We start from the raw sequence: 56186 nt of genomic DNA, 5'->3' as shown, positions 1-56186 counted from the left end.
CGGTCGACGCTGGGGCCTCCCCAGGCCTTGGTCCCGGGGTCGCGGCGTACTGCTGGCTCGTGTGCCGCTGCGGAGTGTGACGCTACATCCCGCCCCCGTGTCAAACGGGAAAAGCCCGCAACGGCCACTCGAACGGTAACCCGACTACCGCCATTCCTGCCGCCCGGAGTCCCCGGCCGATCCCGCGACCCTGTCCGGAGCGTGACGCTCCCCTTACTCCCGGGACATGACCCCGACCGGGATCAGAGGCGGTTCAGGCAGTACACGGCGAGGCCCAGCGCGACCGCGCCGGCCATGCTCGCGACGCCGGCCGACGCGACCCGGTTCACCCCGTGGGCCACCGGCTCGCGGCGCCGCAGACGCCGCCCGGTCCAGGTCAGCACACCCGCTCCGAACAGGGCGAACACCACCCCAGCGAAGATCGCCGGTCCGCTCTCCATCCCCGCCAGCCCCTTCCGCGCCGTCCGGCACCGCCCCGCGCCGGGAGGGTGGCACGCGCGGGAGGCCGGCGGGCGACATCGGGGTGAACGGAAGACCGGCGCGGACCGAATGTGCATTCGAACACGCGGGGCTCGGACCCGGTCCCATATTTTTCCGGCCGATTTCCGCACACCGGCCCGCGGCGGCCCCTGCGGGCGTCCTCCCGGGCCCGCGCCACCGGCCCGCGACGGTGCTCGCGCTCCGGCCGGCGACGCTCCGGCCGGGCCTACGGCGTGGCCGGCATTCGCCGTGACCCGCCGGGACTCACCGGGACTCACCGGTGCGGCATCTGCCCCGCACGGTCCGGGCGAGGGCCCGCCGCCCGCTACCCGCCCGCCGCCCGCCCCGCGTCCCCGCGGGCCGGTCTCCACCGGCCGGACCGGCTGTCACCGGGCGGCACCGGCCGGCACCGGCCGAAGGACACCGCGGCGTCTTAGCCACCCGCTGGAGTAAGCCCCGACCGTGCGCGGCCGACCGGCTCGCAGCCCGGGCCGCTCGACCGGCCGGCCCGCAAGCCCCGTCCGCTCAGCCGACCGGCTCGAGGAAGCCCTGCTCCACCAGCAGCCGGATCTGGGCCGGCGTCCGGTCGCGCAGCGCCACCGGGTCCTCGCCGACGAGCTGGGCGATGGCGTCCAGGATGCGGCCGGCGCTGAGCGTGCCGTCGCACACGCCCGCGAACCCGGCGCCGACCGTGTCCACCCTCGTCGCCCGGCGCATCCCGCGGTGCTGGCGCAGCACCACGTGCTCCGGGTCCTCCGCGCCGGGCAGCCCGACCTGCTCCTGGACCACCTCGGCGGCGAGCTTGAAGCGGCTGTGCAGCAGCGCCGCGTCGTCGTGCTCCCGGAGGTAGTCCAGACGCTCGAAGTGCGTCCGGATCGCCTCGCCGAGGGGCTGCTCGACGGGATGCGGCCACTCCTCCACGGTGATGGCGGGCTCGGCGGACCCCGTCCTGCGCAGGGTGATCCAGCCGAAGCCGACCGCCCTGACCTTGCGCGCCTCGAACTCGTCGAGCCAGGCGTCGTAGCGCGCCTGGTACTCCGCCGGGTCCCCGCGGTGATCGCCTGAGTCCCTGAGCCACAGCTCGGCGTACTGCGTGACGTCCTGCACCTCGCGTTGCACGATCCACGCGTCGCACCCGCGCGGCACCCACGACCGGAGTCTGTCCTGCCAGTCCTCCCCTTCCACGTGCTGCCAGTTGGCGAGGAACTGCGCGAACCCGCCCTCGTTCAGCCGTTCCCCCGCCTGCTGGACGAGCGAGCGGCACAGGTCGTCCCCGCCCATGCCGCCGTCCCGGTACGTCAGCCGGGCACCGGGGGAGATCACGAAGGGCGGGTTGGACACGATCAGGTCGAACGTCTCGTCGTCCCGGACCGGCTCGAACAGCGAGCCCTCGCGCAGGTCGGCGGCGGGCGAGCCGGAGAGCGCCAGCGTGAGCGCCGCGATGTGCAGCGCGCGCGGATTGACGTCGGTCGCCGTGACGCGCGTGGCGTGCTGTGCGGCGTGCAGCGCCTGGATGCCGGAACCGGTGCCGAGGTCCAGGGCGGAGGAGACGGGCGTCCGGACGGTGATGCCGGCGAGGGTCGTGGAGGCTCCGCCGACGCCCAGCACCACGGCTGTGCCCGCGTCACGGCCGCGCTGCCCGATGCCGCCGGCGCCGCCGACGGCGCAGCCGAGGTCGGAGACGATGAACCAGTCCTCGCCGTCGAGACCGCCGTACGGCCGCACGTCCACGGTGGCGGCCACCTCGTCGCCGCCCACGCGCCGGAGCCATCCGGTCTCCAGCGCCTCCTCGCACGGCAGAACGCCCGCCACGCGCGCGTACGGCACCGGTTGCTGGAGCAGGAACAGCCGGACGAGCGTTTCGAGCGGCGTGTCGCCGCGGGTCGCCCGGAGGGCGGGCACGGTCTCGCTGCGGGCCAGCGCCGCGTACGCGGGGGCGCCGAGCAGTTCGAGCAGCCCGTCGGCGGTGAAGGAAGCCGCCAGCAGGGCGTCCCGCAGGCGTGCGGCGGCGTCGGGCCGGTCGGATGCGGGCAGGGGGGCGGGTCCGGAGTCAGTCACGCTCCCATTGTGGCCCGCACCGCCTGCGCGAAGCGGCCCCAGCACGCCCCGCACCGCCCCCCGCACCGCCTGCGGAGGCGGCCCCAGCACGCCCCGCACCGCCCTGCCGCGAGGCGACGCCCGAGCGCGTCCCGCACCGCCTGCCGAAGGCGGCGCCCGAGCGCGTCCCGCACCGGCTGCGGGACGCGCCGCTGCAGCGCATCACGTCCCCGTCGGCGGCTGCGCCGCCGCAGCGTGCCCGCCGGCCGCGGCGGAAGCCGCCGCACGGGCGGACCCTCGCCCGGCCCACCGGCCGGCGGAACGTTTCGCCCGCAGGCGGTTCGCCGCCGGACACGGACGGCGAAAGGCGGGCCGCCCCGTGCCCGCTCGCCCCGGTGCGCCTCCGGTGCGCCTCAGCCCTTCGCGGACCCCTCCGGGGACCCCGCCGGCGGCGCGGCCGAGGACGCCACCTTCTTGCAGCTGGCCTGCTCGGCTATGGCCGCCTTGACCTCGCCCTGCTGCAGGTTCTTCAGCGCCTCGGTGCCGCTCTTGTGCTTCTTCTCCAGCTCGGTCATCTGCACGGCGACGTCGTGCAGGCCGGAGGCGAACTTCGCCTGGTCCTTGGTGTTCAGTGCGTCGACCTGCTTCTTGAGGTCGGCGTAGGAGGCGGCGAGTCCGTTGAGGTTCTTCACCACCTCCTGCTGCCGCGCGGCGCCGCCGTCCACCCCGGGAGGCGCGCCGGCGTCACCGATGGCCGCGGCGATCGCCTTGTAGCCGTCGGACATGTCCTGGAAGGCCTGCGAGTCGGTCTTCTGCAGCGTCTCGGGCTCGGCGGTGTCGGCGGCCGTCGTGCTGATCGCCGCGTTCGCCGCCTTGATCTTCGCGTCCTGTGCGGGCACCGCGTCGCACACCGTCTTGGCCCAGGCCACCAGCTTGGGGTCGGGTCCCTTGTCGCCGCCGCCGCTGCTGCTGCTGCAACCGGACAGCGCCACTACCAGTACCGCACCGCCGGACAGTGCGGCCGCGAGCTTCTTGTTCACCGGATCGGTCCCTTCCATGGCTCTCGGCCCCCGGAATCTACACGGCGGACCGCGCGCCTCCCCTCCCGAATGGCTTACAAGTAAGCTTTTGTGACCATTCGCACCTTGGGAGAGAAGGCTCACGGCGCGGTCCGGTTCCGGTGCACAGGAAAGCGGGCGGGCTGCGCGTCAGCACGCGCCGCCCGCCCGCCCGTTGAGCGGGGCCGGTCCGCGGGGCCCTACGAAACCACCGCCGCGTCCGGCGATTTGGGCACACGGTCGGCGCCGTCGTCGTCCCCGACGGCGATCCCGCGCCGCTTGGAGACGTACACGGCGACGACGATCACCAGCAGGGCGATGACCGCGACCGCGATCCGCACGCCGAGGTTCCTGTCCGCCCCGTAGGAGAAGTTGATCACCGCCGGGGCGATGAGCAGCGACACCAGGTTCATGACCTTCAGCAGCGGGTTGATCGCGGGCCCGGCGGTGTCCTTGAAGGGGTCGCCGACCGTGTCGCCGATCACGGTGGCGGCGTGGGCCTCGCTGCCCTTGCCGCCGTGGTGACCGTCCTCCACCAGCTTCTTGGCGTTGTCCCAGGCGCCGCCCGAGTTGGCGAGGAACACCGCCATCAGCGTGCCCGCGCCGATCGCACCGGCGAGGTAGGCGCCGAGCGCGCCGACGCCCAGCGTGAACCCGATGAAGATCGGCGCCATGACGGCGAGCAGACCGGGCGTGGCCAGCTCCCGCAGGGCGTCCTTGGTGCAGATGTCGACGACCCGCCCGTACTCCGGTTTCTCGCTGTAGTCCATGATCCCGGGGTGCTCGCGGAACTGACGCCGCACCTCGAACACCACCGAACCCGCGGACCGCGACACGGCGTTGATGGCCAGTCCGGAGAAGAGGAAGACCACCGCGGCGCCCGCGATGAGGCCGACCAGGTTGTTGGGCTGCGAGATGTCCATCATCAGGCTCATCGGCGCGCCCGCTCCGGAGAGCTTCTCGCCGACGTCCTGCGCGCCGGTGGTGATGGCGTCGCGGTACGACCCGAACAGCGCCGACGCGGCCAGGACGGCGGTGGCGATGGCGATGCCCTTGGTGATGGCCTTGGTGGTGTTCCCGACGGCGTCCAGGTTGGTGAGCACCTGCGCGCCCGCACCCTGGACGTCGCCGGACATCTCGGCGATGCCCTGGGCGTTGTCGGAGACCGGCCCGAAGGTGTCCATGGCGACGATCACACCGACCGTGGTGAGCAGGCCGGTGCCGGCCAGCGCCACCGCGAACAGCGCCAGCATGATCGACGTTCCGCCGAGCAGGAACGCGCCGTACACGCCGAGCCCGATGAGCAGCGCGGTGTAGACGGCCGACTCCAGGCCGACGGAGATGCCGGAGAGGACGACGGTGGCCGGGCCGGTGAGGGAGGTCTTGCCGATGTCCCGCACCGGGCGCCGGCTGGTCTCGGTGAAGTAGCCGGTCAGCTGCTGGATGACGGCGGCGAGCAGGATGCCGATGGCCACCGCGACCAGGGCGAGGATCCGCGGATCGCCGGCCTTGCCCTTGATCGCCGCGTCGGTGACGCCGTCCAGACCGGCGTACGTCGACGGCAGGTAGACGAAGACCGCGACCGCCACCAGGGCCAGCGAGATCACCGCGGAGACGAAGAAACCGCGGTTGATCGCCGTCATGCCGCTGCGGTCGGCGCGTCGCGGGGCCACCGCGAAGATGCCGATCATCGCGGTGATCACACCGATGGCGGGCACCAGCAGCGGGAAGGCGAGGCCCGAGTCGCCGAAGGCGGCCTTCCCGAGGATCAGCGCGGCCACCAGGGTGACGGCGTACGACTCGAAGAGGTCGGCCGCCATGCCCGCGCAGTCGCCGACGTTGTCGCCCACGTTGTCGGCGATGGTCGCGGCATTGCGCGGGTCGTCCTCCGGAATGCCCTGCTCCACCTTCCCGACCAGGTCGGCGCCGACGTCGGCGGCCTTGGTGAAGATGCCGCCGCCCACCCGCATGAACATCGCGATCAGGGCGGCGCCGAGACCGAATCCCTCCAGCACCTTCGGCGCGTCGGCCGCGTACACCAGCACCACGCAGGAGGCGCCCAGCAGGCCGAGCCCCACCGTGAACATGCCGACGACACCGCCCGTGCGAAATGCGATCTTCATCGCGGTGTGCGAGACGGCGGTGAGATCCTTCTCCGGTTCGCCTTCCGCCGGGGTGGCTTCCCGGGCCGCCGCGGCGACCCGCACATTGCTCCGGACGGCGAGCCACATGCCGATATAGCCGGTGGTCGCCGAGAACACCGCTCCGATCAGGAAGAACACCGAACGTCCGGCACGCTGATTCCAGTCGTCCGCAGGCAGCAGCATGAGCAGGAAGAACACGACGACGGCGAATACGCCGAGCGTGCGGAGCTGCCGGGCGAGATACGCCTTGGCGCCTTCCTGGACCGCCTCGGCGATCCGCTTCATGCTGTCGGTGCCCTCGCCCGCCGCCAGCACCTGGCGCACCAGGATGCCCGCGACCACCAGGGCGGCGAGGGCGACGCCCGCGATGACGGCCACGATGATCCGGTTGTCGTCGGTCAGGACCGCGGCTGCGAGGGAGGTGGGCTGACCCAGCCGATGTGAGACAGAAAGCTCCGCCATTCGTCCTCCTTGACGCTTGGGCTGAGCTCAAGATGTGGACGGGATTGTAGGTACCCCTGAGTGATCTAAACAGGGGACGGTAAACGGAATTTGGCCTGCACGGACGCGGAGCAACCCGAAAGCAGTAATGCCCTGGATGCATTTCCGGCCGCTCGGGCGCTTGATCAGAAAGCCGGGCTTTTGATCGTGATCCCTTTCACGAATTCCAAGGTACCGGAAAACGCCGCAGGGGCCCTGCTGAGCAGGGCCCCTGCGGCGGCGTTGTGCGACGGCTCAGGCGAGTGCGGCGGCGGGCGGGGTGGTCGCCCAGGTCATGCGGATCAGTCCGCCGTTCCGCCCGGTGGTGACCTCCACGTCGTCGACGAGGCCGCTGATGACCGCGAGGCCCATCTCGTCCTCCTCGATCTCCTGGTCGCCGTCCTGGGCGGCGCCGGACTCCCCGGGACCGCGCGTCGCGTGCGGGGCCTCGTCGCCCACCTCGATGGAGAACTGTTTCTCCTCCTCGATCAGCGCGACCTTCACCGGTGCCGTGACGCCGCTGTTGCGGTGCAGTCCGACGGCACGGGAGCAGGCCTCGCCCACGGCGAGCCGGACCTCGTCCAGGACGGCCTCGTCCACTCCGGCCCTGCGCGCCACCGCTGCCGCCACCAGCCGGGCGGTCCGGACGTGCTCGGGCAGCGCGCTGAAGCGGAGTTCGACGGTGGCCATGCATCCCCCTCGCGACTACGGGCGTGCGGTCGGGGGCCGGGCCGCCGAGCGCCCGCACCCCCTGGTGTACTTCTGCGCTCCGGACCGCGGCACGGGCCCGGAACCGGACCGGATCACCGGCCCGCGACGGAACCGGTACCGGTCACCGGTACGGAGCCGGTCGCCGGCCCGGCCGGACCGGTTCGCCGGAGCAGAGCCGGTCACCGGCCGGAACCGGTCATCAGTTCGGAGTGGAACCGGTGACGGGCCCGGAGGAACGATCACCGGTTCCGTCCGGTCACCGGCCCGACGGACCGGCCACGTCCGGGCCCCGGTGGAGCCCGGACCCATGACCGGTCCGGTGTCAGTCGGTGGCCGACACCGCTTCCTCGACCGAGGTGTGGATCGGGAACACCTTGGTGAGGCCGGTGATGCGGAAGATCTTGAGAATGCGCTCCTGGTTGCACACCAGGCGCAGCGAGCCCTCATGGGCACGAACCCGCTTCAGACCGCCGACCAGCACGCCGAGCCCGGTGGAGTCGAGGAAGTCCACGCCCTCCATGTCGACGACGAGGTGGAAATTCCCGTCGTTCACCAGCTCGACCAGCTGCTCGCGCAGCTTGGGCGCGGTGTATACATCGATTTCGCCACCGACCTCGACGACCGTACGATCGCCGACGGTACGGGTCGACAGGGACAGGTCCACGGATCCTCCAGCACCTTGCTATCGAGCGGTCGCCCCTCGGGCACCCGGCTTGCGGCCCCCGGGACGCAACGCCAGCCGCCATGGCATTCAATCACTTACCGGCAGGCGCGCACGACGCCTTGACTCCATTGTCCGCCACGCCAGTGACACACTCGGTGCCGATGGCCGAGAATTCCCGACCCGATCGATCCCTGGCGGCCCCGGCGTCCCGCCCGTCTCCGGGCACGGTCCTGGACCGGCTCGCCTCGGGGCCGAGCCGGGCTGCGCGCATCACTCATACGGAGCACTTGCCCCCTCGTGCGGGCCGCCATGCCGTCTGGCCGGACCGGATCAGGTCCGAGGTGATCGCGGCCGTCCGGGAGTGCGGCATCGAGCATCCCTGGGAGCACCAGGCGCTGGCCGCCGAGCACGCCCTGGACGGCGACTCGGTGGTCGTCGCCACCGGCACCGCCTCCGGCAAGTCCCTCGCCTACCTGGTACCGGTCCTGTCCACCCTCCTGGACGGCGCCGAGGCCCCGAACGGCCGCGGGGCCACCGCGCTGTACCTGTCCCCCACCAAGGCGCTCGCGGCGGACCAGTGCCGGGCGGTGAAGGGCCTGGCCCGCCCGCTCGGCACGGCCGTACGCCCGGCCGTGTACGACGGCGACACCCCGTTCGAGGAACGCGAGTGGATCCGCCAGTACGCCAACTACGTCCTCACCAACCCGGACATGCTGCACCGCGGGGTGCTGCCCTCCCACCCGCGCTGGTCCTCCTTCCTGAAGTCGCTCAGGTACGTCGTCGTCGACGAGTGCCACACCTACCGGGGCGTCTTCGGCTCCCACGTCGCCCAGGTGCTGCGCCGGCTGCGCCGGCTGTGTGCCCGCTACGGCTCCTCCCCCGTGTTCCTGCTGGCCTCGGCGACCGCCGCCGAGCCCGCGGTGGCCGCCCGCCGGCTGACCGGCCTGCCGGTGGTCGAGGTCGCCGACGACGCCTCACCGCGCGGGGAGCTGGTCTTCGCCCTGTGGGAGCCCCCGCTCACCGACCTGCAGGGGGAGAAGGGCGCACCCGTACGGCGTACCGCCACCGCCGAGACCGCCGACCTGCTGACCGACCTCACCGTGCAGGGCATCCGCTCGGTGGCCTTCGTGCGGTCCCGGCGCGGCGCCGAGCTGATCTCGGTGATCGCCCAGGAGAAGCTGGCCGCGGTGGACCGCTCCCTGGCCCGGCGTGTCGCGGCCTACCGCGGCGGTTACCTCCCCGAAGAACGCCGCGCCCTGGAACGGGCCCTGCACTCCGGCGAGCTCCTCGGCCTCGCCGCCACGACGGCCCTGGAACTGGGCGTGGACGTCTCCGGCCTGGACGCGGTGGTGATCGCCGGCTACCCCGGCAGGCGCGCGTCCCTGTGGCAGCAGGCGGGCCGCGCCGGCCGCGCCGGCCAGGGCGCCCTGGCGGTCCTGGTGGCCCGCGACGACCCGCTGGACACCTTCCTCGTCCACCACCCCGAGGCCCTGTTCGACCAACCGGTGGAATCGACCGTCCTCGACCCCGACAACCCGTACGTCCTCGCCCCGCACCTGTGCGCCGCCGCCGCGGAGATCCCGCTGACCGAGGATGACCTGGAACTCTTCGGTCCCGCCTGCGCCGACGTGCTCCCGCAGCTGGAGGCCGCGAAGCTGCTGCGCCGGCGCACCCGGGCCTGGCACTGGACGCGGCGGGAGCGGGCCGCCGACCTGACCGACATCCGCGGCGCCGGCGGGCGCCCGGTGCAGGTCGTCGAGACCGGCACCGGGCGTCTGCTCGGCACGGTCGACGCGGGCGCCGCCCACTCCACCGTCCACGAGGGCGCCGTCCACCTGCACCAGGGCCGCACCTACCTGGTCCGCTCCCTGGACCTGGAGGAGTCGGTCGCCCTGGTCGAGCAGGCCGAGCCGCCGTACTCGACGGTGGCCCGCGACACCACGTCGATCTCCGTCCTGGAGACGGACACCGAGATCCGTTGGGGCGCCGGCCGTCTGTGCTTCGGCTCCGTGGAGGTCACCAACCAGGTGGTCTCCTTCCTGCGCAGACGCCTCATCACGGGTGAAGTGCTGGGCGAGACGAAACTCGACCTCCCTCCTCGTACGCTGCGCACCCGAGCGGTGTGGTGGACGGTCACCGAGGACCAGCTGGACGCGGCCCGCATCACCCCGGAGATCCTCGGCGGTTCCCTGCACGCCGCCGAGCACGCCTCGATCGGCATGCTGCCCCTCTTCGCGACCTGCGACCGCTGGGACATCGGCGGCGTCTCGGTCCCCCTGCACCCCGACACCCTCCTCCCGACGGTCTTCGTCTACGACGGCCACCCCGGCGGCGCGGGCTTCGCCGAGCGGGCCTTCCACACCGCCCGCTCCTGGCTCGCCGCGACGCGGGAGGCCATCGCCTCCTGCGAATGCGAGGCCGGCTGCCCGTCCTGCATCCAGTCCCCCAAGTGCGGCAACGGCAACGATCCGCTGCACAAGAGGGGCGCGGTGCGGCTGCTCACGGTGCTGCTGCGGGGAGCACCGGAGGAGCAGCCGGATGAGCCGCCCGGCGACGGACAGGAACGGACCCCGGCTGAGGCGCCGACCGAGACCCCTGCTGCGAGGCCGGCCGAGGAACCCGCGACGGAGCCGGGCGCCGGTTGACGGGAGCCGGCACCCAGCCCGCCGAACGGGCGACGGGGAGTGATCCGGCGGCATCTGCGCCTCCCGCGAATGAGCCGGCCGGAACCTCTCCGGCAGCTCCCGCGCCCGGCGACTGGAACGTGCCGCCGAGCTGCCGGTGGCGCCGGACCCGCAGAGGGCGCCGGCCGAGCCGACCGGGCAGCCGGCAGCGAGCGCGGCCGGTGGCGCAGTGAGCAGCGGGCAGTGAGCAGCGGGCAGCGGAGCCCCCCGGGGGGCTGCCGGGACCGGGGTCGCTCAGTGACCGGGGTCGCTCAGTGACCGGAGGGCTCGGCACCGCCGGGCGCCGAGGGCTCGGGTCCGGACGGAACGGCGACGGCGGGCGGGACGCCCAGGAGCCCGTCCGGCGCGGCAGGCGGCACCGGACCCGCAGGCCCCGCTCTCGCCCTCACCTCCGCCGCGAACGGCCCGGCGCCGGAGACCGCCGTCACGTCCGAGACCTCGCCCACGACGGCACACCGCACCAGCCGTACGCCCTGGGACGCCACCACACGCCCGGCCCGGGCGCAGGCCGCCGCGCCGCCCTCGGCCCAGTGGTCCGCCGCCGCGAGCGCCGCCAGATCCGCGCCGGCCGCTGCCCGGTGCCGGACGACCACGGCGTGCCCGAGCGCCAGCACGGCGCCGAACACCACACACAGCACGGCGATCGCCCCCAGACTCCAGACGGTGGCGGACCCCCGGTCGGGCTCCTCGCGGCGGCGCGGCGGGTCACACCCACGGCTCGGCGGCTTCCCACGGTGCTCGGGGCCGGCCTGCCGCCGCCCCGGAACCGCGTGACCGCCGTCCGGCGCCCTCTCACGGTTCCGGCGCCCGGGCCGCCGCCGGCCGTCGCCGTGACGCCACCTGCCGTCCGGCTCTCCCCGGCGCCTCATGGCTTCACCCGCTCCGCCCCCGCCGTGTCCTCGGCGAGTGCCACGGCCTGCTCCCGTACCTCGAACGGCAGCCCGCTCAGCACCGGTGGCCTGGCCGCCACCGTCACCCGGACCCGGTCGCCCTCGCGGGCGACGGTCACCCGGGCTCCTCGCGGAGCCGCCTCCCGGGTCACCGTCACCACCGCGCCGGCCGGGTCCTGCCGGGCGGCGGCCCGGGCGCCCGTGCGGGCGGCGTCCACACACCGGATCTGCGCCGCCACCACGAGCAGCCCCCAGACCAGTGCCATCGTGAACGCCACCAGCACGGACAGCACGACAGCCGCCTCCGCCGTCACGAACCCCCGGTCCCCGGCACGCCTACATCCGCGCACTGAGGGCCTTCTTCACGATCGATTGCAGCTCCGCCCTGACCTGGCCGCTGGTGACGACCTCGTAGAGCAGCAACGCGAACCCGACGGCCGCGATGATGCCCATCGCGTACTCGGACGTCACCATTCCGGCGTCCTGGCGGCACGCCCTGCGCACCCCGGCCGCTGCTTTCCTGATCTTCCTGCGCATCTCGACTCCCCTGACGTTCTCGTCCTGTTGTGTTCTCGGCGCTCACCTGAGGTCCGGCTTCCAGTCCGTTCGCCTCCCCGTCACCTGCCTCCCATCACTCCGCCCGCCAGTCCGATCACGACGGGCAGCACGCCGACCGCGATGAACGCGGGCAGGAAGCACAGCCCGACCGGTGCGGAGATCAGTACGCCGGCCCGGCGTGCGCGAGCCGTCGCCGTGCGGGCCCACTCCGCACGCGCGTCCGAGGCGAGGCGGGCGACCGGGCCGGCCGCGGGCAGCCCGGACTCGCCGGCCCGCTCCAACAGCCGTGCGAGCGCACCGGCGCCGGGCAATACGGCCAAGGTCCGCCAGGCGTCCGCCGGGCGCCCGCCGAGCCGCACCTCCGCCGCGCCCCGGGCCAGCGCCTGCCCGACGGTGCCGCCGAGTGCCTCCCCCACCGCCTGGGCGGCGATCACCGGTCCGGCGCCGGAGGCGATGCAGGCGGCCAGCAGATCGGCGGCGAGCGGCAGTCGGCGAGCGGCTTCCGCGAGGTCGACCGCCTCTTCCCGCGCAGCCGCCGCCCGGCGCTTCCGCCACCGCCACAGCACCGCGCCCGCGCCCAGCCCGAGCAGGATTCCCGCGAGCCCCCCGACCAGCACCCACACACCGCACCCCGCACCGGCCGCCGGCAGCCACCGCCGTGCCGCGCCCGGCATCGCGAACGGCGCGCGGGCCGCCGGCACCCGGACGTCCAGCAGCTCCGCCACCCGGCGCCGTGCCCGACGCCGCCGGCGCACCGACTCCAGCCCCTGGACACCCCAGCCGAGCAGCAGCACCACGGCTGCGGCCACCCCCAGCCTGTGGACGACTTCCCCGCTCATACCGCCCGCCCCTTCCTCGTCCTTCGGGCCGCCCGTGCCGTCACGGCCGCCGGGGGTTCCGCCCCGGCCGGCGCCGGCCCGGCTCGCGCTCGCCCCACTCGCACAGCCCTGCGCGCAGCCACCTCCCGGCCATGCAACCCGCGTACGCCCCGGCCCGGTTGCCACCCGGCCGCCCGCCCGCGCCCCCTCACACCGCCTCCGCACCACGCACGATCCGCACCGCCCACCACATCCCGGCCGCCTCGAACACCGCCCCCGCCGTCAAACAGCCGAGACCGGCGCCGCTGTGCAGCAGTACGCGCAGCGGGTCCGCGCCCATGGCCGTGCCGAGGAGCAGGCCGAGGACAGGCAGGGCGGCGAGCAGCACCGCGGTGGCCCGGGCACCCGCCAACTGGGCCTTCAGGTCCGCCCGTTGATCGCGCTCGGCACGCAGGGCCCCCTCCAGCCGGTCCAGGCCGGAGGCGAGTCCGGCACCCTGGTCCACGGCCACCCGCCAGCAGGCGGCGAGTCCGAGCAGCCCCTCGGCGCCTGCCTGCCGGGCCGCCGCGGCGAGCGCGCCGGGCACATCCCCGCCGAACCGGGCCGCCGCCACCACGGCCGCCTGCGCGTCACCGAGTCCGCCGGAGTCCCGCGCGGCCCTCAGCAGTGCCTCGCCCGGCTGCCGGCCGGCCCGCACCTCCCCGGCCAGCACCCCGCACAAGGCGATCACCGAGTCCGCACGCCGTTCCCGGGCCCGCCGGGCCTGCCGGGCCAGCCGCACCCGGCGCAGCACCGGCACCCCGGCCGCCCCCGCGGCGACCGGAATCACCGAGGCGCCCAGCAGGCCGGTCACCAGCCCGGCGACGAGCGCCCACCACTCGGGCCCCCACCGACCGCGCAACCGCCGCAGCCGCCGGAGGATCTGCTCCCGGGCGGGCGGGCCGGCCGCCACCGCTCCGCCGCCGGCGAGCAGCAGCCGTGCCCGCCGCATCCCGTGCTGCCGTCCGCCCAGCAGCCGGACCACCGCGCCGAGACAGAGCAGCGCGGCCCCCACCTGGGACATCTCACCGGTCACCTCGCCCACCTCTCCGACGCGTCCGCGACCTCGGACTCCCCCGACGTGCCGAGCAGCCGTCGCAACCGCTCCCAGCCCGTCTCCCGCACGAAGGCGTGCTCCGCCCAGCGCAGGGCCGGCACCGTCCGCACCAACCCGGTGCCGTCCCGGTCCAGCACGTGCACCTCGGCGATCCGGCGCCGCCCGGACCGGTCCCGGACCAGATGCACCACCACGGAGAGCGCGGCGGCCAACTGGCTGTGCAGCGCTGCCCGGTCCAGTCCGGCGGCCGTGGCCAGCGCCTCGAGCCGGGCGGGCACGTCCGCGGCCGCGTTGGCGTGAACGGTGCAACAGCCGCCCTCGTGTCCCGTGTTGAGGGCCGCCAGCAGATGCACGACCTCGGGTCCGCGCACCTCGCCGACGACCAGCCGGTCCGGCCGCATCCGCAGCGCCTGTCGCACGAGGTCCTCCAGGGTGACCAGCCCGGCGCCCTCCTGGTTGGCGGGCCGGGTCTCCAGCCGGACGACGTGCGGATGGTCCGGTCTCAGCTCTGCCGAGTCCTCGGCGAGCACGATCCGCTCGCCCGGCCCGGCCAGCCCGAGGAGCGCGCTGAGCAGGGTCGTCTTGCCGCTCCCGGTGCCGCCGCTGACCAGGAAGGACAGCCGGGCCGCGAGCAGCGCGCGCAGGATCCGGTCGCCGCCGGGCGGCACGGTGCCGGCCGCGACGAGTTCCTCGACGGTGAAGGCCCGCGGCCGTACCACCCGCAGGGCCAGGCAGGTGCAGCCGACGGCGACCGGGGGCAGCACCGCGTGCAGCCTGGTCCCGTCGGGCAGGCGGGCGTCCGCCCAGGGCCGGGCGTCGTCCAGCCGGCGTCCGGCCACCGCGGCCAGCCGCTGCGCGAGTCGCCGTACCGCCGCCGCGTCCGGGAACGTCACCGCGGTCAGTTCCAGACCGCCGCCGCGGTCCACCCAGACCCGGTCCGGGGCGGAGACCAGGACGTCGGTGACGTCCGGGTCGGCCAGCAGCGGCTCCAGGGGGCCGGTGCCGACGAGCTCGGACCTGAGCTGTTCGGCCGCGCCGAGGACTTCCGCGTCGCCGAGCACGCGGCCCTGTTCCCGCAGGGCCTGGGCCACGCGCGCGGGCGTGGGCTCGGCTCCGCTCTCGGCGAGCCACCGGCGGACGCCGTCGAGCAGGGCGGCGCCGTCGGCCCGTGCGAGTCCGGGCGGCGTCATCGGGTGCCCCCCGCCTCGACCAGGGCGCGGTCCCAGAAGTCCGCACAGAACCGGGCGAGCGGGCCGCGCCCGGTGGCGCCTGGTGGTTTCGCGCCGCCCGGCCGCAGCAGGCCCGGCTCGACGGGCACCTCGCCGGCCAGCGGCAGACCGAGCAGCCGGGCCACCTCCTGGACGTCGAGACCGGGCGCGTACGGCCCGCGGACCGTCACCCGCAGGTCGCGCACGACCATGCCGACCGCGGAGGCGACCCGTCCGGCGGCGGCGACCGCGCGCAGGTCGGCGGGGACGACGAGCAGGGCCAGGTCGAGCTGGGCGAGTGCTTCGGCGACCCCGTCGTCCAGGCGCCGCGGCAGATCGACCACGACGGTGCCGCCACGCCGCCGGGCGGCCGCCAGCACCGCGCGCACCGCCTGGGGCGGTACGGCGACGCAGTCCCCGCGATCCCAGCTGAGCACCCGCAGAGAGTGCAGTTCGGGCAGCGACTCCTCCAGGGCGCCGCCGCCGACCCGGCCGCGTGAGGCGGCGAAGGCGGGCCAGCGCAGCCCTTCGGCGCTCTCGCCGCCGAGGAGTACGTCGAGTCCGCCGCCGAGCGGGTCGGCGTCCACGAGCAGGGTGCGCAGTCCCTCTCGCGCGGAGGTCACGGCGAGCGCGCAGGCCAGCGTGGACGCCCCGGCTCCGCCCCGCCCGCCGATCACCCCGACGGTGAGGGCCGGGCGGCCGATGCCCTCGGCGACGTCGGCGATGCGGTCGACGAGCCACTGCTCGCCGTCGGGAAGCATGAGGACGTGGTCGGCTCCGATCTCGACGGCTCGTTTCCACACCCCCGAGTCGTCCTGGTCGCGGCCGACCAGGACCACTCCGGGCCGGCGCGCGGCTCCGCGCACCCGGCGGGCGGCGTCGTCACCGACCAGGACGAGCGGGGCCGCGTCCCAGCCGGCGCCGGATTCCGGTACGCCGTGGTGGACTTCGGGCGTGGCGCCTGCCGCGGCGCACAGGCGCAGCAGGTCGTCCAGGAGGGCGGGGTCCTCGGTGAGGATGAGCGGCCGTCCGGGGCGGTCTCCGGTGCCGGGCAGCGGGTCGTGGGTGACGGTTCCGGTCACAGGTGTTCCCCCTTCGCTGGTGGGCCGCGCAGCCCTTGCGGCCACGCGATCGCCCACGGTGTGACAAACCGGCGAGCGGCCTCCATTCGGGCGGCCGATAGGAGCCGGCGATACGCGCTCAGGCAATCGGAACCGGCCATGAACTCGCCGCGTCCGGAGAGCGCGCTGGAATCACGGTGCAGCGATCAGCGAAATAATGTGGATCTTGGTCAAAAACTGTGGATGACCGGCATCCTGTGAATATCTCGGTCACCCATACCAGTGGCCCGCACACTGATCCCGGTACGACTTCCCCAGAGCAGTCTTACGATTACCCTGTGTGACGAATCATGGGCGGGCGGGCGGCGCGGCCGCGGCAGCACGCCGCCGGCCTCGCAGCCGCCTGAGCACAGGAGAGAACGGTGAAAACCCGTCCGGACATGCGACGACCCCCGCCGGGGGGGAGAGCGGGGGTCGTCCCCACGGCCGACTCGGGGGGGGAGGAGTCGGGCCGGGTTAGCACGGTCGCGAACGATCCGTGACTTCCATGGTGTACCCGAGAGGCCTCTCAGGCAAACCCACGCGCCCCACCTTACGCCGAATGGTGGGCGCCTATGCTCTGGGGCGTGGAAAACCGCCCCTTGCCTCGCGCAGCAGCCTTCTTCGACCTGGACAAGACGGTCATTGCGAAGTCGAGCACGCTCACCTTCAGCAAGTCCTTCTACCAAGGCGGGCTGATGAACCGCAGGGCCGCGCTGCGCACCGCGTACGCCCAGTTCGTGTTCCTGGCCGGCGGCCTGGACCACGACCAGATGGAGCGGGTGCGCGCGTACCTGTCCGCGCTGTGCCGCGGCTGGAACGTCCAGCAGGTGCGGGAGATCGTCGCCGAGACGCTGCACGAGCTGATCGACCCGATCATCTACGACGAGGCGGCCTCCCTCATCGAGGAGCATCACACGGCGGGCCGGGACGTGGTGATCGTGTCCACCTCGGGCGCCGAGGTGGTCGAGCCGATCGGTGAACTCCTCGGCGCCGACCGCGTGATCGCCACCCGCATGGTCGTCGGCGACGACGGCTGCTTCACGGGCGAGGTGGAGTACTACGCCTACGGCCCGACCAAGGCCGAGGCCATCAGGGACCTGGCCGCTTCCGAGGGCTACGACCTCGACCGCTGCTACGCCTACAGCGACTCGGCGACCGACGTGCCGATGCTCCAGGCGGTCGGGCACCCGCACGCGGTGAACCCGGACCGCGCACTGCGCCGCGAGGCACTCGCCCGCGGGTGGCCGGTACTGGAGTTCCGCCGCCCGGTCCCCCTCAAGAAGCGGCTGCCCGCCTTCTCCGTCCCGCCCCGCCCCGCCCTGGTCGCGGCGGCGGCCATAGGAGCGGCCGCCGCGACCGCGGGCCTGGTCTGGTACGCCAGCCGACGCCGCGGCACCGCCTGAACGGACACGCCCCGACGGCCGCACCACGCGCCGGCCGCACCGCCCCAGCGACGCACCGCCCCACAAGCGCCCGCTTCACACCTGTTCACCCTGTTCGCGCCTTTTCGCGGCTGTTCGCGGCTGTTCGCGGGGAAAAGCAAAGAAGTGCAGGCAGGGGTTCCGCTTCCTCCCGGCTCGCGGTACAAAGAACGTAGGCCCGCGAGACCAAAGGACATCCGAGAGGATCCCCTGACACTACGCACTTGGCCCACGGACCCAGCATGCACACCGGGCACCCACGCGACGTCGACCCGTCGATTACGGGCCAGCCGCACCAGGTCACGGGCAAAGCAACCCGACCTGATGGGCGCACATCGAGGACGCTTGGTAACCCGGTGAGCATGCCAGCGGCGGTACGAGCACTCGTACCGCCGCAACCCGTATCGGGGGGATACCGTCAGGCCGCGCCGCGCTGCAGCGCCTCGCACACCGCGGTCGACTCCCGCACCCCCAGTTCGACCGCCCTGCCGCAGTGGGCGATCCAGGCCGCCATGCCCTGCGGAGTGCCGGAGACGTACCCGTCCAGTGCGGCCAGATAGGAGGCGCGGCCCAGTTCGGCGTGACCGACCTCGGCCGGGCAGACCGCCTTGGGGTCCAGTCCGCTGCCGATCAGCACGAGCCGCTCCGCCGCGCGCGCGACCAGGCCGTTGTGGGACACGAAGGGGCGCAGCGCGAGCAGCTCGCCGTGCACCACGGCGGCCGTCACCAGCGCGGGCGCGGCGGTGCCGGCCACGATCAGGTCCGCCAGCCCCTCCAGCCGGCCCGACACCTCACCGGCGTCCGGCAGCGGCAGTTCGATCAGCGGCTCCTGGGCCTGCTCGCCGGCCTGCCGCGGCCTGCCGACCCGGTCGTCCTTGCTCGCCGCGGCCACCAGGTGCAGCCGGGCCAGCACCCGCAGCGGCGACTGGCGCCAGACGGACAGCAGCTGCCCCGCCTCGGCCGTCAGCCGCAGGGCCGCGCCCACGACGCGGGCTTCGGCGTCGGCGCCGAAGTCGGTGCGCCGCCGCACCTCCTCCAGGGCCCAGTCGGCGCCGGACAGCGCGGCCGAGCCGCGGGCGCCGCGCAGGGCGGCCTCGGAGGTGATCTCGTTGCTGCGGCGGCGCATGATCCGGTGTCCATACACCCGGTCCACGGCCTTCCGCACGGACTCCACCGACGCGGGCACGCCGGGCAGGGCGCCCAGGGCCGCGAGCGGATCGGCGGTCGCACCTGTCGTACTCATGAGTACGACCCTACGCACCTCTGCGCGCCGACCCCACGAAGGAGTGGTCTTCTTCACGCACCCGCCACGTACAGCTATGGCATCACTACCCTTGGTGAACATGAAAATTGCTTTCGTCGGGAAGGGCGGCAGCGGCAAGACCACGCTCTCCTCCCTCTTCATTCGCCATCTCGCGGCGGCCGGCGCCCCGGTCGTGGCCATCGACGCCGACATCAACCAGCATCTCGGCCCCGCGCTCGGCCTCGGCGAGGAGGAGGCCGCGGCGCTGCCCGCCATGGGCGAGCAGCTGCCGCTGATCAAGGAGTACCTGCGCGGCACCAACCCGCGCATCGCCTCAGCGGCGACGATGATCAAGACGACCCCGCCGGGCGCAGGCTCCCGGCTGGTCCGGGTGGCGGACCCCAACCCGATCTACGACGCCTGTGCCCGCCCCGTGGAACTCGACGGCGGCGCCGTCCGCCTGATGGTCACCGGCCCCTTCACGGACGCCGACCTGGGGGTCGCCTGCTACCACTCCAAGACGGGAGCAGTGGAGCTGTTCCTGAACCATCTCGTCGACGGCCCCGGCGAGTACGTCGTGGTCGACATGACCGCCGGTTCGGACTCCTTCGCCTCCGGCATGTTCACCCGCTTCGACATGACGTTCCTCGTCGCCGAGCCGACCCGGAAGGGGGTCTCCGTCTACCGCCAGTACAAGGAGTACGCCCGTGACTTCGGCGTGGCCCTGAAGGTCGTCGGCAACAAGATCCAGGAACCGGACGACATCGACTTCCTGCGCGCGGAGGTCGGGGACGACCTGCTCGTGACGGTCGGGCGCTCGGACTGGGTGCGGGCGATGGAGAAGGGCCGCCCGCCCCGGTTCGATCTCCTGGAGGAGGCCAACTCCCGTGCCCTGCACACCCTGCGGGCCACCGTGGACGCCACGTACGAGCGGCGCGACTGGGAGCGCTACACCCGCCAGATGGTGCACTTCCACCTGAAGAACGCGGAGTCGTGGGGCAACGAGCGCACCGGAGCCGACCTGGCGGCGCAGGTCGACCCCGGCTTCGTGCTCGGCGAGGGCGGCGACGCCCGCCTGACGGCTACTGCCTGACCGCCGGCGCCCCGGGCACGCCCCGGGGCGCCGGCGCCGGGCGGCCGGACAGGAAGGACGCCCAGCCCTGCCGGGGCGCCTCGCCCACCTTCAGGCTGCGCAGCCTCTGAAGGGTCTGCGGGTCCTGGGCGTCCAGCCAGTCGGCCAGCTGGCGGAAGGAGACGCAGCGGACGTCGGGCCGGTTGCAGACCTCCTTCACCACCTCTTCGACGGCGCGCATGTAGGTGCCGCCGTTCCAGGACTCGAAGTGGTTGCCGATGATCAGGGGTGCGCGATTGCCGTCGTAGGCCCGGTAGAAGCCCTTGAGCAGGCCGTCGCGCATCTGGTCGCCCCAGTAGTCGAACTTGTCGGGGTCGCCCTGGGTCTCGGTGCCGGACTGGTTGACCATGAAGTTGTAGTCCATGGTCAACTGCTCGTAGGTGTGGCCCGGGAAGGGCACCAACTGCATCGACAGGTCCCACAGGCCCTGCTTCTTCTCCGGCCATACCTGGTCGTTGACCCCGCTGGAGTCGTAGCGGAAGCCCAGCTCGCGGGCGGCCTTCATGAAGTTCTTCTGCCCCTCCAGGCAGGGTGTCCGGCCTCCGATCAGCTCCTTGTCGTAGTCGAAGGGCAGCGGGGCCGCCCGCTTCAGGCCGGTGTTGGTCTTCCACGACTTCACGAAGTGCTTCGCCTGGGCGATCTCGCTCTTCCACTCCTCGACCGACCAGGTGCCGACACCGCCGTCGGGGCCGCAGAAGTGGCCGTTGAAATGGGTGCCGATCTCGTTGCCCTCGAGCCAGGCCAGGCGCACCTGCCTGAGGGTGTCGGTGATGCCCTGCTCGTCGTTGAAGCCGATGTCGGAGCGGCCCGGCGCGTGCTGGGGCGGCTTGTACAGATCCCGCTTCTCCTCCGGCAGCACGTACACGCCGCTGAGGAAGTAGGTCATGGTCGCGTGGTTCTCCTTGGAGACCTTGCGGAAGTGCGAGAACAGCCGCTGGCTGTCCTCCCCCGCGCCGTCCCAGGAGAACACGACGAACTGCGGGGGTTTCTGACCGGGCTTCAGTCTCTCCGGTGTGGGCAGGTGCGGCTGGGCGCCGGTGTATGCGGTGGAACCGTCGCCGATCAGCCGGAGCACGCTCCTGGGCGCGGGCGCTCCCTTCTGCGGGCCGGACGACCCGCCCTTCGTGCCGTCCGAGCCGGTCGCACAACCGGCGAGTGACGCCGCACAGGCCGCGGCGACCACGGCGCCGGCGGCGATCCTCTGGGTGGCGGCCATGTTCCGTCCACCTTCTTCCTTCTCTCAGGCAAAGGCTGAAGAGGCCTTTTATGGCGATCCGCCGGGCTTGTACCGGCAGCGCCGCCAAGGTCCCACGGGACCGAGAAGGAATTAATACGACAAGCCGATGAAATGCCCAGTTCACCCAGGTGAGCGATCTGTTACCCCGTTCGCCACGTAAAGCTATGCATTGTCTTTACGTGGCATTACGGTTCTTTTACCGAAGTCGATCCATCCCGCCGCTGCATGCCGTGACCTACGGCCGCGACCGAGCCCCGCCCCATCACCGCGGGTTCCACCCAGTCCGCGACCGCGCCGCCCCGGAGGAGACGGGAACATGTCCGCCTGCGCACCGCCTCACGCCCAGCCCACCCACCCGCCGCACAGTCCCGCGCCGCAGCGCCGCCGCCCCTTCGTCGAGGGCGCCGACCTGTCCGCGGCCGTCGCGGTCTTCCTGATCGCCCTGCCCCTCTCCCTGGGCATCGCCCTCGCCACCGGCGCCCCGCTCCAGGCCGGCCTCGTCGCCGCCGCGGTCGGCGGGATCGTCGCCGGCCGGCTCGGCGGCTGCCCGCTCCAGGTCAGCGGCCCCGCCGCCGGCCTCACCGTGGTCACGGCCGAACTGATCCACCGTTACGGCTGGCGGACGACCTGCGGTATCACCGTCCTCGCCGGTCTGGCGCAGCTCGGCCTCGGCTGCCTGCGGGTGGCGCGCGGCGCGCTCGCGGTCAGTCCCGCCGTGGTGCACGGCATGCTCGCCGGCATCGGCATCACCATCGCCGTCGCCCAGCTGCACATCGTGCTCGGCGGCAGCCCGGACAGCTCCGTCCTCGCCAACGTGCGGGCGCTGCCCGCCCAGTTGGCCGACCTCCACCCGGCTGCCGTCTCGATGAGCGTGCTGACCCTGGCCCTGTTGCTGGCCTGGCCACGCCTGCCCGGGCGCGCCGGCCGCGCCCTGCGCAGGCTGCCGGCCGCCCTCGTGGCCGTCACCGGGGCCACCGCGACCGCCGCCCTCGCCGGGCTGACCCTGCCCCGGGTCGACCTGCCGTCCTGGAGCAGCCATGCCCTGGCCGGCCTGCCCGAGGGTCCGGTGGCCGGCCTCGTGGCAGCCGTGCTCACCACCACCCTGGTGTGCAGCGTGCAGTCGCTGCTCGGTGCGGTGGCCGTGGACAAGCTGGTCGCCGCCCGCCCCGGTCCGCAGTCCCGCGTCGGCCGCTCCGACCTGGACCGGGAGCTGCTGGGCCAGGGGGCCGCCAACATCGTCTCCGGGGCGCTCGGCGGGCTGCCGGTGGCGGGGGTGGCGGTGCGCAGCACCGCGAACGTCGCATCGGGTGCGGTGAGCCGGAACTCCACGATGCTGCACGGCGTTCTCGTGGTGGTCGCCGCGCTGCTGATGGTCCCGCTCCTGGAGGAGATCCCGCTCGCCTCCCTCGCCGCCCTGGTGATGGCCGTCGGCATCCAGATGGTGTCCCTGCACCACATCCGCACGGTGACCCGTCACGGCGAAGTGCCGGTCTACGCCGCGACCACCCTCGGGGTGGTGCTCTTCGGCGTCCTGGAGGGCGTGCTCCTCGGGGTCGCCACGGCGGTCGCCGTCGTCCTGCGCCGCCTCGCCCGCACCCGCATCACCCACGAAGAGGAGGAGGGAGTCCACCACCTGCGCGTCCGGGGCCAGCTCACCTTCCTCGCCGTGCCCCGGCTCAGCAGAGCCCTGCACCTCGTCCCCCAGGGCGCGCACGCCGTCGTGGAGTTGGACGGTTCGTTCATGGACCACGCGGCGTACGAGTCCCTGCAGGACTGGCGCAGTGCCCACACCGCGCGCGGAGGCACGGCCGAGCTGACGGGCCGGCGCGGTGCGGCCCGCCCCGCCGAGCAGGCCCCGGCGCCCGGGTGCCGCTGCCGCCCCTGGACGCCCTGGCGCAACCACAGGTTCTGCTTCGCCGGACCCCCCGCCGCCCCGGACGGCCACCGGGCGGGCCGGGAACTGGCCCGTGGCATCAGCTCCTTCCAGCGGAACACCGCGCCGCTGATGCGGGAGGAGCTGGCGCGGCTCGCCCGGGAGGGGCAGCGGCCCTCCCAGCTCTTCCTCACCTGCGCCGACTCCCGGCTCGTCACGTCCATGATCACCGCCAGCGGCCCCGGAGACCTGTTCGTCGTCCGCAACGTCGGCAACCTGGTGCCGCCGCCGGGCGAGGAGCACGGCGACGACTCGGTGGCCGCCGCCGTCGAGTACGCGGTGGACGTGCTCGGGGTGCGCTCCGTCACGGTGTGCGGGCACTCCGGGTGCGGGGCGATGCAGGCGCTGCTGACCGCCGGTTCCGGCGGGCGCGGTCCGCTGCAGCGGTGGCTGCGCCACGGCCTGCCGAGCCTGGCGCGGGCCGCGGACGGCCGCGACGCCGGGCCGCGGCTCGCCGGCAGGGCGCCCGCGGACGCGGTGGAGCGGCTGTGCCTGACCAACGTGATCCAGCAGCTGGCGCACCTGAGGGCGCACGAGCCCGTGGCGCGGGCGCTGGCCAGGGGGGACCTGGAGCTGCACGGGATGTACTTCCACGTGGGCGAGGCGCAGGCCTACCTGCTCCCGGGGACGGAGGGAGCGACCGTGTTCGAGGAGGTCACGGAGGGCGTCGCGGCAGGGAAAGAGGCACCCGGTCCGGTGCCGGCCGCCGCCAGACAGGTCTAAACCAATTGTGCGGTCGACCCTTGTCATCGGACCCCCGGGTCTGATGAGCTGTGGCCTGGGACACAACGGGCACCCTTGGAAAGGGAGATGTCGTGAGCAACGAGAGCCTGGCCAACCTGCTGAAGGAAGAACGCAGGTTCGCGCCCCCCGCCGACCTGGCAGCGCACGCCAACGTCACCGCGGAGGCGTATGAGCAGGCCAAGGCTGACAGGCTCGGCTTCTGGGCCGAGCAGGCCCGCCGGCTGACCTGGGCCAAGGAGCCGACCGAGACGCTGGACTGGTCGAACCCGCCGTTCGCGAAGTGGTTCAAGGACGGCGAGCTGAACGTCGCCTACAACTGTGTGGACCGGCACGTGGAGGCCGGGCACGGGGACCGGGTCGCCATCCACTTCGAGGGGGAGCCCGGCGACAGCCGCGCGATCACCTACGCGGAGCTGAAGGACGAGGTCTCCAAGGCCGCCAACGCCCTGCTGGAGCTGGGCGTGCGGAAGGGCGACCGGGTCGCCATCTACATGCCGATGATCCCGGAGACCGCGATCGCGATGCTGGCCTCGGCCCGGATCGGGGCCGCGCACTCGGTGGTCTTCGGCGGCTTTTCGGCGGACGCGCTCGCGACCCGCATCCAGGACGCGGACGCCAAGGTCGTCATCACCGCCGACGGCGGCTACCGGCGCGGCAAGCCGTCCGCGCTCAAGCCGGCCGTCGACGAGGCGGTCGCGAAGGCGGGCAGCGTCCAGCACGTGCTCGTGGTGCGCCGTACCGGACAGGAGGTCGCCTGGAACGGCGAGCGGGACCTCTGGTGGCACGAGCTGGTCGGACGGCAGTCCGCCGAGCACACCCCGGAGGCGTTCGAGGCGGAGCACCCGCTGTTCATCCTCTACACCTCCGGGACGACGGGTAAGCCGAAGGGCATCCTGCACACCTCCGGCGGCTACCTCACACAGACCGCCTACACGCACTGGGCAGTGTTCGACCTCAAGCCGGAGACGGACGTGTACTGGTGCACGGCCGACGTCGGCTGGGTGACCGGGCACTCGTACATCGTGTACGGACCGCTGGCCAACGGCGCGACCCAGGTGATGTACGAGGGCACGCCGGACACCCCGCACCAGGGCCGGTTCTGGGAGATCGTGCAGAAGTACAGGGTCACGATCCTCTACACGGCGCCGACCGCGATCCGGACGTTCATGAAGTGGGGCGACGACATCCCCGCCAAGTTCGACCTGTCCTCCCTGCGCGTGCTGGGTTCCGTCGGCGAGCCGATCAACCCCGAGGCGTGGATCTGGTACCGCAAGCACATCGGCGCCGACCGGACGCCCGTCGTGGACACCTGGTGGCAGACCGAGACCGGCGCGATGATGATCTCGCCGCTGCCCGGCGTCACGGCCGCCAAGCCCGGTTCGGCGCAGCGCCCGCTGCCCGGCATCAGCGCGACCGTCGTCGACGACGAGGCGAACGAGGTGCCCGACGGCGGAGGCGGCTACCTGGTGCTGACCGAGCCGTGGCCGTCGATGCTCCGCACCATCTGGGGTGACGACCAGCGCTTCGTGGACACCTACTGGTCCCGCTTCGAAGGCAGGTACTTCGCCGGGGACGGGGCGAAGAAGGACGACGACGGGGACATCTGGCTGCTGGGCCGGGTGGACGACGTGATGCTGGTGTCCGGGCACAACATCTCGACCACCGAGGTGGAGTCGGCGCTGGTCTCGCACCCGTCGGTCGCCGAGGCGGCCGTCGTCGGCGCCGCCGACGAGACCACCGGACAGGCCATCGTCGCCTTCGTCATCCTGCGCGGCACCGCCACCGAGACCGAGGCGCTCCTCGGCGAGCTGCGCGACCATGTCGGCGCCACGCTCGGCCCGATCGCCAAGCCCAAGCGGATCCTGCCGGTGGCCGAGCTGCCGAAGACCCGCTCCGGCAAGATCATGCGCCGTCTGCTGCGCGACGTGGCCGAGAACCGCCAGCTCGGAGACGTCACCACCCTGACCGACTCCACGGTCATGGACCTCATCCAGGCCAAGCTGCCGGCCGCGCCGAGCGAGGACTGAGCCGAGCGGACAGGCAGCAGACAGGCAGAGGAGCAGGAGAAGCAGAGGAGCGGAAGGAACGGAAGGAACGGAAGGAGCGGGAGGCGCGAGCGGAGCGGGACGACTGAGCGCCACCGCGCGGGGCACCCGGCCGGCGAACGCGCCGGGCGCCCCGCGCGCGTCCACGGTGAGGTCACCGGACCCCGGCACACAGCACCTTAGGTAAGCTAAACAAAGCGTCGAGAACGCGACACAGGTGCGCCGGGAAGTCTGGTCGGCATGCGAGTTCCGCCTACCCACCGGAGGTCTCCCATGACCGCGCCGCCCCCCACCCGGCAGACCGCCCGCCAGGTCCTCGGCCGCCTCTCCCTGCCCGAGCGGAACTTCGTCGCGGACGCGCTGCGCACCGAGACCGTCGGCGGCGTCCTGCTGCTCCTCGCCGCCGTCGCGGCGCTGGCCTGGGCGAACATCCCCGCCCTGCACACCGGCTACGAGGCCGTGAGCCACTTCCGCCTCGGCCCCGGCGCCCTCGGCCTGCACCTCTCGGTCGCCCACTGGGCCGCCGACGGCCTCCTCGCGGTGTTCTTCTTCGTCGCCGGCATCGAACTCAAGCGCGAGCTGGTCGCGGGCGAGCTGCGCGATCCCAGGGCGGCCGTGCTGCCCGTGGCGGCGGCGCTGTCCGGGATGGCCGTGCCGGCGCTCGTCTACACCCTCACCAGCCTCAGCGGCGGCGGCTCGGCGCAGGGCTGGGCGGTGCCCACCGCCACCGACATCGCCTTCGCACTGGCCGTCCTGGCGGTCATCGGCACCTCGCTGCCCAGCGCCCTGCGCGCCTTCCTGCTCACCCTGGCGGTCGTCGACGACCTTTTCGCGATCCTGATCATCGCGGTCTTCTTCACCGACCGGCTGAACCTCGCCGCGCTCGGCGGCGCCGCCGCCGGCCTCGCCGTCTTCTGGCTGCTGCTGCGCAGGGGCGTACGCGGCTGGTACGTGTACGTGCCGCTCGCCGCCGTCGTCTGGGCCCTGACGTACCACAGCGGCGTGCACGCCACCATCGCCGGCGTGGCGATGGGCCTGATGCTGCGCTGCACCGCCCGCGAAGGCGAGGAGCACGCGCCGGCCGAGCGCATCGAGCACCGGGTGCGCCCCCTGTCGGCCGGACTGGCCGTGCCGCTGTTCGCGCTGTTCAACGCCGGTGTGCCGGTGTCCGGCGCGGCGCTCGGGGAGGTGTTCACCCGGCCGGAGACGCTCGGGGTCGTGCTCGGCCTGGTGGTGGGCAAGACGGCCGGCATCTTCGGCGGCACCTGGCTCACCGCCCGTTTCACCCGCGCACAGCTCAGCGAGGAGCTGGAGTGGGCCGACGTCTTCGCGATGGCCTCCCTCGCCGGGATCGGCTTCACCGTCTCGCTGCTCATCGGCGAGCTGGCCTTCGACGGCGGCGCCGTGGCCACCGGCGAGGTGAAGGCGGCCGTCCTCGCCGGATCCCTGATCGCGGCCGCATGTGCGACGGTGCTGCTGAAGGCGCGCAACGCCAGGTACCGCCGGCTGTGCGAGGAGGAGGAGCGCGACGAGGACCTCGACGGCATCCCGGACGTCTACGAACAGGACGACCCGGCGTACCACCTGCGCATGGCCGCGATCCACGAGCGCAAGGCCGCCGAGCACCGGCGTCTTGCCGCCGAGCGGGCGGCCGGGACGCGCCACGGGCTTGCCGAAGTGCCGGGTGGGGCAGGCGAGGAGGGCGACCGTCCGGCATGATCTGACGAGACGGTACAAATCAAGACGGCCGACCCGACATGACGGCCACCCAGCACTGCGGCACGAGACACCTCAAGGGAGAACGCGATGAGCGCACCCGACGGCAGCCCGGTCGGCGCCGAACGCAGCATCGGCCAGCTGTTCGCCTCGGCGACGACCGAATTGTCGGCGCTGGTGCACGACGAGATCGCCCTGGCCAAGGCCCAGCTCAAGCAGGACGTGAAGCGCGGCGCGGTCAGCGGAGGCGCCTTCTCGCTGGCGGGCGCGGTGCTGCTGTTCTCCCTGCCGATGCTCAACTTCGCCCTCGCGTACGGCATCCGCACCTGGAGCCACTGGAACCTGGCGATCTGCTTCGTGCTGTCCTTCGCGGCCAACGTGCTGGTCGCCGGCCTCCTCGCCCTCATCGGCGTGGCGTTCGCGAAGAAGGCCAAGAAGGGCCAGGGCCCGCAGAAGGTGGCCGCCTCGGTGAAGCAGACGGCGGGCGTCCTGCAGAACGCCAAGCCCCACCCGCGGCCCGAGCCGGCCGGGGACCGGGCGCCCGAGGCCGTCGAGGCTGTGGCACGCTCGTCGTCATGACGGACCCCGCCGCTCCCTCGGCCGTACGGATCGAAGGTCCCTGGAGCCACCGGGACGTCGCCGCGAACGGCGCGCGCTTCCACATCGCCGAACTCGGCGACGGCCCGCTGGTGCTGCTCCTGCACGGCTTCCCGCAGTTCTGGTGGACGTGGCGGCACCAGCTGGTCGCGCTCGCCGACGCGGGCTACCGGGCGGTGGCGATGGACCTGCGGGGCGTCGGCGGCAGCGACCGCACGCCCCGCGGGTACGACCCCGCCAACCTCGCCCTGGACGTCACCGGAGTGATCCGCTCGCTCGGTGAGCCGGACGCCGCGCTGGTCGGCCACGACCTCGGCGGTTATCTGGCGTGGACCGCGGCGGCCATGCGCCCCAAACTGGTCCGGCGCCTCGCCGTGGTGTCGATGCCGCACCCGCGGCGCTGGCGCGCGGCGATGCTGCGGGACGCCCGGCAGACCGCCGCCAGCTCCTACATCTGGGGGTTCCAGCGCCCGTGGCTGCCGGAGCGGCAACTGACCGCGGACGGCGGCGCCCTGACGGGCCGGCTGATCCGGGACTGGTCCGGGCCCCGGCCGCCGGAGGACGCGGCCGTGGAGACGTACCGGCGGGCCATGTGCATCCCGTCCACCGCGCACTGCTCGATCGAGCCGTACCGCTGGCTGGTGCGCTCGCTCGCCCGCCCGGACGGTGTGCAGTTCTACCGCCGGATGAAGCGGCCGGTGCGGGTGCCGACGCTTCATCTGCACGGTTCGCTGGACCCGGTGACGCGCACGCGCAGCGCGGCGGGTTCGGGCGAGTACGTCGAAGCGCCGTACCGCTGGCGGCTGTTCGACGGTCTCGGTCACTTCCCGCACGAGGAGGACCCGACGGCCTTCTCCACCGAGCTGATCAACTGGCTGAAGGATCCCGAGCCGGACCGGTGACCGTGCGGTGACGGCTCGGACGCGTCCGGTGTCCGGCTCCTGAACAGGTGTCCCTCGAACAGCCACATGCCTGCCGCATAGGCCAATTGGGGGGCGCACAGGTGGTTATCGACCTTCGGGCGGGGGCACACGTCCGGGTATGGGCTGGACGCAGGACTACAGTGACGTACCCCGCAGCCGCCGTTCCGCCGGTGGCCTGAGCACGCCTCGACGAGGCGCCTCGCAGCTCGCGGAAGCGGACCTGAGGGTGGGGATTCCGCGCATCCTGCGCCGCCGGGCCCGCTGGGTCTCGGTGCGCCTGCGCCACCCCCGCGGCTGAGCACCGCCGCCCGCCCTACAGGGCGCAGCTGTCCGTGCCCACCTGCTCGTTCGCCGTGCGGCCCCGCTCGATGTCGGTCCGGATCTCGTCCGCCGTGAGGGCGTAGCCGGTGTCCGCGTCGTCGAGGGACTTGGCGAACACCACGCCGTACACCCTGCCGTCCGGTGTGAGCAGCGGGCCGCCGGAGTTGCCCTGGCGGACGGTCGCGTACAGCGAGTAGATGTCGCGGCGGACCGTGCCGCGGTGGTAGATGTCCGGGCCGTTGGCCGTGATGCGCCCGCGCACGCGCGCGGCGCGCACGTCGTACGAGCCGTTCTCCGGGAAGCCCGCGACGATCGCGCCGTCGCCGCCCGCCGCGTCCCGGCCGGTGAACCTCAGCGCGGTGGCCTTGAGGTCCGGCACGTCGAGGACCGCGATGTCGCGCTCCCAGTCGTACAGGACGACCCTCGCGTCGTGCTTGCGGCCCTGGCCGCCTATCTGCACGCTCGGCGCGTCCACTCCCCCGACGACGTGCGCGTTGGTCATCACCCGGCGGTCGGCGAAGACGAAGCCGGTGCCCTCCAGGACCTTGCCGCAGCTCTGGGCGGTGCCGGTGACCTTGACGATGGACCGCTGGGCGCGGGCGGCGACCGGGCTGCGGGCGAGGGCCGGGTCGGGCGGCCGGACGTCCTTGATCGGCTCGTTGGCGAACGGGCTGAAGACCTGCGGGAAGCCGTTCTGCGCGAGCACGGAGGAGAAGTCCGCGAACCAGGTGCCGGCCTGCTGGGGCAGCGCCCGGGAGACGCCGAGGAGCACCTTGGAGCCGCGGACCTCCCTGCCGAGCGTCGGCAGGGTCGTACCGGCCAGGGCGGAGCCGATCAGCCAGGCGACCAGCAGCATCGCGGCCACGTTGACGAGCGCGCCGCCGGTGGCGTCCAGCGCGCGGGCCGGGGACCAGGTGATGTGCCGGCGGAGTTTGTTGCCGAGGTGGGTGGTCAGGGCCTGGCCGACGGAGGCGCAGACGATGACGACGATCACGGCCGCCACGGCCGCGGTGGCGCCGACCTCCGTCCTCTCGGTCAGGGCGTCCCAGAGGAGGGGGAGCGTGTACACGGCGACGAGGCCGCCGCCCAGGAAGCCGACCACCGACAGGATGCCGACGACGAAGCCCTGGCGATAGCCCACCACCGCGAACCACACGGCCGCGACCAGCAACAGGATGTCCAGCACGTTCACGGGGATCACCCTGTCATGCGCGCCAGTCCAGCGGGACCTGCTTCTCCCGGTCCCAGGGGCGCTCCCAGCCCGCGTAGTGCAGCAGACGGTCGATCACACCGGCCGTGAAGCCCCACACCAGGGCCGATTCGACCAGGAATGCCGGTCCGCGGTGACCCCTCGGGTGGACGGCGGTCGCGCGGTTGGCGGGGTCCGTGAGATCCGCCACGGGGACGGTGAAGACCCGCGCGGTCTCGTTCGGGTCGACGACACCGACCGGGCTGGGCTCGCGCCACCAGCCGAGCACGGGCGTGACGACGAAGCCGCTGACCGGGATGTACAGCTTCGGCAGCACACCGAAGAGCTGCACGCCGGACGGGTCCAGCCCGGTCTCCTCCTCGGCCTCGCGCAGCGCGGCCCGCAGCGGCCCCTCGCCCTGGGGGTCACCGTCCTGCGGGTCCAGCGCGCCGCCCGGGAAGGAGGGCTGCCCGGCGTGCGAGCGCAGGGAGCTCGCCCGCTCCATGAGCAGCAGCTCCGGCCCTCGCTCGCCCTCACCGAACAGGATCAGCACGGCCGACTGCCGCCCCGCGCCGTTCTCCGGCGGCAGGAAACGGCTCAGCTGGAGCGGCCGGACCGTCTCGGCGGCGCGCACGACGGGGTCCAGCCAGTCCGGCAGCCCGTCCCTGCTGAGCGTCACCGGACGGCCCTGGGTCTCACCGGCCCTCGTCATCGCCACCCCCGTCGTCTGCCTTCCCCAACGCCCGGGGGCACCACGATCGTTCCGTCACGCGGCCCCCAGCGGCGGCGCCGGCCTGCCGCCCGCGTCGAGGTAGGCCTGCGGGGGCTTCAGCCGCTGCCCCGGGAAGCCGCCCTTCTCGTACTTCAGCAGCTTCTGCGCCTTCTCCGGGTCCGTCTCGCCCTCGCCGTAGGCCGGGCAGAGCGGGGCGATGGGACAGGCGCCGCAGGCGGGCTTGCGGGCGTGGCAGATGCGGCGGCCGTGCCAGATCACGTGGTGGGACAGGTCGGTCCAGTCGCTCTTGGGGAAGAGCGCCCCGACAGCGGCCTCGATCTTGTCGGGGTCGGTCTCGTCGGTCCACCGCCAGCGCCGGACCAGCCGCTGGAAGTGGGTGTCCACGGTGATCCCGGGCCGGCCGAAAGCGTTGCCGAGGACGACGAAGGCGGTCTTGCGGCCGACGCCGGGCAGCTTGACGAGGTCCTCCAGCCTCGCGGGGACCTCACCGCCGAACTGCTCGACCAGGGCCTTCGACAGCCCTGTCACCGACTTGGTCTTGGCCCGGAAGAAGCCGCAGGGGCGCAGGATCTCCTCGACCTCCTGCGGGTCGGCGGCGGCGAGGTCCTCGGGGGTGGGGTACCTGGCGAAGAGCGCCGGGGTCGTCTGGTTGACGCGCAGGTCGGTGGTCTGGGCCGACAGCACCGTGGCGACCAGCAGCTGGAAGGGGTTCTCGAAGTCCAGCTCGGGGTGGGCGTACGGGTACACCTCGGCCAGCTCGCGGTTGATGCGGCGGGCGCGGCGCACGAGGGCGGTGCGGGACTCGCCCGTCGGGGGGCGGACGGCGGTCTTCTCGACGGGCCGGGCCGCCTTCACGGTCCTGCCGGCCTTCACGGCGGCCTTCACGGGCTTCCCGGCGGCTTCCAGGGTCTTCCCGGTCTTCGCGGCGGCCGTCACGGCTTTCCCCGCCGTCTTCCTCGCGGCGGCCTTCGCGGGCGCCGGCTTCTTCGCGGCCTCGTCCGCGGGCGCCGGCTTCTTCGCGGCCTCGTCCGCGGGCACCGGCTTCTTCGCGGCAGCGGCGGTCTTTTTATCCGATTTGCCTGTTTTGCTACGTCCACCGGGACCTTGTTCGCCCACAGCGGAATCGCGACGTGCAACCACCCGTCCAGCCCCCTTGGCCTGTGCTCTCACCGGCGATTTGGACACCCGGCCAGCCTAGAGCCCGGGACCGTCGTCCGCCTCGGACCCGGCGGACCGGCCCCCGATCGGACCCCTGACGCCTACCCCCGGACACCTGTACGGCATCCTTGTGACAGATCACACTGTTTGCACGGTCCGGCAAAATGGGGAACACGGTCCCCTGGCACGCGGGGGAGCAAGATCCCCTGAGCAGGTCGACAAGGAGAGAACTCGTGGACGACGTTCTGCGGCGCAACCCGCTCTTCGCGGCTCTCGACGACGAGCAGGCCGCGGAGCTCCGCGCCTCCATGAGTGAGGTGACCCTCGCACGCGGTGACTCCCTGTTCCACGAGGGCGACCCCGGCGACCGGCTGTACGTGGTCACCGAGGGCAAGGTCAAGCTGCACCGCACCTCCCCCGACGGCCGCGAGAACATGCTCGCCGTCGTCGGCCCCGGCGAGCTGATCGGCGAGCTGTCGCTGTTCGACCCCGGTCCCCGCACGGCCACCGCGACCGCGCTGACCGAGGTCAAGCTGCTCGGGCTCGGCCACGGCGACCTGCAGCCCTGGCTGAACGCGCGCCCCGAGGTGGCCGGCGCCCTGCTGCGCGCCGTCGCCCGCCGTCTGCGCAAGACCAACGACGCCATGTCCGACCTGGTCTTCTCCGACGTCCCCGGCCGTGTCGCCCGCGCGCTGCTGGACCTCTCCCGCCGCTTCGGCGTGCAGTCCGAGGAGGGCATCCACGTCGTCCACGACCTCACGCAGGAGGAGCTGGCCCAGCTGGTCGGCGCCTCGCGCGAGACCGTGAACAAGGCGCTGGCGGACTTCGCCCAGCGCGGCTGGCTCCGCCTGGAGGCGCGGGCCGTGATCCTGCTGGACGTGGAGCGGCTCGCCAAGCGGTCCCGCTGAGGCGGACCGGGTGCCGGCCCGCCCGGAGATCCGGCTGCCCGGCAGCAGGGGCGGACGGCACAGTGGTCCCGTGACCGCACTCCCCGCCCCCACCGGAGTCGATTCCCGGGGCCGCCTCGTCCGCGAGGGCTCCCTCGCGCGCGTGCAGGACGCCTTCCGTCCGGTCGTGGCCGCAGCCCGCGACCGGATCGCGGACCTGTTCGGGTCCCGGCTGCACAGCGCGTACCTCTACGGGTCGGTTCCGCGCGGCACCGCGCGCGTGGGGCGCAGCGACCTGGACCTGCTCCTCGCCCTGCGCGAGGAGCCGGCCGGCGCCGACCGGGACGCCGTGCGGGAGCTCGCGGAGGCGCTCGACCGGGAGTTCCGGCAGATCGACGGGGTCGGCGCCCTCCTGTACGGGCGGGACCGGCTGCTGAGCGAGCGGGAACGCCACGACCTCGGCTGGTTCGTGGCCTGCCTGTGCACCCCGCTGCTCGGCGACGACCTCGCCGGGCGGCTGCCCCGCTACCGTCCCGGCTCCCTGCTGGCCCGCGAGACCAACGGCGACCTCGCCCGCCTGCTGCCGCGCTGGCGGGAGCGGATCGAGGGTGCGCAGGACACCGAGGAGGCCCGCCGGCCGCTCGTGCGGTTCATGTCCCGCCACCTCGTCCGGACCGGCTTCACCCTCGTCATGCCCCGCTGGCAGGGCTGGACGAGCGACCTGCGGGAGATGGCCGAGGTGTTCGGCGCGTACTACCCGCAGCGGGCCGCACACCTGCGCAGCGCGGCCGGACACGGCTGTGAGCCCGTCGGCGACCCGGACGTCCTGCGGTCCTACGTCGACGACCTGGGCCCCTGGCTCGCGGCGGAGTACACCCGCGTGCACGGGGTGAAGTCCCCGCGCCCGGACTAGACCGCCGCCGCCCCGCTCCGCCTCGCCTCCGGAGCGGGGCGTCCCCTGTGCCGCCCCGGTCCGGTGGCGGCCGGGCTAGATCAGCCCGTGCTCGCTCAGGTAGTCCAGCTGGGCCCGCACCGACAGCTCCGCGGCCGGCCACAGCGAGCGGTCCACGTCGGCGTACACATGGGCGACGATCTCGGCCGGGGTGAGGTAGCCGTCCTCGACCGCGGTCTCCACCTGGGCGAGCCGGTGGGCGCGGTGGGCGAGGTAGAACTCGACGGCGCCCTGGGCGTCCTCCAGGACCGGCCCGTGGCCCGGCAGGACCGTGTGGACGCCGTCGTCCACCGTCAGGGACCTCAGGCGGCGCAGGGAGTCCAGGTAGTCCCCGAACCGCCCGTCGGGGTGCGCCACGACGGTCGTGCCGCGCCCGAGGACGGTGTCGCCGGTCAGCACCGCACGGTCGGCGGGGAGGTGGAAGGACAGCGAGTCCGCGGTGTGCCCGGGGGTGGGCACGACCCTCAGTTCCAGGCCGCCGACGGTGATCACGTCCCCGGCGGCCAGGCCCTCCTCGCCGAGCCGCAGCGCCGGGTCGAGGGCACGCACCCGCGTGCCGGTCAGCTCGGCGAAGCGCCCGGCGCCCTCGGCGTGGTCGGGGTGGCCGTGGGTGAGCAGGGTCAGGGCTATGCGCCTGCCCGCCTTCTCGGCGGTGTCCACGACGTGGCGCAGGTGGCCGTCGTCCAGCGGGCCGGGGTCGATCACCACGGCCAGCTCGGAGCCGGGCTCGGCGACGATCCAGGTGTTGGTGCCGTCCAGGGTCATCGCGGACGGGTTCGGCGCGAGGACGTTGACGGCCCGCTCGGTGGCCGGGCCCGAGAGGACCCCGCCCCTGGGCCGGCCCGGCAGCAGGCGTGCGTCGGTCATGCGGGCCCTCCACCGGTCGTCTCGGCACTCGCCTCGGCGGTCGGCACGTGCTGGGTGAACTCGTCGTGGCCGGGCCAGGACAGGACGATCTCGCCGTCCCGGAGGCGGGCCCGGGCGAGCACCGGGCTCATGTCGCGGGCCGGCGCGGCGGCCAGCACCTCGGCGGCGGTCGCGTAGGGCAGCAGCTGGCGCAGGGTGGCGATGGTGGGCGGCATCATCAGCAGCTCACCCCGGTCGTACCCGGCGGCGGCCTCCGCGGGGCGGATCCACACCGTGCGGTCGGCCTCGGTGGAGGCGTTCCGGGTGCGCTGCCCCTCGGGGAGGGCGGCCACGAAGAACCAGGTGTCGTAGCGGCGGGCCTCGAACTCGGGGGTGATCCAGCGGGTCCAGGCGCCCAGCAGGTCCGAGCGCAGCACCAGGCCGCGCCGGTCCAGGAACTCGGCGAAGGACAGCTCGCGCGCGACGAGCGCGGCCCGGTCGGCCTCCCAGCCGTCCCCGGTGGTGTCGCCGACGACCGAGTCCGGGCCGGGCCCGGCGAGCAGCACGCCCGCCTCCTCGTAGGTCTCCCGCACGGCCGCGCAGACGATGGCCTGGGCGCCCGCCTCGTCGACGCCGAGCCGGTCCGCCCACCACGCGCGCGGGGGGCCCGCCCAGCGGACCAGCCGGTCGTCGTCCCGCGGGTCGACGCCGCCCCCGGGATAGGCGTACGCGCCTCCGGCGAACGCCATGGAGGCGCGTCTGCGCAGCATGTGGACGGCCGGGCCGGCCGGGGTGTCCTTCAGCAGCAGCACCGTGGCCGCGCGCCGGGGGGACACCGGGGTGAGGGTGCCGTCCGCGAGCGCGCGGATGCGGTCCGGCCACTCCGGGGGGTACCACTGACCGTTCGCCATGGCCGGAGGCTATCTGGTACCGGGCGAATGTTCGAGAGGTTCCCGAGGTCAGCGGGGCACCGGCAGCGCTACGGGGCCACCTCGACCTGGATCTCCACCTCGACCGGCGCGTCCAGCGGCAGCACCGCGACGCCGACCGCGCTGCGCGCGTGCACGCCCTTGTCGCCGAGCACCTCGCCGAGCAGCTCGCTGGCGCCGTTGACGACGCCGGGCTGCCCGGTGAAGTCGGACGCCGAGGCGACGAAGCCGACGACCTTCACGACGCGCGCGATGCGGTCCAGGTCGCCGACGACGGACTTCACGGCGGCCAGGGCGTTCAGCGCGCACGTGCGGGCCAGCTCCTTGGCCTCCTCCGGCGTCACCTCCGCGCCCACCTTGCCGGTGACCGGCAGCTTGCCCTCCACCATCGGCAGCTGGCCGGCGGTGTAGACGTACGCACCGGACTGCACGGCCGGCTGGTACGAGGCCAGCGGCGGTACGACCTCCGGCAGGGTCAGGCCCAGTTCGGCCAGCCTGGTCTCGACCGCGCTCACGCCTGCTTCTCCCGCTTCAGGTAGGCCACGAGCTGTTCGGGGTTGTTGGGCCCGGGCACGACCTGGACGAGCTCCCAGCCGTCCTCGCCCCAGGTGTCCAGGATCTGCTTCGTGGCGTGGACGAGCAGCGGCACGGTTGCGTATTCCCACTTGGTCATGGGGCCGACTGTAGCCGCTGCGGCCGGAGGGCCGGTGACCTGCGTCGTCCACAGCCTCCCGCGTGCTCGTCGGCCGGACTGGTTAGTCTCGAAGGCGTGAGCAGGCTCCAGGTCGTCAGCGGCAAGGGCGGGACCGGCAAGACGACGGTCGCCGCAGCCCTCGCGCTGGCCCTCGCGACCGAGGGGAAGCGGACGCTTCTCGTCGAGGTCGAGGGCCGGCAGGGCATCGCACAGCTCTTCGAGACGGAGGCGCTTCCCTATGAGGAGCGGAAGATCGCCGTCGCACCGGGCGGCGGGGAGGTGTACGCCCTCGCCATAGATCCGGAACTCGCCCTCCTGGACTACCTCCAGATGTTCTACAAGCTCGGCGGCGCGGGCCGGGCCCTGAAGAAACTCGGCGCCATAGACTTCGCCACCACCATCGCGCCCGGCCTGAGGGACGTCCTGCTCACCGGCAAGGCGTGCGAGGCGGTGCGCCGCAAGGACAGAGCGGGCGGGTTCGTGTACGACCACGTCGTCATGGACGCCCCGCCGACCGGCCGCATCACCCGCTTCCTCAACGTCAACGACGAGGTGGCGGGCCTGGCGAAGATCGGCCCGATCCACAATCAGGCCCAGGCCGTGATGCGGGTGCTGAAGTCGCCGGAGACGGAGGTGCACCTGGTCACGCTGCTGGAGGAGATGCCGGTCCAGGAGACCGCCGACGGCATCGCGGAACTGCGCGCGGCACGCCTGCCGGTGGGCCGGATCGTCGTGAACATGGTCCGCCCGCAGGTGCTGGACGGGACCGACCTGGAACTCCTGCGGACCGTGGAGCGTTCTTCGGTCGCACAGGCACTCGCGGCCGCCGGTCTGGGCGGGGCGCGGCGCGGTGGGAACGCCGAGAAGCTGGTGGACCCGCTGCTCGCGCAGGCGGCCGAGTACGCCGAGCGGTACGCGCTGGAGCAGGAGCAGCGCGCGGCCCTCGGCGAACTGGGCCTGCCGCTGCACGAACTGCCGCTGCTCGCCGAGGGAATGGACCTGGCGGGCCTGTACGAACTCGCCACCGAGCTGCGGAAGCAGGGGTTGTCATGAGTCCGGACCCGGCCGAGGCGCGGCAGGCACCCGCGGGGCGGAAGACGGCCGAGACGCCGGGGACGCCCCGCCGTCTCTCCCCCGCGCGGCCGCTCGACGTCGACGCGCTGCTGGACGACCCGCAGACCCGGATCGTGGTGTGCTGCGGCTCGGGCGGGGTGGGCAAGACGACGACCGCGGCGGCCCTCGGCCTGCGGGCGGCCGAGCGGGGCCGCAAGGTGGTCGTCCTGACCATCGACCCGGCCCGGCGGCTGGCCCAGTCGATGGGCATCGACTCGCTCGACAACGTTCCGCGCCGGGTCAAGGGCGTCGAGGACCAGGGGGCGCGCGGCGGCTCGGCCGCGGACGGCGGCGGGCGCCGGACGGGCGGCGAGCTGCACGCCATGATGCTCGACATGAAGCGCACCTTCGACGAGGTCGTGGAGGCGCACGCGGACCCCGAGCGGGCGGCCGCGATCCTGTCGAACCCCTTCTACCAGTCGCTCTCGGCGGGCTTCGCGGGCACGCAGGAGTACATGGCGATGGAGAAGCTGGGCCAGCTGCGCGCGCGGGACGAGTGGGACCTGATCGTGGTGGACACCCCGCCCTCCCGCTCGGCGCTGGACTTCCTGGACGCGCCCAAGCGGCTGGGCTCGTTCCTGGACGGCCGTCTCATCCGTCTGCTGACCGCTCCCGCCAAGCTGGGCGGACGGGCGGGCATGAAGTTCCTGAACGTCGGCATGTCGATGATGACGGGCACGCTGGGCAAGCTGCTGGGCGGTCAGCTGCTCAAGGACGTGCAGACGTTCGTGGCGGCGATGGACACCACCTTCGGCGGTTTCCGTACGCGCGCGGACGCCACCTACAAGCTGCTCCAGGCGCCCGGCACGGCGTTCCTGGTGGTGGCGGCCCCGGAGCGGGACGCGCTGCGCGAGGCCGCGTACTTCGTGGAGCGGCTGGCCGCGGAGAAGATGCCGCTGGTCGGCCTGGTGCTGAACCGGGTCCACGGCAGCGGCGCCGGTCGGCTGTCGGCCGAGCGGGCGCTCGCCGCCGCGGAAAATCTTGAGGACCCCCGCATTGTGGATCAGGGGGACGGGAAAGTAGGACTTCGTAACTCTCCCGACACGTACGGCAGTTCACAACCTCCCGCATCCGAGGCCGCAGCCGAGGCCACCGAGGAAGGCTCCCCCGCCGACGCGGAACGCTCCGTCGACCGGCTCACCGCGGGTCTGTTGAGACTGCACGCCGAGCGCATGCATCTGCTCGCGCGCGAGCAGCGCACGCGTGACCGCTTCACCGCCCGCCACCCCGAGGTGGCGGTGGTCGAGGTACCGGCGCTGCCCGGCGACGTGCACGACCTCGCGGGCCTGCGCGACATCGGCAACCTGCTGGCGGCCGGGCGCCCGGAACCGGCGTAGGTGCCCGCGGGCACGCACACGCCCGTGGTCCGCGCCCGGCACACGGCAGGCGGCGGCCACCGGCGCATCCGCGGCGGCCCGGACGCCGTACCGGCGGCGCCAGGTGCCGTACAGCGCGGTGCCCGGCGCCGTACAGCGGTTTCTGCACGCCGTACGGGCCGGTCCCGGCGCCGCACATCAGCAGCCTGCGCCGCACGTCAGCGGCCTGGCGCCGGCGCAGTGGCCCAGGCACCGTGCGCCGCGGTGCCGGGCAGCGTGCGCCGCGGAGCGGACAGGCGCGCGGCGGGGGTGCGCTCGTTCCGCGCGGAGACGCGGGCGGCGGCTGCCGGGGCCGTTGCCTCGCAGCGCTGCGCCCGGCTGTGTCCCACAGGCATGTCGGACGCGCCCCGGAGGCATTCCGGATGTCGCCGAGGTCGCCCGGCGGGCGGACGCCCGGCGGTCTCCCGAGGGCGAGGCCCTCAGCTCACCGCCGCGTAGTTCTCGTACACCTCGTCGTTGTCGAGGTGCACGATGCCGGCGCCCCGCTCGTACTCCGAGCGGGCGGTTTCCAGCAGCCTCCGCCAAGAGGTCACGGTGGGCCGCCTGCGCAGCAGTGCGCGGCGCTCCCGCTCCGTCATCCCTCCCCACACGCCGAACTCGACGCGGTTGTCCAGCGCGTCCGCCAGGCACTCGGTGCGCACCGGGCATCCGGTGCACACCGCCTTGGCCCTGTTCTGCGCTGCTCCCTGAACGAACAGTTCATCCGGATCCGTAGTGCGGCAGGCGGCCTGCGCACTCCAGTCGGTTACCCAGCCCATACCGGCGCCGTCCTCTCCCGAATCGAGGCTCCCCCACGGCGGCAGCGGCATATTCACCGCCGCCAGTTGAGGACGTTACGGAAGGCGGAGACAGCGCAACACCCCCTTCGGGCCCAATCTTGAATGGCCCGAACGGACTATGGGTAAGCGGCAGATCACCCGCGGGAGTGACCTGGCGACATGCGCGACCATCCCGGCAAACCAGGACGGCTGTGGTACGCCACACCGGACGCCGGATGACGCACGAGGCGGATCCCGGCGCGTCCTTCACGGGGAACGGGCACGCTCCCCGGGGACCTGCGGGCTGCGTCCGGGACGGTTCGGGGTCACCGGACGCAGGGACACACGACCGCACCGCTGTGACGGTCGAGAGCAGCTTAGGCCAATGCCTGTGCGCGTGTCCGGCGAATGGGAACGCGGGGGCGTCCCGCTGTGCGCGGCGCTGCGTCCGGTATGCGTCCGGTCGCCCACCGGGGTACGTCACGATCCGGTACGCGAACATCCCGACGGGGAGCCGCTCCCGCGGAACGCTCATGAGTACGGATTAGGCTGCCCCCATGCCAAAGAAGCGCTCGGGCGGCGGTCTGTCGCACACGCAGCAGGCCGCCAAGTTCCTCGGTGTCAGTGTGCTCGCCGGAGCCGTCATGGCGGGCATCGCACTGCCCGCGGCCGGCGCGCTGGGCCTCGCGGCCAAGGGCTCCGTCAAGGGCTTCGACGAGATCCCGGCCAACCTCAAGAGCCCCCAGCTCAGCCAGCGCACGACGATCCTGGACAGCCGGGGCAGGCAGATCGCGACCGTCTACTCCCGTGACCGCACGGTGGTGGACCTCAAGGACATCTCGCCGTACGTGCAGAAGGCGATCGTCGCGATCGAGGACTCGCGCTTCTACCAGCACGGCGCGGTCGACCTCAAGGGCGTGCTGCGGGCCCTGAACAAGAACGCACGGGAGGGCGGCGTCGCCCAGGGCGCCTCCACCCTCACCCAGCAGCTGGTGAAGAACTACTTCATCGAGGAGGCCGGCGACGACCCGACGAAGGTCGCCGAGGCCACCCAGCAGACCCTGGGCCGCAAGATCCGCGAGCTGAAGTACGCCATCCAGATCGAGGACAAGCTCGGCAAGAAGAAGATCCTCGAGAACTACCTGAACATCACGTTCTTCGGTGAGCAGGCCTACGGCGTCGAGGCCGCCTCCCAGCGCTACTTCTCCAAGCACGCCAAGGACCTGAACCTGCAGGAGTCGGCCCTGCTGGCCGGCATCGTGCAGTCCCCGAGCCGCTACGACCCGGTGAACGACGAGGCGGAGGCCACCAAGCGGCGCAACATCGTGCTGCAGCGCATGGCCGAGGTCGGCGACATCTCGCAGCAGGAGGCCGACCGGGCCAAGCAGAAGCCGCTCGGCCTGCACACCAGCCGTCCCAGGAACGGCTGCATCACCGCGGTGAAGGGCGCCGGCTTCTTCTGCGACTACGTCCGCCAGATCGTCCTCACCGACCCCGTCTTCGGCAGGACGAAGGAGCAGCGGGCCAAGCTCTGGAACCGGGGCGGCCTGACGATCCGCACGACGCTCGACCCGCAGGCCCAGCGGTCCGTGCAGGCGTCCATCAAGGACCACGTCGACCGGAGCGACTCCGTGGCCACGGCCGCGACCATCGTCGAGCCCGGCACCGGCAGGATCCTCGCGATGGGCCAGTCCCGCCCGTACGGCGTCAACGTCAAGAACGACGAGACGACGATCAACCTGTCGGTGAACCAGGACATGGGCGGCGGCGCCGGCTACCAGCCCGGCTCCACGTTCAAGCCGATCGTCGCCGCGGCGGCCGTCGAGGGCGGCAAGCCCCCGACGCAGGAGTACTCGTCGCCGTACGAGATGCCGTACCCGAGCCCGGTGGCCGCCTGCGACGGCAAGAGCTGGCGCAACGACCCCAACCGGCCGGCCAAGCTGACCAACGAGAACCGGTCCGAGCACGGCCCGTACAGCATGTCGGAGGCGACCGCGAAGTCGGTCAACACCTACTACGTGCAGCTGATCAGCGACATCGGCATCTGCCCCGTCATCGACATGGCCAAGAAGATGGGCGTGGCGCGCGCGGACGGCCGCAAGATCGACCAAGCCCCCTCCATCGCCCTGGGCACTCAGGAGATGGCCCCGCTGACCATGGCGAACGCCTACGCCACCTTCGCCGCGCGCGGGATGTACTGCACCCCGGTCGCCATCGAGTCGATCACCCAGAAGGTCGGCAGCGAGCAGAAGTCCCTGCAGGTGCCGAAGTCGACCTGTTCGCGGGCGATGTCGGAGAACACCGCCGACACGATCAGCACCCTCCTCAAGGGCGTGGTCGAGGACGGCACGGGGCAGGAGGCCGGTCTGGGCAGCCGTCCGAGCGCGGGCAAGACCGGCACGACGGACGAGCGGTACGCGGCCTGGTTCGTCGGCTACACCCCGAACATGGCGGGCGCGGTCTGGGTCGGCGACCCGCAGCACAAGCGCCGGATGGTCAACATCACCATCGGCGGCGTCCCGTACGCCAAGGTCTACGGCGGCGAGGTCCCCGGACCGATCTGGCGGGACATGATGGCCGGCGCCCTGGAGGGCAAGCCGGTGCTGGACTTCCACCTGGTGGACATCCCCGACCCGGCCCGCGACGAGGGTGACCCGGGCCGGGGCCACCGGGGGACGGACGACGGGAACAACGGGGACGACGGGAACGACGGGGACGACGGCAGGACGCCGGGGCAGGTGATCGGCGGACTGATCGGCGGCCCGGCGAACGGCGGGACCACCGGCGCGGGCACCACGGGCGACACGGCCGGCGGCGGCATCGGCGGCAGGTTCCCGACGCCGACGTTCTCCTTCCCCGAGAACTTCATCCAGGGCCAGGGCAACGGCGGCAACGGCCGCGGGGGCACGGGCGGCCGCGGTTAGCGGGTTCCGTCCGGACCGGCCCGGGGCCGCACCCGTTCACCGGGTGCGGCCCCGTCGTCGTTGCCGCGCATGGGCGCCGGGAAGGGGCTGCTGGGCCGCTGTCCGGCCGGAGCGGAGTGCGGCTCGGGCCGCGTGACGAGGCAGCCGCCGGGACGCGGAGGGGGCGAGCCGCCGGAACGCGGAGGGAGCGAGCCGCCGGAACGCGGAGGGAGCGAGCCGCCGGGACGCGAAGGGGGCGAGCCGCCGGGTCCACGGAGGGGCGGCCGCCCGGACGCGGAACGGACGGCGGCCGGGGTGCCGAGAGACAGCCGCTCGCCCCGGCGAAGCGTGCTGCCCCGGGGGGCGACGGCCCTCGCCACCGCGTCGAGCGGCAGCGGCGCTCAGCCCTGGAGCAGCTTCTTCACCGCGGCGGCGACCCGGCCGCCCTCGGCCTGACCGGCCACCTTGGGGTTCACGATCTTCATAACGGCGCCCATCGCACGCGGCCCCTCGGCGCCGGCCGCCCTGGCCTCCTCCACGGCCTGGGCGACGATCGCGTTCAGCTCGTCGTCGGACAGCTGCTTCGGCAGGTACCCGGCGAGCACCTCGCCCTCCGCCTTCTCCCGCTCGGCCTGCTCCGCGCGACCACCCTGCGCGAAGGCCTCGGCCGCCTCACGGCGCTTCTTCGCCTCGCGGGTGATCACCTTGAGCACCTCGTCGTCCGACAGCTCCCGCTTCTCCTTGCCCGCGACCTCCTCCTTGGTGATGGCGGCGAGCGTCAGCCGGAGCGTCGAGGAGCGGAGCTCGTCGCGCTCCTTGATCGCGGCGTTGAGGTCGTCCTGCAGCTTCGACTTGAGCGTGGTGGTCATGGCCCCGATTGTCGCAGGTCCCCGCCCGGATACGCCCGCCGATTTACCGGCGGCCGGCGGCGCCGGCCGCCAACGGGTCTGACACGATGGGCACATGCGCGCGCGATACGGAATTCCCCTGGGGATCGTGGCGGCCGGCGCCGCCGGCCTGGTGTATGCGGCGGGTTTCGAGGCCCGTTCCTTCCGACTCCGACGGGTCACCGTCCCGGTCCTGCCCCCGGGCATGCGCCCGCTGCGCGTCCTGCAGGTCTCCGACATCCACATGGTCGGCGGCCAGCGCAAGAAGCAGCGCTGGCTGCAGTCGCTGGCCGGCCTGCGCCCCGACTTCGTGATCAACACGGGTGACAACCTCTCGGACCCGGAGGCGGTTCCCGAGGTCCTGGACGCCCTGGGCCCCCTGATGGAGTTCCCGGGCGCGTACGTCTTCGGGTCCAACGACTACTACGGCCCCAAGCTGCGCAACCCCGCCCGCTACCTGCTGGAGAAGGCCAGCGGACGCCACGGTCTGAACGGCAACCCGCCGGCGGTGGGCGCGATCCACAACCCGTGGGAGGACCTGCGGGACGGCTTCGACGCGGCGGGCTGGCTGAACCTGACGAACACGCGGGGAGTGCTGAAGGTCGAGGGCGTCTCGATCGAGCTGACCGGCCTGGACGACCCCCACATCAAGCGCGACCGCTACGCCCGGGTGGCCGGCGGCCCGTCCGGCACGTACGACCTCTCCCTCGGCGTGGTCCACGCCCCGTACCTGCGGGTGCTGGACGCGTTCACGGCGGACGCCTACCCCCTGATCCTGGCCGGCCACACCCACGGCGGCCAGCTCTGCATCCCCTTCTACGGCGCCCTGGTCACCAACTGCGACCTGGACACGGACCGTGTGAAGGGCCTCTCCACCCACACGGCCGAGGGCCGTACCTCCTTCCTCCACGTCTCGGCGGGCTGCGGCACCAACCGCTACACCCCGGTCCGCTTCGCCTGCCCGCCGGAGGCGACGCTGCTGACGCTGGTGGAAAGGCGGTAGCGAGCCGGCCGACCGCGTCGGGGTGGGTGACGGCCGCGGCGGTGACGGACGTGGCGCGGCGGTGACGGACGCGGCGCGGCAGCGGTTGCCGGCCGCGGTCGGGCCGCGGTCCGGCGGGCCGGCCTCAGGAGCGCGGGCGCCGCGCCGGTCAGACTCGAGGCGCCGGGGCGATGAGGAGCCGGGTGCGGGGGCGGGCTGCCATAAGTGGCCCCGCACCCGCCCACAACTGCGAAGCGCGTACCGCCGCCGACGGCTGACGGCAGGGGCCGGTGAACCGAGGCCGCCGGCCACCAGCGACGTCGGCCGGCGTCGACGACGCCCGGACGACCAGCCGCCGCGACGACCGTCGCGTCGACCAGCCGTCGCGACGACCGCCGGCTGCCGGACGCAACCCACCCGGACCAACCCGCGTGGCCCCGCCCTCCCCCCGCTCCTAGCGTGAAGGGCATGACCGCCCCGATACCCAGGGACATCCCGGACCTGCCCGCGGTCCCGGCCACGCCCCTGCCGCAGCCCGCATCCGTCCCCGCCACGGCGGTGGTGGCCCCGGCCCGCCGCCCCCGGGCCGCGGTGTTCCGCACGCTGATCGCCGTGACGGCGGCCGCGGGAGTGGCCCTGGAAATGCTGCTGAGCACCCCGGCCCGCGCCCTCGGCTACTTCAGCGTCCAGGCCGACCTCCTGCTGGCCGTGGTCATGCTCCTGTCGGCGAGGAGGGCCTGGCGGGCCCGCCGCCCGCTCCCGTCCGCCGTGACAGGTGCCGCACTCCTCTACGCGGTGATCACGGCGCTGGTCTACCACCTGCTCCTGGCCCACACCACGCCCCCGTTCTCCATGACCGGCACGACGACGCCCCCGGAACGCTGGCACGCCCGGTGGGCGGCGCTGCAGCTCCTCCACACGGTGATCCCGGCGGCGGCCCTGCTGGACTGGCTGCTCCTCACCCCGGCGGCCCGCCTGCATCTCCGCCAGACCGCAACCTGGCTCCTCTACCCCTTGGCCTACCTGGTCTTCTGCTTCATCCGAGCGGCCTTCCTCGCCCCCTCCGACCCGTCCCGCTACCTCTACCCCTTCCTGGACGTCACCGCCCACGGCTACCGCAGCACCCTGGCCGACGCCCTCCTCCTGGGCCTCGCGATGTACGCCCTGGCGGTCCTCCTGGTGGCCCTGGACCACGCCCGCCCGACCCCCACCCGTCACCCCGTCTGAATCGGATTTCGTCTACAGCCCCCGGTGGGCTAAAGTAAACGTCGTCGCCGCGACAAGCAGCGACATCGGGGTGTAGCGCAGCTTGGCAGCGCGCTTCGTTCGGGACGAAGAGGTCGTGGGTTCAAATCCCGCCACCCCGACAGCCGAAGTAGCAGATCAGGCAGGTACTGGATTCAGTACCTGCCTGATCTGTTTCTGCGTGCGTGTCTATCTGCGTGACTAACGCTCTCCGCGTGTCTACGGCCGCCGCTCTTGCGCGCCGAAGATGCCGTCCATGACCACCGCGCCGGTCTGAATCACGGGCCGGATCTGCTTCCGGTAGACCTCCTCGGTCACGGCCGTACCCGAGTGCCCGACGAGCCGCGAGATCTCCTCCAGTGGCACGCCCCGGTCGGAGAGCAGGGACACGAAGCTGTGCCGCAGCTCCCTCGGCGTCCACTCCTCCGGGTTGATCCCGTCGATGCCCTTGAGCGCCTGGCGGAAGGCACGGCGGACGTTGGCGGCATCGAGAGGCTTGCCCACGGCCGAGGAGAAGACGAGGCCGTGTTCCTCCCACTTGTCCTCAGCGGCGAGCCGATCCCAGCCCTGATCTTCGAACTGCTGCCAGAGGGCTTCGACACAGCGCGCCGGCAGAGCGAGCGTGCGCCGGGACTTCCGGGTTTTGGTGTCCCCGCCCCGACGGACCGAGCGCCACACCGCGATGTGCGGAGGCTGGGGCGGGTCGGCGTCCGGCTTGCCCTTCAGGAAGACGTGATCCCAGGTGAGCGCCCGCAGCTCCTCGGTACGGGCACCAGTCAGCAGGGCCACGACGATGTACGCGTACATCGAGGTCCCCTCGGCACCCTTAAGCACGGCCTCGGCCTGAGCGAAGGTGAGCGCCTTGGAGGGGCGCCCGGCTTGCCCCTGGGGCACCGAGCACAGCTCGACGACGTTCCGCTTCACCTTGTCCCGGGCCATGGCCCGCTTGACCGCGCGGTTGAGGCACGAGTGGATCGCCTGGAGAGTGCGCGTGCTGAGCGTCTTCGCCTTGGCGGCCAGCCAGCGGTCGACGTCCTCCGCGCTTAGGTCACGGAGCTTGCGTGCACCGAGCGCCGGAATGACGTGCTTCTGGCTCAGGAGCGTGGTGGTCTCGACGGTGCTCGGATCGAGACCCGCCAAGCCGTATGTGAGCCAGTCCGTCACCGCGTCCTTGACCATGTAGTTGGTGGGCGCGATGGCGAGGCCGTCCTCGTGGTCCCGCAACACCTCCTTGAGCTTGTTCTTGGCCTCCGTCTTGGTCTTGCCGCTCCCCCGCTTGACGATCCGCTTACCGCTCGGATCGAACCCGAGGTTCGCCGTGGCGATCCACCGTTGCCGTCTCTCGTCCCAGTGCAGGCCGCCGTCACCGCGGCTCCGACGCTTGGTCATCAGGCCGCACGCTCCATCTGCTCCGCGATGAAGTCGCCCAGGGCGGAGGCCGGGATACGCCGGCACCGGCCGATGGTGACCGAGGGCAGCCGCCGCGTACGGATCAGGTCGTACACCTTGGACCGGCCGAGCCTGAGACGGGCCATCACCTCGGCAACGGTGAGCAGTTCGTCATCACGCACGGGTCGGTTCTCCTTCGGTTCCGGGGGCGGGCTGAAGTGATGCGGCGAGCCAGGCCTCACCGGCGCTGAGGCCGGTGCCGGCGAAGACCCAGTGAGCGAGGACGAGCGTGGTCTCGCCTTCCTGAGGCGTGGCCGGAGCGGCCTGCGCGCGGCGCCATTCGGCACGGGCGTCGCGGAGGGCGCCGAGGGTGGTGGAGTAGCGGCGGGACTTGGTGGAGAAGTGGCCGCGGAAGCCGAGCATGTGGGCCCAGGCCCGCAGGCGGAGGTCTGCCAGCTCGGGGCGTGCGCCCAGCGTCCAGGCGGTGCGGATCATGCGCCGGGCGTGGTCGGTGATCCGCGCTTGCGCCAGCTCAGCGAGGAAGCGGATCGGCCGGTCGAGGGTGCCCGTCGCCGTCTCGGCGCCTTTGGTGGCGTACTTGGCGACATACGCCGCTACGGCCCGCTCGGTCACCTCCTGGCCGTCGCCGAAGGCGGCGGACCGGATCGGGCGGATGTCCAGCTGTCGGCCGAAGACGAAGGTGTGCGGCCGGCCGTCGACCTCCGGGCCGTAGACGCGAGCGGCAGCAGCTGCAGCGCGGATGGCGTCGGTCAGCAGCTCGGCCGTCGCCCAGGCCGGGGGCGCGGTCTCGCCGCCCTCGGGACCGTCGAGGCGGATGACCGCGTGGAAGTGGACAGCGCCCCGCTTCTGGTACTCGGCCACCTTGGCGAAGGAGACCCGCGCATGGTCGCGGAAGGCCCGTTGGGTGAGGCCGGCTCGCTTGGCGACCTCCCTGCGGAGGTAGATCGAGAAGCGTTGCCAGAGGGCCCCGGCGTGCGCGTTCCAGAGCACGGCCGCTTCATAGTCGTAGGTGTCCGGATCGAGGGGCGTGCCCAGGGCCGGGTCCTGGTCGTCGTGGCGGAGGCCGCAGCGGCAGGGGCGTCCGCCAGTGGGGCGGTTGTGGACCGGGCCGAAGCCGGGAGCGGTGAAGGTGGCGAAGACGCGCGGGTGGGTGGCGACCCGATCCGGGGTGCCCTTGCCGCCGCGGAGTCCTGCGGTGATCAGGTGGTAGGTGTCGCGGCGGTAGGTCTCGGCGCAGGCCGCGCACCGGGTGGCGCGGCGGTTGTTGCAGCGGACGAGGAGCTGACCGGCCGGGAGGGCTGATGAGTCCAGGTGGTGCAGGACGCGGCCGATCTCGCCGGTCGTCCGGTCCACCGCGTGTTCGGTGCGGTGGCCGTCGAGGCGTATGGGGCGGGTGCAGCCGCCCAGGCCGGACAGTTGGCGGGCCAGCTCGGGCAGGGTGCCGAGGGAGGCCAGCATGGAGAGTTCCGCCAGTGGGGGCGGAGTCTGCCGGGTGATGATGGGAGTTCCTTTCGGCTGTCGTGACGGTTGGGAGGGACGGCCCCGGGGCGGCGGGATGCTTGGCGGCTTGTTGCCGCCCCGGCGGCCGGTCAGCGCTTGTGCGCGCTGCTGACGAGGGAGCGCAGGACCACGGCGGCGATGGCCACGGACACGGCCGAGACGGCGACCGCCGCCAGAAGTGCGGTGAGCACGATCCCGACGACGACCACGGCGGCGACCGCTCCGACACCGACGCCCACGTACGGGGCGACCGGGCGGCCGACCGAGGGAGCCGAAACCTGCGTCTGCTGAGGCGTGACGGTCGGCGTCGGCAGAGTCGGGACGTCGGGCAGCTTGGGACGGAACACGGCGGATCTCCTTGTCACTCGTGGGTGCCGTTGACGACGTCGACCCCGGAGCGGGTGCCGGACTCGATGGCGGGAGCGAGGAAGGTGTGCGAGAGCCAGAAGCCGAAGAGCGCGATCACGACGGCGACCCAGAGCCGGACACCGAGGAACTTGATCGCGGCCCAGGCGATGACGCCCAGGACGAAGACGAGCGGCAGCGAGACGGTCACGGGCACTCCCTCAGCGGACGGCGCAGCGGTGGGTACGGGCGGCCAGCTCAGCGGCGGCGCGGTTGTCGTAGTCCGTGGCGAAGCCACAGCGCGGGGCCGTGCAAGCGGCGGTGTGCTTCTCGCGGCCGCGGCCGTCGTAGTAGGTGGCGACCTGCACGGGGCCGATGCGGACGACGCGGCGGAAGCGGCGGTTGGCGGTCATCAGGGGGTCTCCTTCGGATCTTCGCCGGTGAAGTCGGTGACGTGCTCGGCCAGCCAGCGCAAGATCTCGTCGGCCTCGTACTCGTCGGCGGCGAGGATCACGGGCTCGGCGATGAGCACGGCTTCGGTGAGGCGGTTCTGTCGGGTCAGCTCGGCGGCGCGCTTCAGCGCGCGGAGCGTGGACGGGCGCACGGGGGAAAGTCCTCCGGGTCAGGTCAGGTGGGCGGTGATGGCTTCGGCGAGCGGCAGCGGGACGCCGAGCCGGGCGCGAAGGGTCGAGGTGTCGATGGGTGTTCCGGTCCGGGCGCGGTGCTCGTCGGCGACCTTGCGCGCGAGCGTGACGAGCGCCGGCGGGACCGGGGCCATGGAGGGCGGAGCCGGTTCCGACTCCGCAGCGGGCAACTCGGGTGCGGAGGCCGGCGTTTCGGGCGCCATAGGTCCCGGGGTTGACTCGTGCTCCCCCGTCGATGTGTCCGCGGTTGCTCCGTGGGCGAGCAGCGTCCCGCCCAGGAAAGCGACCGCAGGCCATCCGGCGACGAGGATGCGCAGCCAGTCCGGCACGTCGTTCAGGTCGAGCAGGCCGGCCGTAGCGACGTTGGCGCCGAGCGACGCGGTCAGGGCGATGAGGAACCAGCACCACCCGGCCGCTTTCGCCTCACCGGAGCGCAGCCGCCGCCAAGCCGCCACCAACAGCAGGTCGACGGAGACCGGATAGGCCCACGCCTTCCAGCCGTCCTGTCCGGCAGCCAGTGCCAGGTCATGCAGGTGGGCGAAGGACAGCGCGGCGGCGATCAGCGCTTGGACGAGTACGGCGTCGATGCGGACGGGCATGGCACGCACGGCGCGGCTCCTTCCGGTTCCAGGCGTGGAGGGGGTAGGGACGCGGCACGGGACGGCTGTGCCGGCCGTGGGCGGGGTGCGCTTACTCGGTGACCGGGCGAGCCGTGGCCACGGGCCCGGACGCCTCCACCGGCACCGGCGGGACGTGCGGCCGGAAGAGATCGAGCGCCGGTACGTCGGGGGCGAGGTCCGCCGTCGCGCGGCAGGTGGCCGCAGCGTCGGCGAGGGAGAGGTAAGGGGTACGGATGCGGGACCAGCCGCCGGAGGTGTCGCCGACGACGGCCAGGCCGGGCAGGTCGGGGGCGATGGCGCAGGCCGCGAAGACGGCCTCAGGGGCGATGTCGCCGAGTGCCATCTTGGCCGAGGCTTCGTCGTTCACGCGGTGGCAGACGCGGCCGGTGAGCTGAGCGCGGAGCATGGTCGCGCCCTTGCCCAGTTCGGCGCCGAAGCGCTGTCCGCAGACTTCGAGGTAGATGCCGGCGGCCCGGCCGAGTTGGGCGAGCCGGATGAGGTGGGTGACCATCTCGTCCCGTCGCTCCTCCTCCTTCCGTGTGGCGACGAGGAAGAGTTCGGCCACCTCGTCGATGAACAGCACGATCGTGGCCGGGCGTTCATCCTCCGGCAGTCCCCAGACATCGGAGGTGATCAGCTCTTCCGGGGTGCCGGGCGCGATGCCCTGCCGGGCCTTGATCAGGTCGTATCGGTCCTCCATTTCCTTCACGAGCGCGGGAAGCAGCTCGGCCGCCTGGCCCGGGTCGGTCGCCAGGGCGGAGAGCCGGGGCGCGAAGGGCGCCAGCTCGACCCCGCGCTTGCAGTCGATCCCAACCAGGGCCACAGGCTGAGCAGCGAGCCCGGTCAACAGGTTCCGCAGGTACATGGACTTGCCCGAGAGCGTGGCGCCGAGCACCAGCTCATGCGGCACGGCCCGGTAGTCCCGCAGGAACGCGGTCGCGTCCTCCCGTAACGCCACCGGGATCCGAAGCGGACCGCCGTCCAGCCGACGGGGCATCCGCACCTTCCGCAACACGTCGAAGCCGATGAGCCGCAATTCGACGACGCCGGGCTTGACATCCCGCACGTGGACAGCGTGGACACCCCAGGCGTGCCGGAGACGTTCGGCGGAGGCCACAACGTCCGCCGGCTCCTGGCCCGGGGCCAGCCTCAGCCGTATGCGCAGGCCGGTCGTGGTGGGACGGATGACGCCCCGGCGAGGAGGCACCGGCCGGACCTCACGGCGGGTGGTCGCCCGGACCGCCAGTGCCCGCCACCGGGACGGCTCGACGGTCAGGCCGCAGGCGTCCATGGTCGAGGAGTACGAGGCCAGCAGCCGGGCCACGGAGAGCGGCAGCCCGACCGTGGACCAGTACGCCGCCGGGTGGGCGTGCCGGGTGTAGGCGGCGCCGCCTATCGCAGTGAGCGCCCCGCCCAGCTCGGCCCACGTCACCAGGTCCGTCACGGCGGTCAGCCCGCCTGAGCCATCGGGAAGGCGCCCGGAGTGACGGCGGTCGCCCGGTAGGCGATGCCGTGCCGCTGCTGGCCGTTGAAGACGCTCTGCCACGGCCGCGCCACCAGTCCCGGAAGCGAGACTGGGGCACCGACCGTCAGGCCCTCGGTCACGCCGCTCTCCGGAACGGTGACCTGGATCAGCGACGACTCGCCCTCGTCGATGTAGACGACGCCGACGGTCATCAGCGCCTCACCGGTCACCGCGTCCTTGGCGACCTCACCGGTCTGCCGGTCGCGTACCTTCGGCGCCGGAGCCTCGGTGAGCAGGATCGTGGCGGTCGAGGCGTCAACGCGGATCACACGCACAGGGATTACTCCTCCTGAGAGTCGATCAACCTGCCAGCCTGACAAGTTGACTTAGCAAGCTCGAAACTAGGGATGCCAGGTTGACTTGTCAAGTTGCTATCGCGGGAGTTTCACCCGAGGTGGAAGTCAGTTCAGACGGTAGGTGTCTTCGAGTTCCTGCCGGTCGGCAGGCAGGAGCACGTCAGCAACCAGCAAGGCTCGACCGGAGGCGTCGCACGCAATGACCAGGACACTCAGCACGGGGACGCCGTCCGGCAGATCCAGCAGCTCGGCTTCACGGGCTTCGGGCAGCCGAGCGGAGACCCGCTCGGTCACGTGGTCGAAGCGGACTTTCTTCCGCGCTTCGAGGTGCTCACGGGGACTGCCGCTCAAGGGCTCCCCGGACCCCAGCTCAGTGCCTTCGACCAGGCCGGCGGGGAAGTACGACGAGACCAGCTCGGCAACTTCGCCGTCCTCTTCGACCAGGAAGCGGCGCATGAGGACTTCGGCCCTCTTCGGCAAACCAAGTACCGAGGCGACCCGAGTCGGGACAGGCACATGCCCGACCTCGATCAGCCGGCCCGCGCCCTGTGACTCGTCGCGCTCCAGCGCCTCACGCCCCCGCCGGTCCTTCTGCTCGACGACTTCCGGGCGACCCCGGACGATCGTTCCGTACCCCTGCCGGGACTCAAGCCAGCCGTCCCGCTTCAGCAGTTCCAGGGCCCGGACGACGGTCGGACGGGACATCCCGAATGCCTGCACCAGCTGGTTCTCACTGGGGACGCGGGTGCCGGGTGCGTACGTGCCGTCCTCGATGCGCCGCTGAAGCGTCTGCGCGAGGCGCACGTACTTCGGTGGCTCCACTTCATACGCCATGAACGCCGCCCGTCGAGATTGGCCAAGTCAACTGGTCAACCAGCCTAGCGACAGATTCAAGGTGGCAGTAGGAGAGGTGAGCTATCCCATCACGCCGGCCAGGCATCGGCGACCACGAAGGAGACAACCGTCCCGCCGAAGCAGCTGGGCCCGGAACGCCAGGAGTCGGCGATGGAGTCGACCAGTAGCAGCCCCCGCCCGTGGGCATCGTCCGCCTCCGGGTGCCGCAACCGCACATTCGCCGGGAAGCCCGGGTTGTGCACGTCGACGCGGAGCGAGGTTCCCTCGCGGTACCACTCGACCCGCACCACCCACGAGTCATCCGACCTCCCGTACCGGATGGCGTTGGTCACCAGCTCCGAGATCATCAGCGCGCAGTCGTCGATCGAGCAGGACGGGTTGTACGGGGCAATGAACTTCCGGAACCAGCGCCGGGCGCGAGGGACGGACTCGGGCTCCGGATGCAAGGTCATCGCTCCGAGTCGCGGTGAGTCCTCACAGGGGTGACGGTCGATCGTGTAGGCCATGTGTGCTCACTCCTTGCCGCTGCCGTCGCAGTCGAGGCAGCGCCGCTTCGACGTGGCACGGCTGCGGTCGTTGGCCGCGGAGAGCGCCAGCGCCGTTCGGGAGCCGACGCGCTTCCATCCACGCCCCCGACACCCCCGGCAAGCTAACCGCGCATCCTGCACCGGCCGCCGACTCGTCACGTCGTGCCCCCTTCTCCTCCAAGTGGCCTTAGCCACTTTCTGGATAGTGGCATTAGCCACTTTGGAGACGCAAGCGGTTCGCCGGAACTGGCGAGTCGTCGTCAGGTGAGCGGGTAGCCCTGCTCGAACGCCCAGCGATGCGGCGGGTAGGTGGCTTCAGCGAACTCCAGCGGGCGGTCCTGAAGGTCGAAGACGACGTGATGGACGATGAGGACCGCGGACCCGGGCTCCAACCGCAGGTCGGCCGCTTCCTCGTCCGTGGCGGCCCGAGCGCACATGCGGTCCTCCGCGTAACTGCCTTGACGCCCCGTCATCCGCTCGACGTACATGAGCGTCCCCTCCTGGATCCGCTCGGGATCCATGAGCTTGGGCGCCCGCTGGCCGACGTCCGCAGCGAACCACGAAGTGGACAGGTTGATCGGACCATCCTGGTTGTTCGTCACCCGCCGACGGTGCACGGCTCGGCGATCCTTCACCAGCCCCAGAGCTTCGGCGACGTAGTCCGGAGCCTCCAGCCAGCCGGCCGAGGTGATCACCGCGTACTCTCCGGGCGTGTAGATCTTCCCGGTCTGCCGGGCACGCCCGTACAACTCCCTTGCCCGGCGGTTCACTTCGAGGCTGCGCACGTACGTCCCCGAGCCCTGGCGCTTCTCGACCAGGCCCTGATGACTCAGCGCCTCCAACGACCGCGCGGCCGTGGGCCGGGACACCTTCCAGTCCGCAGCGAGCTGCCGTTCCGAGGGCACCTCGTCCCCCGGCCGCAGGTCACCCCGAAGGATCTGGTCACGGATGTAGTGGGCGATCTGGAGATACTTCGGTTTAGCCTCTTCGATCTGCGGCATCTCCCCTCCCTTCCTCGTCCAAGTGGCTATGGCCTTTAGCCACTATAGGGTGAGTGGCCAACCCGTGAACCCGTACTCTGAGCGCATGACGCGGTTGATCGTCGCAGCAGGAGGAGGGGGCGACGCAGTCGCCGCCGCCATGCTTCACGCCGCCCTCTACGGCGACGAGGACCAGGCGGTGATCCTCACGTACGCATGGGATCGCCTCCTGATCGACCCACTCCCGGGACCACGAGGAGCCGACAGCTTCACGGGACTCGAACCCGTCACTCAGTCCGTCTGGTCGGTGCCGGCCGAAGCCCAACCGATCGCCCCGGCGGGCTCCACGCTCCCCCGACTCGCGGCAGAGCTCCCGCACACGTTGGCCCTGCTCGACCCGCACCACGGCGCTGAGGGCATCACCCGCCAGCTCGAAGAGCTGGTATCCCACCTGGCACCGGCATCGATCGATCTGCTCGACGTCGGCGGTGACATCCTCGCCCAGGGTGACGAACCCACCCTCAAGAGCCCACTCGCCGACGCCCTCACCCTGGCCGCCTGCTGCCAGGTCAACGCCCCGATCCGCCTCCTGGTCGCAGGCCCCGGGCTGGACGGCGAAATCTCCCCCAACGACCTGCGCCCCCTGCTCGGCACCCTCGTCCACACCTTCACCGCCGAGGACGTGGAGACAATCGGCAGCATCCTGGAATGGCACCCCTCAGAGGCCACCGCCATGCTCGCCGCAACAGCCCGAGGAGCCCGCGGTATCTGCGAGGTGCGCGACGCCAGTCTTCCCGTCCCTCTCACTGACGAGGGGCCCACGGTCCACGAAGTCGACCTGGACGACGCGGTCAGCCGCAACAGTCTGGCCCGCGCCATCATGACGACCGCCGCCCTGGACGAGGCCGAGGCATACAGCCGCGAGATCTGCGGCTTCTCCGAAATTGACTACGAACGCAACAAGGCAGCGTGGCTCACTGAGCGGCCACCGACGAAGCTGGATGCCGACGACGTACTGTCTCGGCTCGACCAGTTCCAGAGTGAGGCCCGAACCCGCGGAGTCACCCACACGACGTTCCGCCACCTCACCGAGGCCCTGAACCTCAACGGCTCTCACAGGGACGCCCTACGCCAGCTGCTCATCAGCAGCCGTCCGGAGCAGTACGCAGCTCCCTTGTGGCGCATCCCATCCGACGACTGAGTTACAACCTTCTTCACGGGTTCAAGCCCCGGCTACGCTCCGCTCCGCCGGGCGCGCTCCCGGCTCCGCCGCGGGCACCGCTCCTGCCTCCGGCCCGCTCCGCCCGCGCTGCGCCGACGCGCGCCCACATGTGGATAAGGCCGGGTGGCAATGAGTCGATCACCGCATTGCGCGGTGACGGTCAGAACAGTGCCTCCGGCGGGGGATCGGCCGGCACCGGGATGGGGGGGCGCCGTCGCCGTCCGCGGGTTCATCGTGGCGGATGCGGGGGGCGTCCGCCCCGTACGCCGTCAACCCAGGCAGAGCCGAGCAGACGCGGCCCCTGGCGTCCAGGTCGTTCGTACAGTGGCGCGCTCCACCTGGACGCCAGGAACCACGCCCGCTCCAC

53 protein-coding genes, 1 tRNA gene and 1 pseudogene are annotated in these 56186 nt (G+C 72.6%); 18 read left to right on the top strand and 37 right to left on the bottom strand.

Going from position 1 to position 56186, the window contains the following annotated elements; translation table 11 throughout:
• Window positions 1-242: 242 nt before the first annotated feature.
• The 6 genes from ABZ261_RS16415 to bldG form a co-directional block, all read right to left on the bottom strand.
• Window positions 243-440 (bottom strand): hypothetical protein, encoded by a 198-nt coding sequence (locus ABZ261_RS16415; RefSeq protein WP_356859630.1) that lies wholly within the window; start codon window positions 438-440, stop codon window positions 243-245.
• 565 nt (window positions 441-1005) lie between these two features.
• Window positions 1006-2538 (bottom strand): class I SAM-dependent methyltransferase, encoded by a 1533-nt coding sequence (locus tag ABZ261_RS16410; protein ID WP_356859628.1) that lies wholly within the window; start codon window positions 2536-2538, stop codon window positions 1006-1008.
• A gap of 392 nt (window positions 2539-2930) precedes the next feature.
• The gene (locus ABZ261_RS16405) at window positions 2931-3557 is read right to left on the bottom strand and encodes a small secreted protein (RefSeq protein WP_356859627.1); all 627 of its coding nucleotides are present in this window, start codon (window positions 3555-3557) and stop codon (window positions 2931-2933) included.
• A 218-nt stretch (window positions 3558-3775) separates the two neighbouring features.
• Window positions 3776-6181 carry a sodium-translocating pyrophosphatase gene (locus ABZ261_RS16400; RefSeq protein WP_356859625.1) on the bottom strand — a complete coding sequence of 802 codons (2406 nt, stop codon included), beginning with the start codon at window positions 6179-6181 and terminating at the stop codon, window positions 3776-3778.
• Window positions 6182-6454: 273 nt separating this feature from the next.
• A complete protein-coding gene (locus ABZ261_RS16395; RefSeq protein ID WP_356859623.1) occupies window positions 6455-6889 on the bottom strand; it encodes an ATP-binding protein in 435 nt (144 codons plus the stop codon).
• A gap of 343 nt (window positions 6890-7232) precedes the next feature.
• Window positions 7233-7574 carry an anti-sigma factor antagonist BldG gene (gene bldG, locus ABZ261_RS16390; protein ID WP_103840429.1) on the bottom strand — a complete coding sequence of 114 codons (342 nt, stop codon included), beginning with the start codon at window positions 7572-7574 and terminating at the stop codon, window positions 7233-7235.
• Window positions 7575-7654: 80 nt separating this feature from the next.
• Between bldG and ABZ261_RS16385 the strand changes: the two genes are divergently transcribed.
• On the top strand, window positions 7655-10219 hold the full coding sequence (locus tag ABZ261_RS16385) for a DEAD/DEAH box helicase (RefSeq protein WP_356859621.1): 2565 nt from the start codon (window positions 7655-7657) through the stop codon (window positions 10217-10219).
• Window positions 10220-10509: 290 nt separating this feature from the next.
• On the opposite strand, the pseudogene ABZ261_RS16380 reads toward ABZ261_RS16385, so the two are convergent.
• From ABZ261_RS16380 to ssd, 7 genes and pseudogenes are all read right to left on the bottom strand, one after another.
• Window positions 10510-10938, bottom strand: a pseudogene (locus ABZ261_RS16380) (Rv3654c family TadE-like protein); the annotation flags it as partial.
• A 185-nt stretch (window positions 10939-11123) separates the two neighbouring features.
• Window positions 11124-11462, bottom strand: coding sequence for a TadE family type IV pilus minor pilin (locus ABZ261_RS16375; protein WP_356859619.1), 339 nt, complete (start codon window positions 11460-11462; stop codon window positions 11124-11126).
• Between the two features lie 22 nt (window positions 11463-11484).
• Entirely contained in the window at window positions 11485-11685 is a 201-nt protein-coding gene (locus tag ABZ261_RS16370) for a DUF4244 domain-containing protein (RefSeq protein WP_356859617.1), read from the bottom strand.
• Between the two features lie 80 nt (window positions 11686-11765).
• Window positions 11766-12545: a type II secretion system F family protein gene (locus ABZ261_RS16365; protein ID WP_356859615.1), complete on the bottom strand. Its 780-nt coding sequence runs from the start codon at window positions 12543-12545 to the stop codon at window positions 11766-11768.
• A 187-nt stretch (window positions 12546-12732) separates the two neighbouring features.
• Entirely contained in the window at window positions 12733-13599 is an 867-nt protein-coding gene (locus ABZ261_RS16360; RefSeq protein WP_356859613.1) for a type II secretion system F family protein, read from the bottom strand.
• Window positions 13596-14810 carry a TadA family conjugal transfer-associated ATPase gene (locus tag ABZ261_RS16355; RefSeq protein ID WP_356859611.1) on the bottom strand — a complete coding sequence of 405 codons (1215 nt, stop codon included), beginning with the start codon at window positions 14808-14810 and terminating at the stop codon, window positions 13596-13598. The genes ABZ261_RS16360 and ABZ261_RS16355 overlap by 4 nt, the downstream gene beginning before the upstream one ends.
• On the bottom strand, window positions 14807-15910 hold the full coding sequence (gene ssd, locus ABZ261_RS16350; RefSeq protein ID WP_356859609.1) for a septum site-determining protein Ssd: 1104 nt from the start codon (window positions 15908-15910) through the stop codon (window positions 14807-14809). The genes ABZ261_RS16355 and ssd overlap by 4 nt, the downstream gene beginning before the upstream one ends.
• A gap of 593 nt (window positions 15911-16503) precedes the next feature.
• Between ssd and ABZ261_RS16345 the strand changes: the two genes are divergently transcribed.
• Window positions 16504-17334 (top strand): HAD-IB family hydrolase, encoded by an 831-nt coding sequence (locus tag ABZ261_RS16345; protein WP_356859607.1) that lies wholly within the window; start codon window positions 16504-16506, stop codon window positions 17332-17334.
• 436 nt (window positions 17335-17770) lie between these two features.
• On the opposite strand, the gene ABZ261_RS16340 is transcribed toward ABZ261_RS16345, so the two are convergent.
• Window positions 17771-18595, bottom strand: a complete 825-nt coding sequence (locus ABZ261_RS16340; protein WP_356859605.1) for an oxidoreductase — start codon at window positions 18593-18595, stop codon at window positions 17771-17773.
• A 100-nt stretch (window positions 18596-18695) separates the two neighbouring features.
• Here ABZ261_RS16340 and ABZ261_RS16335 point away from each other — a divergent pair, with 100 nt between their 5' ends.
• Complete coding sequence (locus ABZ261_RS16335; RefSeq protein ID WP_356859603.1) at window positions 18696-19688, top strand: ATP-binding protein; 993 nt, start codon at window positions 18696-18698, stop codon at window positions 19686-19688.
• Here the strand turns inward: ABZ261_RS16335 and ABZ261_RS16330 are convergent.
• Window positions 19678-20943 (bottom strand): hypothetical protein, encoded by a 1266-nt coding sequence (locus tag ABZ261_RS16330; protein ID WP_356859601.1) that lies wholly within the window; start codon window positions 20941-20943, stop codon window positions 19678-19680. The two genes, ABZ261_RS16335 and ABZ261_RS16330, sit on opposite strands and share 11 nt — an antisense overlap.
• 337 nt (window positions 20944-21280) lie before the next feature.
• Between ABZ261_RS16330 and ABZ261_RS16325 the strand changes: the two genes are divergently transcribed.
• The 6 genes from ABZ261_RS16325 (at window position 21281) to ABZ261_RS16300 (ending at window position 29220) form a co-directional block, all read left to right on the top strand.
• Window positions 21281-23620: a SulP family inorganic anion transporter gene (locus ABZ261_RS16325; RefSeq protein WP_356859599.1), complete on the top strand. Its 2340-nt coding sequence runs from the start codon at window positions 21281-21283 to the stop codon at window positions 23618-23620.
• Window positions 23621-23712: 92 nt separating this feature from the next.
• Window positions 23713-25668, top strand: a complete 1956-nt coding sequence (acs, locus tag ABZ261_RS16320; RefSeq protein ID WP_356859597.1) for an acetate--CoA ligase — start codon at window positions 23713-23715, stop codon at window positions 25666-25668.
• Between the two features lie 291 nt (window positions 25669-25959).
• Window positions 25960-27405 carry a Na+/H+ antiporter NhaA gene (gene nhaA, locus ABZ261_RS16315; protein ID WP_356859595.1) on the top strand — a complete coding sequence of 482 codons (1446 nt, stop codon included), beginning with the start codon at window positions 25960-25962 and terminating at the stop codon, window positions 27403-27405.
• A gap of 87 nt (window positions 27406-27492) precedes the next feature.
• Window positions 27493-27981, top strand: a complete 489-nt coding sequence (locus ABZ261_RS16310) for a phage holin family protein (protein ID WP_356859593.1) — start codon at window positions 27493-27495, stop codon at window positions 27979-27981.
• On the top strand, window positions 27978-28901 hold the full coding sequence (locus ABZ261_RS16305; protein ID WP_356859591.1) for an alpha/beta hydrolase: 924 nt from the start codon (window positions 27978-27980) through the stop codon (window positions 28899-28901). Before ABZ261_RS16310 ends, ABZ261_RS16305 begins: the two co-directional genes overlap by 4 nt.
• Before the next feature lie 139 nt (window positions 28902-29040).
• Complete coding sequence (locus tag ABZ261_RS16300) at window positions 29041-29220, top strand: hypothetical protein (RefSeq protein ID WP_356859589.1); 180 nt, start codon at window positions 29041-29043, stop codon at window positions 29218-29220.
• 15 nt (window positions 29221-29235) lie between these two features.
• Here ABZ261_RS16300 and ABZ261_RS16295 read toward each other — a convergent pair whose 3' ends face one another.
• Genes ABZ261_RS16295 through nth form a run of 3 tightly spaced genes read right to left on the bottom strand, consistent with a single transcriptional unit; the run spans window position 29236 to window position 32203 of the window.
• Window positions 29236-30435: a MarP family serine protease gene (locus ABZ261_RS16295; protein WP_356859587.1), complete on the bottom strand. Its 1200-nt coding sequence runs from the start codon at window positions 30433-30435 to the stop codon at window positions 29236-29238.
• A gap of 13 nt (window positions 30436-30448) precedes the next feature.
• Entirely contained in the window at window positions 30449-31144 is a 696-nt protein-coding gene (locus tag ABZ261_RS16290) for a CoA pyrophosphatase (protein ID WP_356859585.1), read from the bottom strand.
• Between the two features lie 54 nt (window positions 31145-31198).
• Complete coding sequence (nth, locus tag ABZ261_RS16285) at window positions 31199-32203, bottom strand: endonuclease III (RefSeq protein WP_356859583.1); 1005 nt, start codon at window positions 32201-32203, stop codon at window positions 31199-31201.
• A 353-nt stretch (window positions 32204-32556) separates the two neighbouring features.
• Between nth and ABZ261_RS16280 the strand changes: the two genes are divergently transcribed.
• Both ABZ261_RS16280 and ABZ261_RS16275 read left to right on the top strand, forming a co-directional pair.
• Window positions 32557-33231 carry a Crp/Fnr family transcriptional regulator gene (locus tag ABZ261_RS16280; protein WP_014674022.1) on the top strand — a complete coding sequence of 225 codons (675 nt, stop codon included), beginning with the start codon at window positions 32557-32559 and terminating at the stop codon, window positions 33229-33231.
• Between the two features lie 70 nt (window positions 33232-33301).
• A complete protein-coding gene (locus tag ABZ261_RS16275; RefSeq protein ID WP_356859581.1) occupies window positions 33302-34123 on the top strand; it encodes a nucleotidyltransferase domain-containing protein in 822 nt (273 codons plus the stop codon).
• 75 nt (window positions 34124-34198) lie between these two features.
• On the opposite strand, the gene ABZ261_RS16270 is transcribed toward ABZ261_RS16275, so the two are convergent.
• From ABZ261_RS16270 to ABZ261_RS16255, 4 genes are all read right to left on the bottom strand, one after another.
• On the bottom strand, window positions 34199-35029 hold the full coding sequence (locus ABZ261_RS16270) for an MBL fold metallo-hydrolase (RefSeq protein WP_356859579.1): 831 nt from the start codon (window positions 35027-35029) through the stop codon (window positions 34199-34201).
• Window positions 35026-35919, bottom strand: coding sequence for an NUDIX hydrolase (locus ABZ261_RS16265; protein WP_356859577.1), 894 nt, complete (start codon window positions 35917-35919; stop codon window positions 35026-35028). The genes ABZ261_RS16270 and ABZ261_RS16265 overlap by 4 nt, the downstream gene beginning before the upstream one ends.
• A 68-nt stretch (window positions 35920-35987) precedes the next feature.
• Entirely contained in the window at window positions 35988-36452 is a 465-nt protein-coding gene (locus ABZ261_RS16260; RefSeq protein WP_356859575.1) for a RidA family protein, read from the bottom strand.
• Window positions 36449-36610 carry a DUF4177 domain-containing protein gene (locus ABZ261_RS16255; RefSeq protein ID WP_003975360.1) on the bottom strand — a complete coding sequence of 54 codons (162 nt, stop codon included), beginning with the start codon at window positions 36608-36610 and terminating at the stop codon, window positions 36449-36451. The genes ABZ261_RS16260 and ABZ261_RS16255 overlap by 4 nt, the downstream gene beginning before the upstream one ends.
• 96 nt (window positions 36611-36706) lie before the next feature.
• Between ABZ261_RS16255 and ABZ261_RS16250 the strand changes: the two genes are divergently transcribed.
• Window positions 36707-37684, top strand: coding sequence for an ArsA-related P-loop ATPase (locus ABZ261_RS16250; RefSeq protein WP_356859573.1), 978 nt, complete (start codon window positions 36707-36709; stop codon window positions 37682-37684).
• Entirely contained in the window at window positions 37681-39081 is a 1401-nt protein-coding gene (locus tag ABZ261_RS16245) for an ArsA family ATPase (RefSeq protein WP_356859571.1), read from the top strand. Before ABZ261_RS16250 ends, ABZ261_RS16245 begins: the two co-directional genes overlap by 4 nt.
• A gap of 458 nt (window positions 39082-39539) precedes the next feature.
• Here the strand turns inward: ABZ261_RS16245 and wblA are convergent, their stop codons facing one another.
• A complete protein-coding gene (wblA, locus tag ABZ261_RS16240) occupies window positions 39540-39878 on the bottom strand; it encodes a transcriptional regulator WblA (protein WP_356859569.1) in 339 nt (112 codons plus the stop codon).
• Between the two features lie 557 nt (window positions 39879-40435).
• On the opposite strand from wblA, the gene ABZ261_RS16235 reads away from it, so the two are divergent.
• Entirely contained in the window at window positions 40436-42802 is a 2367-nt protein-coding gene (locus ABZ261_RS16235) for a transglycosylase domain-containing protein (protein WP_356859567.1), read from the top strand.
• A 380-nt stretch (window positions 42803-43182) separates the two neighbouring features.
• On the opposite strand, the gene ABZ261_RS16230 is transcribed toward ABZ261_RS16235, so the two are convergent.
• Complete coding sequence (locus ABZ261_RS16230) at window positions 43183-43650, bottom strand: GatB/YqeY domain-containing protein (RefSeq protein WP_356859565.1); 468 nt, start codon at window positions 43648-43650, stop codon at window positions 43183-43185.
• A 94-nt stretch (window positions 43651-43744) separates the two neighbouring features.
• Between ABZ261_RS16230 and ABZ261_RS16225 the strand changes: the two genes are divergently transcribed.
• The 3 genes from ABZ261_RS16225 to ABZ261_RS16215 all read left to right on the top strand — a co-directional run bounded on the left by ABZ261_RS16225 (window position 43745) and on the right by ABZ261_RS16215 (window position 46017).
• Window positions 43745-44671, top strand: coding sequence for a metallophosphoesterase (locus ABZ261_RS16225; RefSeq protein WP_356859563.1), 927 nt, complete (start codon window positions 43745-43747; stop codon window positions 44669-44671).
• 447 nt (window positions 44672-45118) lie between these two features.
• Window positions 45119-45877: a Pr6Pr family membrane protein gene (locus tag ABZ261_RS16220; RefSeq protein ID WP_356859561.1), complete on the top strand. Its 759-nt coding sequence runs from the start codon at window positions 45119-45121 to the stop codon at window positions 45875-45877.
• A gap of 66 nt (window positions 45878-45943) precedes the next feature.
• Window positions 45944-46017, top strand: a tRNA-Pro gene (locus ABZ261_RS16215).
• 97 nt (window positions 46018-46114) lie between these two features.
• Here the strand turns inward: ABZ261_RS16215 and ABZ261_RS16210 are convergent.
• From ABZ261_RS16210 to ABZ261_RS16150, 13 genes are all read right to left on the bottom strand, one after another.
• On the bottom strand, window positions 46115-47284 hold the full coding sequence (locus ABZ261_RS16210; protein ID WP_356859559.1) for a site-specific integrase: 1170 nt from the start codon (window positions 47282-47284) through the stop codon (window positions 46115-46117).
• The gene (locus ABZ261_RS16205) at window positions 47284-47466 is read right to left on the bottom strand and encodes a helix-turn-helix domain-containing protein (RefSeq protein ID WP_356859557.1); all 183 of its coding nucleotides are present in this window, start codon (window positions 47464-47466) and stop codon (window positions 47284-47286) included. The genes ABZ261_RS16210 and ABZ261_RS16205 overlap by 1 nt, the downstream gene beginning before the upstream one ends.
• Window positions 47459-48763: a replication initiator gene (locus tag ABZ261_RS16200; protein ID WP_356859555.1), complete on the bottom strand. Its 1305-nt coding sequence runs from the start codon at window positions 48761-48763 to the stop codon at window positions 47459-47461. Before ABZ261_RS16200 ends, ABZ261_RS16205 begins: the two co-directional genes overlap by 8 nt.
• Window positions 48764-48894: 131 nt before the next feature.
• The gene (locus ABZ261_RS16195) at window positions 48895-49152 is read right to left on the bottom strand and encodes a SpdD protein (protein WP_356859553.1); all 258 of its coding nucleotides are present in this window, start codon (window positions 49150-49152) and stop codon (window positions 48895-48897) included.
• A gap of 14 nt (window positions 49153-49166) precedes the next feature.
• Window positions 49167-49361 carry a hypothetical protein gene (locus ABZ261_RS16190; protein ID WP_023588145.1) on the bottom strand — a complete coding sequence of 65 codons (195 nt, stop codon included), beginning with the start codon at window positions 49359-49361 and terminating at the stop codon, window positions 49167-49169.
• A gap of 10 nt (window positions 49362-49371) precedes the next feature.
• A complete protein-coding gene (locus ABZ261_RS16185) occupies window positions 49372-49563 on the bottom strand; it encodes a mobile element transfer protein (RefSeq protein ID WP_356859551.1) in 192 nt (63 codons plus the stop codon).
• The gene (locus tag ABZ261_RS16180; protein ID WP_356859549.1) at window positions 49563-49754 is read right to left on the bottom strand and encodes a hypothetical protein; all 192 of its coding nucleotides are present in this window, start codon (window positions 49752-49754) and stop codon (window positions 49563-49565) included. The genes ABZ261_RS16185 and ABZ261_RS16180 overlap by 1 nt, the downstream gene beginning before the upstream one ends.
• An 18-nt stretch (window positions 49755-49772) precedes the next feature.
• Window positions 49773-50402 (bottom strand): DUF2637 domain-containing protein, encoded by a 630-nt coding sequence (locus ABZ261_RS16175; RefSeq protein WP_356859547.1) that lies wholly within the window; start codon window positions 50400-50402, stop codon window positions 49773-49775.
• Window positions 50403-50484: 82 nt separating this feature from the next.
• Window positions 50485-51858 carry an FtsK/SpoIIIE domain-containing protein gene (locus ABZ261_RS16170; RefSeq protein ID WP_356859545.1) on the bottom strand — a complete coding sequence of 458 codons (1374 nt, stop codon included), beginning with the start codon at window positions 51856-51858 and terminating at the stop codon, window positions 50485-50487.
• A gap of 5 nt (window positions 51859-51863) precedes the next feature.
• Window positions 51864-52214, bottom strand: coding sequence for a hypothetical protein (locus tag ABZ261_RS16165; protein WP_356859543.1), 351 nt, complete (start codon window positions 52212-52214; stop codon window positions 51864-51866).
• A gap of 126 nt (window positions 52215-52340) precedes the next feature.
• Window positions 52341-53069, bottom strand: coding sequence for a GntR family transcriptional regulator (locus ABZ261_RS16160; protein WP_356859541.1), 729 nt, complete (start codon window positions 53067-53069; stop codon window positions 52341-52343).
• 89 nt (window positions 53070-53158) lie between these two features.
• Complete coding sequence (locus ABZ261_RS16155; RefSeq protein WP_290005179.1) at window positions 53159-53596, bottom strand: ATP-binding protein; 438 nt, start codon at window positions 53594-53596, stop codon at window positions 53159-53161.
• 281 nt (window positions 53597-53877) lie between these two features.
• Window positions 53878-54618 carry a GntR family transcriptional regulator gene (locus ABZ261_RS16150; RefSeq protein ID WP_356859539.1) on the bottom strand — a complete coding sequence of 247 codons (741 nt, stop codon included), beginning with the start codon at window positions 54616-54618 and terminating at the stop codon, window positions 53878-53880.
• A gap of 85 nt (window positions 54619-54703) precedes the next feature.
• Here ABZ261_RS16150 and ABZ261_RS16145 point away from each other — a divergent pair, with 85 nt between their 5' ends.
• On the top strand, window positions 54704-55798 hold the full coding sequence (locus tag ABZ261_RS16145; protein ID WP_356859537.1) for a DUF1152 domain-containing protein: 1095 nt from the start codon (window positions 54704-54706) through the stop codon (window positions 55796-55798).
• The last annotated feature ends 388 nt before the right edge of the window (window positions 55799-56186 follow it).

The organism is Streptomyces sp. NPDC006193, from assembly GCF_040613915.1.
Classification (GTDB): domain Bacteria; phylum Actinomycetota; class Actinomycetes; order Streptomycetales; family Streptomycetaceae; genus Streptomyces.
Note: the sequence above shows the minus strand (reverse complement) of the source record. Positions and strands in the feature narration are given on the sequence as shown.

What these genes read in the sequence shown, in the direction of transcription:
- nhaA (WP_356859595.1), top strand. Translation starts at nt 25,960, where the DNA reads ATGACCGCGCCGCCCCCCACCCGGCAGACCGCCCGCCAGGTCCTCGGC.
- ABZ261_RS16225 (WP_356859563.1), top strand. Translation starts at nt 43,745, where the DNA reads ATGCGCGCGCGATACGGAATTCCCCTGGGGATCGTGGCGGCCGGCGCC.
- ABZ261_RS16255 (WP_003975360.1), bottom strand. Translation starts at nt 36,610, where the DNA reads ATGACCAAGTGGGAATACGCAACCGTGCCGCTGCTCGTCCACGCCACG.
- ABZ261_RS16305 (WP_356859591.1), top strand. Translation starts at nt 27,978, where the DNA reads ATGACGGACCCCGCCGCTCCCTCGGCCGTACGGATCGAAGGTCCCTGG.
- ABZ261_RS16330 (WP_356859601.1), bottom strand. Translation starts at nt 20,943, where the DNA reads ATGGCCGCCACCCAGAGGATCGCCGCCGGCGCCGTGGTCGCCGCGGCC.
- ABZ261_RS16395 (WP_356859623.1), bottom strand. Translation starts at nt 6,889, where the DNA reads ATGGCCACCGTCGAACTCCGCTTCAGCGCGCTGCCCGAGCACGTCCGG.
- ABZ261_RS16355 (WP_356859611.1), bottom strand. Translation starts at nt 14,810, where the DNA reads ATGACGCCGCCCGGACTCGCACGGGCCGACGGCGCCGCCCTGCTCGAC.
- ABZ261_RS16370 (WP_356859617.1), bottom strand. Translation starts at nt 11,685, where the DNA reads ATGCGCAGGAAGATCAGGAAAGCAGCGGCCGGGGTGCGCAGGGCGTGC.
- ABZ261_RS16220 (WP_356859561.1), top strand. Translation starts at nt 45,119, where the DNA reads ATGACCGCCCCGATACCCAGGGACATCCCGGACCTGCCCGCGGTCCCG.
- ABZ261_RS16150 (WP_356859539.1), bottom strand. Translation starts at nt 54,618, where the DNA reads ATGCCGCAGATCGAAGAGGCTAAACCGAAGTATCTCCAGATCGCCCAC.
- ABZ261_RS16265 (WP_356859577.1), bottom strand. Translation starts at nt 35,919, where the DNA reads ATGGCGAACGGTCAGTGGTACCCCCCGGAGTGGCCGGACCGCATCCGC.
- ABZ261_RS16300 (WP_356859589.1), top strand. Translation starts at nt 29,041, where the DNA reads ATGGGCTGGACGCAGGACTACAGTGACGTACCCCGCAGCCGCCGTTCC.
- ABZ261_RS16290 (WP_356859585.1), bottom strand. Translation starts at nt 31,144, where the DNA reads ATGACGAGGGCCGGTGAGACCCAGGGCCGTCCGGTGACGCTCAGCAGG.
- ABZ261_RS16210 (WP_356859559.1), bottom strand. Translation starts at nt 47,284, where the DNA reads ATGACCAAGCGTCGGAGCCGCGGTGACGGCGGCCTGCACTGGGACGAG.
- ABZ261_RS16400 (WP_356859625.1), bottom strand. Translation starts at nt 6,181, where the DNA reads ATGGCGGAGCTTTCTGTCTCACATCGGCTGGGTCAGCCCACCTCCCTC.
- wblA (WP_356859569.1), bottom strand. Translation starts at nt 39,878, where the DNA reads ATGGGCTGGGTAACCGACTGGAGTGCGCAGGCCGCCTGCCGCACTACG.
- ABZ261_RS16160 (WP_356859541.1), bottom strand. Translation starts at nt 53,069, where the DNA reads ATGGCGTATGAAGTGGAGCCACCGAAGTACGTGCGCCTCGCGCAGACG.
- ABZ261_RS16385 (WP_356859621.1), top strand. Translation starts at nt 7,655, where the DNA reads ATGGCATTCAATCACTTACCGGCAGGCGCGCACGACGCCTTGACTCCA.
- ABZ261_RS16335 (WP_356859603.1), top strand. Translation starts at nt 18,696, where the DNA reads ATGAAAATTGCTTTCGTCGGGAAGGGCGGCAGCGGCAAGACCACGCTC.
- ABZ261_RS16365 (WP_356859615.1), bottom strand. Translation starts at nt 12,545, where the DNA reads ATGAGCGGGGAAGTCGTCCACAGGCTGGGGGTGGCCGCAGCCGTGGTG.
- ABZ261_RS16415 (WP_356859630.1), bottom strand. Translation starts at nt 440, where the DNA reads ATGGAGAGCGGACCGGCGATCTTCGCTGGGGTGGTGTTCGCCCTGTTC.
- ABZ261_RS16235 (WP_356859567.1), top strand. Translation starts at nt 40,436, where the DNA reads ATGCCAAAGAAGCGCTCGGGCGGCGGTCTGTCGCACACGCAGCAGGCC.
- ABZ261_RS16155 (WP_290005179.1), bottom strand. Translation starts at nt 53,596, where the DNA reads ATGGCCTACACGATCGACCGTCACCCCTGTGAGGACTCACCGCGACTC.
- ABZ261_RS16230 (WP_356859565.1), bottom strand. Translation starts at nt 43,650, where the DNA reads ATGACCACCACGCTCAAGTCGAAGCTGCAGGACGACCTCAACGCCGCG.
- ABZ261_RS16185 (WP_356859551.1), bottom strand. Translation starts at nt 49,563, where the DNA reads ATGACCGCCAACCGCCGCTTCCGCCGCGTCGTCCGCATCGGCCCCGTG.
- ABZ261_RS16200 (WP_356859555.1), bottom strand. Translation starts at nt 48,763, where the DNA reads ATGCTGGCCTCCCTCGGCACCCTGCCCGAGCTGGCCCGCCAACTGTCC.
- ABZ261_RS16310 (WP_356859593.1), top strand. Translation starts at nt 27,493, where the DNA reads ATGAGCGCACCCGACGGCAGCCCGGTCGGCGCCGAACGCAGCATCGGC.
- ABZ261_RS16325 (WP_356859599.1), top strand. Translation starts at nt 21,281, where the DNA reads ATGTCCGCCTGCGCACCGCCTCACGCCCAGCCCACCCACCCGCCGCAC.
- ABZ261_RS16245 (WP_356859571.1), top strand. Translation starts at nt 37,681, where the DNA reads ATGAGTCCGGACCCGGCCGAGGCGCGGCAGGCACCCGCGGGGCGGAAG.
- ABZ261_RS16270 (WP_356859579.1), bottom strand. Translation starts at nt 35,029, where the DNA reads ATGACCGACGCACGCCTGCTGCCGGGCCGGCCCAGGGGCGGGGTCCTC.
- ABZ261_RS16345 (WP_356859607.1), top strand. Translation starts at nt 16,504, where the DNA reads ATGCTCTGGGGCGTGGAAAACCGCCCCTTGCCTCGCGCAGCAGCCTTC.
- ABZ261_RS16145 (WP_356859537.1), top strand. Translation starts at nt 54,704, where the DNA reads ATGACGCGGTTGATCGTCGCAGCAGGAGGAGGGGGCGACGCAGTCGCC.
- ABZ261_RS16340 (WP_356859605.1), bottom strand. Translation starts at nt 18,595, where the DNA reads ATGAGTACGACAGGTGCGACCGCCGATCCGCTCGCGGCCCTGGGCGCC.